Origin of the sequence: Brevibacillus sp. B_LB10_24 (assembly GCF_046036945.1) — a bacterium.
Taxonomy (GTDB): domain Bacteria; phylum Bacillota; class Bacilli; order Brevibacillales; family Brevibacillaceae; genus Brevibacillus_C.
In genome coordinates, this window is sequence record NZ_JBJQOQ010000013.1 from 57087 (window position 1) to 114757 (window position 57671).

Below are 57671 nucleotides of genomic sequence, written 5' to 3' on the forward strand. Positions count from 1 at the left end.
ACTCTACGGTTCTGGCAACCATTTCGCTGAATTCATCGAGCGTCGTCTCCGTTCCGTTGATTAAATGCGGATAGATACAGAGCCCAAGCACCCCCCCGTTGTCCCGCAGAGCCTGTAAAACCTCTTTCGACTTGTTTCGCTTGGAAGGATAGATCCAATTGGGATTGGCATGAGTTATCGAGACAGGTCGCCCGGAATGGGCAATGGCATCCAAAGTCGTACGTTCGCCCACATGAGACAAATCGATGAGCATTCCGACCCGATTCATCTCTTCAATAACGAGTTTGCCAAATCGGGAGAGTCCGCTGTCATTTTCTTCGTAGCAACTGCTGCCAATCAAATTTTGATTGTTGTAGGTAAGCTGCATGATTTTCAGTCCAAGCTGGGAGAAAACCTCAATCAATGAAAGGTCGTCCTCCAGCGGCGATGCATTTTGCGCTCCCAGGATGATTCCCACTTTTCCTTGCGAACGGGCCGTGTGAATATCTGCTCCCTGTCGTACCAACATGACCAAATCGGCATTTTCCTCTATGAAACGGTACCATTTGCCGATTTTGCTCAGTGTCTCCCTGGCTCCTTCCCACAAAGCGCAACAGGCGTGTATACAGGTGACTCCTCCGCGGTGAAGCTCGAGCAATAATTCCCGATCCCAGTTGCACAACGTTAACCCGTCAATAATGACCATATCTTCCATTCTTGCCGTCATGTATGTTCCTCCAATTGTGGAATGAGCGGAAACAACCAATCATCCTCATATTTTTTTCCGATCTCCTCTACTAAAGGGGCTCCTTGAAACAATGTCACACGCACCCAGCGGTTCGATTGCGGATCAAATCGTTCGGCTCCAAAGAAGGACAGCTTCAAACGAAGGAGATGAAGCGGCAGCAATCTGCTGCCCCATAAATTCCCGTGGATTTCCCCGTATTCGCAGCCTTGCAGCGACTGCATCCTGCGAATGATCCACTTGTGTTCGGGATAGCGGACGACAAAGGCAGCGACCTTTTCATCAGGTGATACTCCATCCAGGGTTCGGGACAAGGCTTGAACTTGTTGGGCGATGCCAACCGGAAGCTCGTATTCTTCCCCGGGCTCTTCGCCTCGCACCCCCATCCTGGGCTCTTCCTTTTCGGCGGAACGATACCAGAAGTACTTGCGTTCATCGGGATCTGTAAAATCAAATTGGAACGCCCAGCAGTAGGCAGTCTCCAGAATTTGTCGCACTTCCTTCATTGACATGTCGGGTACGAGATCGTATGTCTCCGTCACTGTCGTAGCATCTTCCAAGTCCAGCACCAGGTCGGGATACAGTTCAAGCAGCAGCGTGTTGATCACTTCCTGCGTTTCGAATCCTGTGGTTTCCTCAGCCAATTCGCATAATCGCAGCCAGGGCTTGTCCGGAACCTGCCGATTTATTGTCCCGTTTTGACAATACTCGGAAACAAATTGCCTCATTTGATGCAGTTCTCTTGCCAGTTCATCTGGTTGGGTAAACGCTTCCAGATTGGGCAAGGGTGACTGCTGAAAATAGGCGATACTGCGATCCAGCAAACGGAGCAGCCGCGCTCCATCCGATGGCGTGGCATCCGTTTGTTTCACGCGGGCAAGGGCAGTTTCTTTCATCGTGATCCACGTATGCAATACTTGGGGGTGAGCAATCAGATACGGCACCATCCCCAGACCGGTGGCATTTCCAATCCCCAAATAGCGTTTGCACTCGGGATGAAGCTTGGCTGCACTTGGATTGCGGGTCTTGGCAATGTGTTCGACAAGCTCAAAGCTAAAATGGCGAAGCATGTAAACAGCAAACATTTGGGCCCGGAAAGAGCCGTAAAACGAATGATTTCGGTCCATTTTTTCAAAGGGGGCAATGCCAAATTTCCCGTTGCCGTATACCGCGGTCGTTCGCAACAAGTATCCGGTTTGAGCCAAAATTTTGGGGTCGGGCTGTCGTTCGTTTTCCAACTGTTCAACGATGTAGTCAAACATTCGGGTGCTGCGGTTGGCCCGGGACCAAACCAGATCCATGCTGTCGCCCCGCCCTGCCTCCTGTTTGGGCAGGCCCTGGCGAAGACGTTCCCACTTCTCAAATGTCAGCGGCCCTTCGCATAAGGCAAAGGTAACATCCCATTTGTCTGCAATGACGCGATCGCTTCGCTCCTGGTCCTCCAAGCGATGTGAGAAAACAACAAAATAGTAGGTATCTTGCGGAGTTTTTACGGAGTAACATGCTTCCCCAAAACCTAAATCGTTTAATTCAAAGCGAATCGGCTGAATTTCCCAGGCTTCTCTCATCACTTTGCGAAGCATGCTTCGGCCAAAGCTTACACTTGTCGTACGGCTGGCTCCCAGTCGCTCGGGTGTCATGATCTTGCTTGCAGGTCTCATGAGCTCATTCTCCTTCTTCATCTCATATAGTGCATCCAACATCGTTCCCCCCTTTAACCGCCAAAGCATCATTTTCCGATTATCGGAATTGTAATCCGTTTTTATATTTTGCAGACTTATATTAATCGTCTGTTTTTACGCAGTCAACAACAATCTGAAAAATGTTATCTATTTTTTATGAGTGCAACAAAAAAAGGCGCGGTTAAGCGCAAGTCGATGATCGGAAATAAGTACCAAATTCAACAAAAAAGCCTGTAGACTTCGTTCCTTATGGAACCTTGTCTACAGGCTGAGCCTTAGACGCTCGTCTAGGGCTTTGATTTAGCTGTATGGTTAAAAATCAATCCATTAAAAAGTCACTCATGATATCCTGTTTAACTTCTTCAATATGCATGTCCATCAGCTGTTTCGCTTCCTGGATCTTTTTGTCTCTCATGGCTGTTACTATCTTTTTATGCATCTCGATAGCCCGATACGGCCTGTCCAGATTTTTGGTCATGAGAATACCGAACCACTTGACCTGCACTTCCAGGGAATCCATAATCACGATCAGCCGGGTGTTATCCGAATAGCTGATCAACGTGCGATGAAAATTGCGATCGGATTCAAAGAAGGCTGTTGGATTGCCCTTCCGCAGCTCCTCTTCCGCCAGCTCAGCCTCTTCCAACAACCTGAGATAACAATCGTCAGGAATAAACGGGGCTGCCAATTCAACGGCCAGGGATTCCAGCGGCTTGCGGACATTATAAAGGTCCTTGATGGCTTTTTTGCTGGGCGTACTGACAAATGTACCGGAACGCGGCCTCACTTCTACCAAATTATCCAGCTGCAGTCTATTCAAGGCATCACGCACAGGGGTTCGGCTAACGCCCAATTCAGCCATCAGTTCATCATAATCAATGCGCGAACCTGGTTTTAACTGATTATGGACGATTTTGTCACGCAAATACAGATAGACTCGCTCGTGCAGATTCAGATTATCAAATACGCCTGGTTTGAACAATACCATCCATCCTTCAACAATTTTCCTTCATTCATTGTAACAGATCAAAATAAACAATCCTATTCTGATGTGTGTGTACCTTGAATGCTCTGTTTGGCGGACCGCTTATTGTTCAAAACCGACTTGATGATTGGCGTGAATAAGGTGATCAGCGATAAGACCAACAGCAGGCATGTGATCGGCCGCGTGAAGAAAATGTCGTAGCTGCCATCAGACAGTGCGAGTGATCTTCTGAATTGGCTTTCCGCCATCGGGCCCAGAATCAATGCCAGAACAATCGGAGATGCGGGAAAATCCTTTTTCTGCATGAAATATCCGATAACACCTGAGACTAACATGATGCCGACGTCAAAAAAGCTGTTATTGATCGCGTAGGAGCCTACTATGCACAACACGAGAATCACGGGTGTCAGAATTGACTTGGGAATTTCAACGACTTTGGCAAAATAACGGGCCGCCAATAACCCCAGGACAAACATCACGATATAGCAAAAGAGCATACCGACAAAGAGTGTATACACAAGTTCCCCGTTATTTGTAAAGAGCATTGGTCCCGGCTGGAGTCCCTGAACCAGTAAAGCACCCAACATGACTGCTGTTACGGAATCTCCCGGAATCCCCAGCGTCAGGAGAGGAATAAAAGCGCCGCCCGTACAGCCGTTTGCACCCGATTCGCAGGCAGCAACTGCTTCCAATTTTCCTTTACCGAATTCCTCTTTCTCTTTGCTGAAACGCTTCGCTTCATTATAAGAGACGAAAGCGGCTATATCTCCACCCGCCCCGGGAATAATGCCGATGAGGACGCCTAATCCGGAGGAACGAAGGATGGTGGGCAGCATTTTTTTAAAATGGTACCAGGTGGGAAGAATCCGTTCGATTTTCGCCTTCACTTTTTCCCCGACCGCCGCCTCCTCCAAAGTCTTAAACGCTTCCGCAGCGGCAAACAATCCGATCATAACCGGGATATAGGGAATTCCATTCATCAGTTCTTCGATTCCGCCGGTATACCTGGGCAATCCCAAAATGGGGTCCAGGCCGATTGTAGCAACCAGGAGCCCGCCCGTACCCGCGATGAGTCCCTTCAAAATGGACTTCCCCGAGATGCTGGTAATAATACTTAGACCGAAGACGGCCAGCGCAAACGTCTCAGGGGCACTAAATTCCAGCGCCAGGTTTGCCAACACAGGCGATAAAAACATCAGCACAATCACGCTGAGGATTCCGCCGATGGTCGAAGAAAGCGTAGCCGTCCCCAGTGCTTGACCAGCCATCCCTTTCTGCGTCAAGGCGTAGCCGTCAATGGCTGTAGCTGCGGCTGCCGGCGTGCCGGGGGTACGGAGCAAAATGGCAGTAATGGATCCGCCATACACTCCTCCAAAATAGACACCTGAGAGCAGCATTAAACCGGAAACAGGCTCCATGCCAAACGTGACCGGAAGCAAGAGAGCAACCCCCATCGTGGCCGTCAGACCGGGAAGAGCCCCCACAATAATACCGATCACGACACCCAGCACGGAAATCAGCATGACCATGGGCTGTGTGAATATGTGAGTTGCTCCTTGCAGTATATAGTCGAACATGCCATTCTCCTTTCATCAACCGGATTCAATCTGGATTCACGAAAATAAAGCGCCAGTGGGCAAAATGACGTTTAGCAATAAAGCGAAAACAACGTAGATGCCAGCTGTCACTGCAACCGCTGGAACAATCGCCGTCCATTTTCTTTGACCGTCGATCATCCACTTCATGGCCACAAAATACAGCGGAGAAGCAACATAAAAACCCGCCAAATAGATGAGGAAAAAGTACACACTCGTCAAAAGAAGGCCTGCCAAGGATATTTTCCAGTTAATCACATGCGCTTCCTTCGATTCGCTTGTCTCTTTGTTTTCTCTTCTTTCCTTGGCCATTAAGAGAATCGAGAGAAGGATTAATAAACAGGACAGAACCGTCGGATAAAAAGCAGGTCCAACTTCTTCTGCCATAGTTGAAGGGAACTGCCGGGCAAAATAAATGCCCAGAACGCCCATTATAATGAAGAAAACGCTGGCTAATGTCGTTGCGTATCGATTCATTTTCATCCCCCTGCAGCCACCCCTTATTCAAACAACGCGGAGAAGACCCCTCTCCGCGTTGTACCGTGTTCTACTTCTTCAATCCTGACTTGTCAATCAAATCCTTGAACATAGCTGAATCGCTCGTTATCTTCTCCTGGAAAGCAGCATCATCCAGGTAAGCTTTTCCCAGATTCATCTTGTCCAGCACGCTTTGGAAGCTTTGTTCTTTTACCGTTTCCGCTGCAGCATCCTTAAGAACGCTTACAATTTCTTGTGGCGTATCCTTTGGCACACCCAGACCGCGCCAAGTTGATACCGACAAATCAACGCCTTGTTCCTTCAAGGTAGGCACGTCTTTCATATGTTCCAGACGCTCATCCGACATCACTCCCAGCATCTTCAACTTTCCGGAGGTGACATGAGCGGAAACCTCGGCAGGACTTACCATGACGGCTTCAACATGTCCACCAAGCAGCGCCGTAACCGCAGGAGCCGCCCCCTCATACGGAATGTGGCGCAACTTCACACCGCTCTTGTCTTCAAATGCTGCCGCCGCCAAATGCCAGATGCCGCCCGTTCCTGAGTTGGCCACTCGTACCTTTTCCGGATTGGCCTTCGCGTACTCGATGAATTCCTCCAAACTGTTCCATGGTGCATCGGTCCTGACGGTGACCGCTGACGGATCCTGATTGATCATCGTGATCGGTTTGAAATCTTCCGGCTTGAAACTGGCCAGGCCAAGGTGAGGCAATATGGTCACATCCGCTGTAATCAGCGTAACTTTATAGCCGTCTGCTTTTGCTTTTGCCCCTTCTGCCATCCCGACCGCTCCGCCGCCGCCAGTCTTGTTGACGACACCAAACGGCTTGGCGAAGTGAGTTTTTGCAGCATCTGCAAACGCGCGCGCAACCGCATCGGTACCTCCCCCCGCTGAGAACGGAACCAGCAATTCCACTTGCTTGGTTGGGTAATCCACCTTTGCTGCTGCATCAACCTTGCCGGTTGCATCACCGCCGCCTCCACCACATCCGGCCAGTGCCGCCAGAAGTGTGATGGAAACGAGCCCGGTGAGTAAATGATTGAGCTTCATTGAACCCCCTACCTTCCTTGTCTGTTTATGGAAAGGATTTAAAATTGCAGGTCTTTCATCGGGATATTGTGCTTCTCACAGTATTCCTTGTACAACTTGAACTTGCTGAACACATCGTCTTGATAGGTGACTTGATCCTGATCATCCAGATACTGAATGACGCCTTCCAGAATGAACAGCGTGATCATTTCCTCTTCGCCATCAACGACGAGAGTGTGGATGTCTCCTGGCGGCTCGTACACGAAGGTACCTGGTTTGGCGACCCACTCTCTTTCCAGATAACGCCACTCTCCTTGCAGCGTAAAGGCCATTACCTGTCCGCCGGAGTGGCGATGGCGGTTCACGGCTCCACCTGGTTTTACTTTCAGGAGGTTAATCCATCGGCCTGTAGCCAGATCAAAACGAACCGGCTTGAACCACACGCGGTCGCTTTGCGGAACCCACGGGATTTCTGTAGTGTCGATCGCTTGGTCTGGCAGTTGGAACATTTCGGTAAATTCATTCAATGTCATTTGATATTCCCTCACTTTTCCGTCATTTTTTAAGCAATTGGTGTTGCAGGCGGATACAGCATCGGATCACCGGCCAGCAGTCCCCCGTCGATCGGAAGAATGACTCCCGTCACAAAACTGGCTTCCGGTGACGCGAGAAAATCAACCACAGCCGCCACTTCTTCCGGCTTGCCGTACCGGCCCTGCGGTGTACGAGAAAGAATGCGCTCCCGGAACTTTGGATTCTGGGTAGCTCCGGATGATAACGGTGTTTCGATATAGCCCGGACTAACAGCATTTACACGGATACCATACTTTGCCCAAGATACCGCGAGCGATTTCGTCACCTGTACGATCCCGCCTTTGGAGGCAGCATAGGAAAGCAGGTTTTCACTGCCATAGTGGGCAAGCATGGAGCTGAAGTTCACAATCGACCCTTCGTTCGCTTGCTTCATATAAGGGTGAACGGCTTGGCACATGAAAACGCTGCCATTTAAGTTTACTTGCAGGACAGCCATCAATTCCGCGTCCCTTACTTCAGCCGCTGGTGTTCGTCTGATGATTCCGGCGGCGTTCACCAGGATGTCGATGCCCCCTAAAGCTTCCGCCGCTTTTTGGGCGATATCTCGCGCTTGCTCCTGATCGGCTACATTGCCTGCGATAAAGTGGATGTCCGCAGCTTTTTCCCTCAACTGATGGACGAGTTCCCTTCCTTTCTCCTCGGCGATATCCACAATGGCAACCGCATACCCTTTTTCGACAAATCGATTTGTAATCGCCAATCCTAGACCGGAAGCACCTCCTGTAACAATCGCTGTACGTCTCTTCTCCATCAGAGCCCCTCCTTAGAAGACTTAACCTCACTGAAATCTAATGTCTAATGTATCAGATTGTTGCTTGTTGATTATATTACGTATCCGCTCCCATCTTGTCAATGAATATTTTTTATTTTTCATCGCTTTAAAATTGCAGAAATACTTCCGCTTCACCTGTCCTATCGTTCGGCCCTGCACCAAGGGGAACGCCTTCCAATTGCCCCCAAAATGCGAAGCAGTACCATTCAGCAAGGCCACTTCGATATTCGTTCATTCCACAATTGAGGCAACATGCGAAAACCATATATAATATACAGAAGCAATAATTTTATAATTCTTATAGGGTGAGCGATGTTGAAAAAATATGTATATGCAGGGATTTTACTTGGAACTGTCGTGTTAGCAGCGTGTACTACAAATGAGGAAACAGGAGGACAGGTAACAGAACAGATGACAGAGGATTTTGCTGCCGGACAAACAGTAGGAGCTGAGCCTTTGGCAGACGGGAAAACAGCAGAAGTTAAGCCTTTGGCAGACGGGAAAACAGCAGAAGTTAAGCCTTTACCTAACGGACAAACTGCAAAAGTTGAACCTTTATCTGAAGGGAAAACAATTAAAATCAGGTTTTTATCCGATGAAGGTGAAGTAGCTTCGGCGGCTCCTTTAGAATTGACTCAAAAACAAAAAGAGGATTATTACAAGCAATATGTTGAAATTGCAGCTCAGGTAGATGCGGAATACCCTGGTAAGGATCTTACTGTTGTACCTATCGATGAGTTTAAACCGGAAGATTGGATTGAACCGGAAGAATTTCGAAAAATATGTATTGCAAGGGCTCATGCAATCATTGTTGATGAAACCCAATAATAGAATCCTAAAATTCCCAAACCCCTCAAGAACAGAACGCCTCGCGTTCCGCCGCCCCCTTTGTCGAGCAACTTTTGCATCGATACTGCCTTATGTAGTTGTGTTTGAATTTCCTCCAGACGAACGTGGCCGTTTCTTCGGTTCGCGTTTTCCTGTTAAAGACATACCAAAAACCCCTTCCATTCGTCTGAAACAGACAACGAAAGAGGCTTTTTATGTACCGTTCATTCAATTCGCAACGAGGTGTACGCTGTATCCACGTTTAGATATCATGACAAGAACCGCATCTTTGTGCGGTTTTTCACTGTAATGGTGCCCCCACGCGGAATCGAACCACGAACTGATCATTACGAGTGATCTGTTATACCGTTTAACTATAGGGGCAACTCATTTGTTTGTTGGGATGGTGCGGTCGAGAGGACTTGAACCTCCACGGTGTTGCCACCACTAGAACCTGAATCTAGCGCGTCTGCCAATTCCGCCACGACCGCATTCTATGAAATCTTATTAGCTTGGCGACAAAAATTAATATACCATCTATTCTTTTGAAAGTCAATAATAAAACTTACCTTTTTTGAAAAAAACATTGTGAAGGATTTCGGAGGAATTTGTCGAATCTTGTCCAAATGCTGGAGAAAGGGTCGGAGGTTAGGAAAGGAGTCGATTTGAGCTATGATGAAGTATATCTTTCGGCTGCCTGTATTGGTTGTTATTGTTGCCGTATGTCTACTCTTCTTAACGCTCTTGTTCCTTTTCAATTTAAACCAAATCAGATCGTCAAATTCCGGGGCGCACAACACCGTTCGGATCGCTCTGCTATTGGAAGGCCCCACTTACGATCAGGGATGGAACAGCACTGCGCTTGAAAGCTTGCAGCAGTTGGCAGATACATACAAGTTCGAACTGACTGTAGCTGATAATATGAATGTTGAACAGATATATTCTTCCGTTTCTGCGTATGGAAAGCAGGGGTACGATCTGGTGATCGGGCACGGCGTTATATTTTCAAGCCCTTTTACTGCAGCCGCCTCCCGCTTTCCGCGGACGCGCTTTATCACGGTAAACGGAACAGCCGCTCACCCGAATCAGACAGTGGTCCGCTATGACTTGTGGTCCGCCGGTTTTTTGGTAGGCAAATTTGCCGCCATGATGAGCAATAACCATAAAGTTGCCTATTTGGCCGTCGATAAACCGCAAGAAATCGCTCAACAGGAGGGCTTTAAGGCTGGTGTGGCAACCGCTGACGATTCGACTGTGACATACGTCCAAAAATTGCCTGACTTTTCATCGAAAGAGCAAGCTTTGCAAGCCACCCGCAGTTTGATTCAAAACGGGGTTGACGTGATCTACACAACTGGCGACAGCTTCAACTTGACCGTCATTACAGAAGCCCAGAAAGCCAATATTTACGTCATCGGCTACGTCAGCGACCAGCGCTTTATCGCTCCGAACCACGTCCTGACCAGTTTGATCCTGGACGTAAAACAGGTCTATAACAATCTGATTGAGCGATACTTCAACGGCCAATTGCCTGCCGGTGAAATCTACTACGGACTGGCGGAAGGCGGAGTGCATTTGGGCCCATTCGGTCCGATGGTCCCTGATTTCATCAAGGAAAAAATGAATGCAGAAAAACAGCAATTATAAAAAGAAACGATCGAACTCATCTCGGAGAAGCAGTCAAGGTCTTCGAGAATCAAGCACGAAATACATCTCCAGGAGGCAACAAGCATGTCTCGCTTTCGTTCTCTGGGATTTCGCAAACAAATGATGCTAAGCTACCTTGTGATGGTCCTCTTGATCTGCTTTCTTGCCGGCTTGTTCAGTTATCAGATGACCGGCCTGATTTCGCAGGAGATGTTCCTCGCCAAGAAGATACAGCCATTGACGAGCACATTGGTGGAAGTGAAAAACCAGTTGTACAGCAAAACCTTTAACTTGAATATGTACATTGCGACGCAGCAGCCTGATTATCTGAAAAAATACGAAGCGCAATTAATCAACCACAACCAGCTTAACCTGCTGCAAAAGACAAACGAAAATGAAGAACTCTTTCTCGTCATTGACCTGTTACGCGATCTGGATTTCATCTTTTTAAATAAAATCAACCCTCTGCTGAAAGAGGAAAACGTACAAGCCATCAATTACGTTCTGGAAGAGGACGTGGAGCCGCGTATCTCCCGGCTGGAACACGGAATGAACAGGTCGCTCCGCTTGTTGGAACAGCAGACCGAATGGGAATTCGAGAAAACGAACGACAGCCTGCATGCATCCTTGAGGATTACCTACACACTCTCCGTCATCTCCATTCTGTTCGGCACTTTTTGCGCACTTTACTTCCGCCGTCAGCTCCTTCTCCCGATTCAATCCTTGATTACTGAGGTTCGCAAAGTATCAAGCGGCACTTTTGGCCAAAAAGTAAGCTGCAGCGATCATGATGAATTTAACGAGTTGGCACAAGAGTTTAGTAAAATGTCGCAAAACATTTCGGAGTTGTTTCAACAGGCCCTTGAGCAGCGGCGGGTGTTGGAGACAGAAAAAATTGTTCGACAGCAAATTCTCGATTCCCTGCCGGTCGGGGTGATCACCTGCCATTATCCGACCTCGGAAATTCACATGAATGAGAAGGCAAAGGAACTGGTCATTCTGGACGAGGGCTCATTCCCGCTGTCCCCGGAAGGATCGATTTCGCCATGGGAGCAGCCCGCCGCGGAGGAGACCAACTGTTGGTTTGAAAATCGCAAAATCATCCTGTACCACCAAAGGGGCGGCACCTTTTCCGCTCTGGTCTCCTACGCCCCGCTCCTGGATAAAGACCGGGAGACGATTGGCTGGATTGTCGTTTTGACCGACATCACCGAGCAGGAAAAGGTCCAGGAATTTATCAACCAGTCGGAGAAGCTGTCCCTTGTGGGCAAACTGGCTGCCGGCGCCGCCCATGAAATCCGCAACCCGTTAACCGTCATTTACGGCTTTATCCAGCTGCTGATGGGAAAATTGACAGACGCTGAGAAAAAAGCGTACCACATTCCGCTCATTTTAAAGGAAATAGAACGTGTGAATCAAATCGTCACCGAAATGCTGCAGCTCTCCAAACCATCGCGGCCTGATTATCGTAACGTGACGATCGGGGAAATCTTTGGGTCCATCCTGCCCCTGATGAAGGGAGAGGCACTGCTGCATAATATCGAAATGATCGAATTGTACGATCGGGAGATAACGATTCAAGCTGATGTAGAGCAATTAAAGCAAATTCTTCTAAACCTGATAAAAAACGGGATTGAAGCCATGCCGCATGGAGGGACGCTCTCCATCGACAGCAAAAAACAGAACGGGATGGTATACTTGTCTATCCGGGATACCGGGATCGGGATCTCTGCCGACAACCTGCCTCACGTCTTTGATCCTTTTTTCTCCTTTAAAGAACAGGGAACGGGACTTGGCCTGTCCATCTCCATGCAAATGGTCAAGAACCACGGCGGAAATATTCACATCGAAAGCCGGGAAGGAGAAGGGACGACTGTTATCATCTCGCTACCGGTCAACCCGATCAACCCGGTCGGCCTGCGCACCTGACAGGCTGTTTGTCCGGCGCAGCCAGGCAAACATTTTGACCGTGTACTCTCGGATCTGCGCGGAATCAAACAAATGTGCCGCCCCTTCAACCAGCCACAGCTCATGCGGTTTGTTGTGGGCGGCCAACGCCTCGGCCAGCTTCACAGCATGCGTCTTGCTCACGTTCTCGTCCTCTGTGCCGTGGATGATCAAGACCGGGCAGGAAACCTCGCCGGCCCGGTAGACGGGGGATCGCTCCAGGTACGCCTGCCGGTTTTTTACCGGATGGCCGACAACTCGCCGCAGCATCCTGCGCATATCCACCCGTTCCTGATACGTCAGAAACAGATCGCACACCCCTGCCCAGATCACGGCACTGTGAAAGCCCGGGCATTCGATGGCCGCCAAGAGCGCCATCATTCCGCCCCGCGAAAAGCCGTACAAGCTGATTTGATCGGCGAGAACCCAGGGAGAGACCTTTAGCAAGGCAAAAGCGGCATACACGTCGTGACGTTCCGCTCCGCCAAACTCATCTCTCCCCTCCGCTCCCTCATTTCCTCGGTAATGAGGGGCAAAAACGAGGTAGCCAAAAGCTGCCATTTGCGAAATCCGCTCCATCCGGACTTTGCCGATCTCCCTCATCCCGCCTCGACAATAGAGCAAAGCCGGAAACGGACCGGCACCGTCGGGAACGGCCATAGCCGCCTTCACGTGCAGGCCCTGACTGTCATACGTGACCGTGTACAGCCTCACCCCCGGCAGGACCGGTTCCAACTCTTCCTGTTCCACGATCATTCTCCGCTCACCTCCTCGCCCACTTGCGGCTTTATTTATGGATAGCTTTCCCCAAATACAAAGAAGAGGAACGAAGCGTTCCTCTTCACTCAAGCGTATTTATGAAAGGCCTAATAGCCTCGTTTGCTCTGCTTTTTATTGATGGTGGCAAGATTTTCTTCACTGTGCTTCAGCCACTTCTTCAATTTGTCCTCAAAGGAACTGGCACTGTCACGTTTGTTGTAGCCGCCGCGAGGGCCACCGCCACGGCGATCATCACGAGAGCTGGTCTCTGACGCCGGCAATGCGGCGCGAACGGAAAGCGAGATTTTTCCAGCATCATCGATGGAGAGCACTTTTACTTTTACGGTGTCTCCAACGGAAAAGTGTTCATTAATATCTTTGACAAATCCGTTAGCTACTTGGGAAATATGGACCAAGCCTTGTTCTGTGTCAGTCACGGCAACGAACATCCCAAACGGTTTGATCGCTGTCACTTTCCCCTCAATGATGCTTCCCACTTCTACTGCCATCAAGTTTGCACTCCTTTTAGCTTTTCAAAAAATAACATCTGGCTCAATTTCTAAGTATAGCAGAGAATACGTAAGAAAGAAAAGCCTGTTTTCTCCCAGTCAGGCCCCGTACAGCAAATTTTCAACTGCTTGTCTGCACGATTGGCACCATCCCTCTGAAAAGTCCTCCTCCCCTGATTTTCGCTCTCTTTTTTATGAGCCGTTCACCTAAAATGGATACCTGTTTCTTAGGAATTCGAGGGGTGGGTAAAATCTGTCCCCCGAAAAGGAACATTTGTCAGCCAGATTTTGCGAGAAGACGAAGAGGATGTATTGCAGCTTCGCTGGGCAATTGAAGGACAATAGTTTCCCTTTCCCGCCTACCCAACATTTGGTACAATGAGCGTAACGGATTTATGACAACGATTATATTCTGAAAACAGGGAATCTTCCAAAAAGATCGGTAGAGTGGGAGGGAATTACATGGCACAAATTTTTACATCTTATTCCGAGATCGTAGCCGATATCCACGACGGCGCTACGCTCCTCGTCGGCGGCTTCGGGTTGGTCGGCATTCCCGAAAACCTGATCATCGCGCTAAGGGACAAGGGAGTAAAAAACGTAACGGTCGTTTCCAATAACTGCGGTGTCGATGACTGGGGACTCGGTCTCATGCTGCGTGAAAAGCAAATAAAAAAAATGATCTCCTCTTACGTTGGCGAAAACAAGGAATTTGAACGCCAGTTCCTCGCCGGCGAACTGGAAGTGGAGCTTACTCCCCAAGGGACGCTCGCCGAGCGCATCCGGGCTGGCGGAGCCGGTATCCCCGCATTTTACACGCCTGCCGGTGTCGGGACTCCGATCGCGGAAGGGCTGGAAACGCGGGTATTTGACGGCAAAGAGTACCTGCTCGAGCGAGGCATTACGGGCGACTTTGCCCTGATCAAAGCGTGGAAGGCAGATAAGCTGGGCAACCTGGTATACCGCAAAACAGCGCAAAACTTCAATCCGATGATGGCTGCCGCCGGAAAAGTAACCATCGCTGAGGTTGAGGAAATTGTCGAAGTGAGTGAACTTGATCCGGAACACATTCACACTCCCAGCATTTACGTCCAGCGCTTGATCCAGGCCCCCCGCTTCGAAAAGCGAATCGAACGGCTCACCGTACAAAAATAAGCGAAAAAGAGGAGGATTTTCATGGCACTTACTCGCGAACAAGTGGCGATGCGGGCAGCCCGGGAAATTCAGGACGGCTTCTACGTCAATCTGGGTATCGGCATGCCGACGATGGTCGCCAATTATATCCCCGAAGGAATGAATGTGGTACTTCAATCGGAAAACGGGCTGCTCGGCATCGGCCCCTACCCGACCGAAGCGGAAGTCGATCCCGACCTGATCAACGCCGGGAAAGAAACGGTTACGGCAATCCCGGGAGCGGCTTACTTCTCCAGCGCAGAATCATTCGCCATGATTCGCGGCGGACACATTGACCTGGCGATTCTGGGGGCGATGGAGGTTTCCGCTGAGGGCGATTTGGCCAACTGGATGATTCCGGGTAAAATGGTAAAGGGAATGGGCGGCGCCATGGACTTGGTTCACGGCGCCAAGAAGATCGTTGTGATCATGGAGCACGTCAACAAGCACGGCGAACCGAAGATCTTAAACCAATGTGCGCTGCCGCTGACGGGCAAAAAGGTCGTAAACCGGATCATTACGGACCGCGCCGTACTGGATGTGACTCCGGAAGGATTGCTGCTGGTAGAAGTCGCTCCGGGGTACACGCCGGAGGATATCCAGGCTTGCACGCAGCCTCCCCTGCGGGTTTCTGATCAGATCAAGACCACCTCCCTATAAAAAGCTGTGTCAAAAGCCAACTCCAACTGCCTGATTCGGCAACAGGAGTTGGTCTTTTCGAAAGGATGTCCACGATGTCTGCGTTTGGTTGTTTAGTCCTTCACGGCTTTGCCGGCGACGTTCACGAAGTGCTGCCTCTGGCTATGGCTCTGCAAAAACAGGGCTATACTGTCGAATGCCCTACACTCGAGGGGCACGGTGCCGGACGCCTCCTGCTGAGTCAAAGCAGGCGTTCCGACTGGATCGATTCAGCCGTAGAAGCGTACAAACGGCTGAGCCTGCGATGCGATAAAATCGCGGTAATCGGCTTCTCCATGGGGGGCCTGCTAGCCCTGCAGATCGCCTCCCGCCATCCCGTGCACCACCTGTTTACGCTCAACACCCCTTTTTACTACTGGGATATCAAACAGGCTGCTGTTAATCTGCGCAACGATTTTCGCACCCATCTCTCCCGTTACATGAACGGGATGGCAAAATTCCCTATACGGAGCATGCTGGAGTTTCGCATGCTCCTGGCGGAAACGAAGCGATTGCTGCCCCGGGTGACATGTCCTTATGTGATCGTACAGGGTGAGAAGGACGACACGGTACAGGCGGTCAGCGCCTGCCACTTGCAAAAACACGTCGGAAGCGCTGACACGCGTCTCCTCTCCTTCCCCGAATCGGGTCACCTGATCTTGCACGGACCCGAGGCAGAAGATGTGATCAGACACGTATCCGAGATCCTGAAGGAACGAATGAAATAACAGGAGCTAACGGCATGCAATTCAAACCAAGACCGTCGTCTCTCCCCTTAGGGAAAGACGACGGTCTTGTTGTCATAGACCAGGACGCGATCTTCCAGATGCCAGGTGACCGCCTGTGCCAGAACGGTACGCTCGATTTGCCGTCCCTTCATTTTAAGCGCCTCGACATCGTCCCGATGTGTCACCCGCTGGACGTCTTGTTCGATGATCGGACCTGCGTCAAGCTCCTCCGTCACGTAGTGGGCGGTAGCTCCGATCAGTTTTACGCCGCGCTTGTACGCCTGATCGTACGGCTTTGCGCCGACGAACGCCGGCAGGAAGGAGTGATGGATGTTGATGATTCGCTGCGGATAATCCCGCAGGAACTGGGGTGAGAGGATTTGCATGTACCGGGCTAGAACGATCAGGTCGATATCCTTCATCAGTTCCATCTGCCGCCGCTCTGCCTCAGCCTTTGTCTCGCTCGTGACAGATATCACATGGTATGGGATGCCAAGCGCTTCTACCGTTTCCCTCATATCAGGATGATTGCTGACGACCATTGCGATATCGGCGTGCAGGGCACCCGACTGCCACTGCCACAGGAGTTCCAACAGACAGTGATCCTCCTTGGATACGAAGATGGCGATCCGTTTGAGCCTGCGGGCCTCTACGAGCGTCCAGTCCATTTGAAACCGGTTTGCAATCGGCTGAAAACTTCGCTTTAACTCTTCGCATCTTTCCTCTAGATTGGGCAGGTCAAACTCGATCCGCATAAAAAAGCGGCCGCCCTCAGGATCGGTCGAGTATTGATCCGACTGTGAAATATTCGCGCCGTTTTCGGCTAAGAATTGGGATACAGCATAGACAATTCCCGGCCGATCCGGGCAGGTGATGAGCATGCGGGCGTGGTCCTTCTGCTTTTCCTGGTAGGCGCGCCGCCTGCTGTCTGAAAGTTGACTCATTTGTTTCTCTCCTCTATCTCTCGTTGCGTTTTTTCCCTATAGTATAACACGTATTTTTAGTCAGTCCAAACGATTCCATCCCTTGTATACATTGACTTAAAAACATCCACCATGGAAAGACATGAAGAAAAATCCTGACTGTCAAGGGGTAAAGATTTACACCGCTACTATAAATTTATCATTTATTTTAAACAAGAACCTATGATATTGTATTGATTGTTATCGCCGAAACTTCCTAAACAGAAGTGCGGGGGACTTTTTTTATCGATGGCACATGCGGCCATCGATTTGGGGTGAATCGCAATTGCGTAGGGCAGCCTCCTTAACCCGAACCCGACAACTAACCTCGTAGGCATGTGAAAGGAGAAGATGTTGATGAAAAAGTGGTCAGCCAGAAAAACGTTGGCGTCCATGGCTTGCGCTGTGCTGTTTGCAAGTATCTCTACCCCAACATTTGCCGCTACTTACGAAGTAAAACAAGATGACACATTTTTCAAACTTTCGCAGGAACGCAACATCCCCCTGCAATCGATCCTTGCCGCCAACCAGGGTGTCGATCCGACCAATTTGCAAATTGGTCAAAAGATTCAGCTTCCGGAGACCAAGAAGGCAACAGCTGTGGCTGCCAGTGCCACTGCTCCGAAAGAATTGGGAAGCACCATTACCACCCCTGCCGGCAAAACCTTGTCTTTCAGCCGTGTCATCTCTTGTAAAGCTACCGGCTATACGGCTTCTGCGGAGGAAAACGGCGGCTGGGCTGGCGTGGATTACTTCGGCAATCCATTAAAAGTGGGAACCATCGCGGTAGACCCCAAGGTGATTCCGCTCGGTTCCACCGTCTATATCACGGGATACAATTCCCCCCATTTGCCAGGCGGAGGCATGGTGGCGAAGGCGGCAGACATCGGCGGCGCGATCAAGGGAGAGCGTGTAGACATCTTCCTGCCAACGAATGACGCATCCTACTTCGGTATGCAAAATATCAAGGTTTACGTACTTAAATAACTTTATAGGCTATTCGCTATTTTGACAAGGAACGCCCCGGGATCCATGACATGATCCCGGGGCGTTCCTCTTTTTCATTCGCCTTCGCCGATAAGGACGGCCTCGCCCGCGGAGAAGAAGTACAGGTAGCTTTTATCGACTCGCCGCTGCCAGATCTGTTCGATTGCCTGCGTGTAAAGCTGGAGCTGTTTCCGATAGCGGTTGGTTAGCTGAACAAGCGAGGCAGCCCGGTCGCTGCCGATCATGGCATCTGTCTTGTAGTCGACCATAATCAGCGATCCGTCCGGCTCTTCTGCCAGACAGTCGATGACCCCTTGCACGATAACCTGCTCCCCTGTTTCCGCAATGGCGTCAGACATGATCTGATCCAATGGGACGGTCATCGTAAAAGGCAGTTCGCGATGCACCCGGGCCGCCGCTTTTAGCCGCAGGCCAAGCGGCGAGGCAAAGAATGAGGCTATTTGCTGACAGTTTACCTGTGCAGCCTGCTCCCGGGTGAGGTACTCCCGATCTACCAAGTCTCGCAGCTGGTGCTGCACACCGGCTTCGTCCAGGGGTTGTTTCAGGTCCAGCTGCTGCATGACCGTGTGCACAATCGTTCCAATCTCCGCCCGGCTAAAGGTCTTGATTGTCTGCTCCGTCAGAAAGCGGGGCTTCTTGTTGATCTGCGCCCATTTGCGAGCCGGGCCTTCCTCAGTAGACAGCCTGAGCTGCTCGCTTTCCGAGACATCTTCCGTCATTCGCTTCAGCTCGCTGACGCTCCACTTGGCCGCTGTCTGCGCGGCCAGGAGATACGGGTAGCTCCAGGTCAGCTGCCGTTCAAGCTGTTCCCGCCAGAATGGATCTTCCGGTCTTTCTCCCACTGATTGCAGGCTGACGATTCGCTCCCAGACCTGCCGATCCAGGTTTGTTTCCGCCTTTTTAGCCGCAAACTGGTCCGCCTGGTAGAAGAAAAACGACCAGCGGGAGTCATCAGGTACGGTCGTGAGGCAGAGCTCTCCTCCCTGTTCCTGGCATTTGTCCCGCAGGACAGCCCCGGCTGGATGGCGCACCAGGGCCCGGCCTACCCAGTCCAGGCTGCTTTTTGCCTGGATGAGATCCTCGTCGGCCAGCGCATCCCCCGAGCCAGCCTGATCGCACCAGGCGGCGATACTTTTCGCCAGATTTTTCTCGGAAGCAACCAAGATCAGCTTCTCCCGCGCCCGCGTCAAGGCGACGTACAGTACGCGCATCTCCTCAGCCAGCATCTCGCGGTGAAGCTGCTGCCGGACCGCCTGGTACGCGAGGCAGGGATATCGCAGACGCAGCTCGGAATCGGATACCTTGGGACCAAAACCGAGGTCTTTGTGCAGCAGGAAGTGCTTCTTTTCATCCATCGTGTTGAACTGTTTCCCCAACCCTGCGACAAATACCACGGGAAACTCCAACCCCTTGCTCTTGTGGATGGTCATGACCCGCACGACGTCTTCATTTTCCCCAATCGTCCGTGCCTCTCCCATGTCGCGCCCTTTTTGCTGCAGCCGGTCGACAAATCGAAGGAAACGGAACAGACCGCGAAACGAGGTAGCCTCATACTGGCGGGCGCGGTCGTACAGTGCCCGCAGATTCGCCTGCCGCTGCTGACCGTTATCCAGCGAGGCGACAAACTCCAGATAGCCCGTTTCTCGGTAAATCCGGGCCAGCAGATCAGCGAGAGAACCGCGTCTGGCTGCTGTCCGCCAGTCTTCGACACGCTGGAAAAAATCGCGCAGACGCCTGTCCAGCTCGCCCTCATCCCGCCCCTCGCGAACGCAAAGCTGCACCGCCTGATGAAAGGGAATGCCTGGATAGGCAATGCGCAATTCAGCCAGATGCTGTTCGGTCAAGCCGACGATCGGCGAGCGCAGCACTGCCGCCAGCGGAATATCCTGCTGCGGATTGTCGATGATCCGAAGCAGCGACAGCATGACCTCTACCTCGGTTGCAGCGAAGTAGCCTCCGTTCTGCTCAGCATACACGGGAATCCCGGCTGCTTGCAGCTCCTCCATCATCGGCTGCGCCCAGCCGGCGTTGGCACGCAGCAGGATGACGATATCCCGATAAGCGAGCGGCCGCATCCCGCCGCTGCTTTTGTCAAAGACGAGCAGCGGTGCAGATCCCGCTCCCGGCTCCATCCACATGCGGATCCGCTCGGCGATCAACCGGGCCTCCAACTGTGCCGTACCGACCTGCTCGGCTTCCAGCACTTCATCTGCCGCAGCGGATACTCCTCCGCCGGAAGCCTCATCTGCCCCGTTCCCGCCTAAGGGCTCGCTGCCGTCGTCGTTTCCATCGGGGAGGTGGCGGTCGATCAGATGCACTTCTGTATCCAACGCTTCCGAATCGGCATCTGGATAACGAGCCCTGCCGATCAGCTCGGCGGACTTGTCGTAGGAGATTTCACCCACTCGCGGGGTCATGATCTGGCGAAACAAGTAGTTGACCGCATCGACAACGACCGTACGGCTGCGGAAGTTCGCCGCCAGATCGATACGCCGTCCCGCCCCCTTCCGCTCACTTTCACTACCGGTTCGATATGATACATATTTTTCCAAAAATAATCTAGGCTCCGCTTGCCGGAAGCGGTAGATACTCTGTTTTACGTCCCCAACCATAAACCGGTTGCCCGCAATCCCATCGGCCGGGTCACGTGAGACCAACTGCAAAATCGTCTCCTGTGTCAGGTTGATGTCCTGGTACTCGTCGACCAGCACTTCGGCAAACTGATCCTGAAGCTGTCGGGCGACAGACGACGGCCGGTACCCTCCCGTCTCGTCGGCCTCTCGCAGAATCTGCAGGGCGAGATGCTCCAGGTCGCTGAAGTCAACCAAGCCGCGTGCCTGTTTTTCCGCCGTAAAAGCCGCGTCAAACTGGATCACCGCCCGGGCCAGCGTTCCCATCAGCGGAGCGAGGCGGTACAGGTCGCGCAGGTAATCTTCATCCGTTGCCGAAAAGTACTCTTCCTGCAGCGCTCCCACTTTCTCCTTCGCCTTGTTGCGCAGGCTTTGCACCTGCTTTTTTAGAGCATCATCCGCCTCTTTTGCCGCTGGAAGCCTGCCGAACGCGATCGCATCCAGCGCCCGTCGAAGCGGCTCCCAACCGGCTTCACAGGCAAGTACAGCAGACTGGACGGCATCCCGCTCCTGCTCAAGCAAGGGCAGGTAGCTGCCGGGTCCGTTAGCCGAACCTGCAAGCACAACCGCTTTTTCCAGCAGTCCCTGGATTACTTTCACTTCCAGGCTGAGCCCCTCCAGCAGATCCTTCGTCCAAAGATGATCTGTGAGCGAGGCCCCTTCCTTTAGCTCAAACATCTCGGCAGACTGGCGCAGCCAGGCCTCCGGGTCGGGGTGGCTCCGCGAAAAGTTGTGCAGCTGCAAGAGCAGGTTTACCAGACCTGTGTCATCCCGCCCGTCCATCATCGCATCGGCCAAGGCGAGAAATTCGGCATCGTCCTGATACCATTCTTCCAGCTTTGCTTCCAATACGTCCTGGCGAAGCAGCTCGATTTCCAATTCATCGGCAATGCGAAAATCGGGATCCACGTCGACCAGGTAGTAATACTGCCTCAAGAGCCCCAAGCAAAAGGAGTGGAGCGTCGTAATCGTCGCCCGCTGCAGCAGGGTCAACTGACGGCGCAAATGCGGGGAAGCCGGGTTCGCCTCAAGCGCCTTGCGCAGTGCCTCGCCGATCCGCTGCCGCATTTCGGCCGCCGCCGCGTTGGTGAATGTGACGACGAGCAGCCGGTCTACGCCCACTTCTTCTTCGGGATCGCTGACCCGGCGGATGATGCGCTCGACCAGTACCGACGTCTTCCCCGAACCCGCAGCAGCCGCTACCAGCAGATGGTCTCCTCTCTCTGTTATCGCCTGCCACTGCTCATCAGTCCAGTGTTCAGGCTTGGCCGCCTTCATCGCCATGTGCACTTCCTCCTTCCCCTTGCCGCTGCACGGCCTCTTGCATGATCAGCCGCATGACTTCGTTATTGGAGAGTTTGCCGATCATCCGCTGGCGGTTCCCCTCCTGGAGCGGATCGAATTGGCATACAGGCTTGTACGCACACGTCTGGCAGGCAGTAAATGTCCCCTGTACATATGGCGCAATGCCAATCTCTCCTTCGACCATCTGCTGGCTGAGTTGTTTGACGGTATCTCGAACATGCCTTTGCAGCCCGGCAAACTCCTCTGCTGTCGCCACCGCAGAGTGAGACCGGAACGTTCCGTCATTTTTCAACCCGACCGGCAGCAGATCAGACCAGCCCGATTCCAGTTGGTCATCCATCATGCGCACCAGTTCCCGGTCCGCCCGCATCAGTCCTTTCATTTTGAGCTTGGCGGCACGCTCTTTGGCCGCTTCCTCGGGCGAGAGCATCCGCTTGGCGGAGATGAACGGATCGGCCACTTGATAGTAAAAGACTCCGCCCACTTCGCACTCCTCCCCCAGCCACTCTTTCGCGTTGGCTGCGACGACGTCCAGGTAGACGAGCAGCTGCAGATTTAACCCATTCCAGACGTCGGACAGGGAGAGGGTTTTGGGCCCCGATTTGTAGTCGATGACCCGCAGGTAGCGCTGTCCTGCCTCGGCCGATTGATCGACCCGGTCAATCCGTCCAATGAGCTGGAGGGTAACGCCGTTATCCAGCTCCAGCGTAAGTCCGGGAAGTTCCCCTCCCGGTCCGAAAGCCACTTCCAGGCCGACCGGGACAAAGCGGCTCCGCCTGGCGTGTTCCCCCAATACAGCCAAAGCGCGTCCCACTGCCCGCTTCAACGTCCCTGTGACAAACCGGTAGCGGGCCGTTCTGCTGAGGATGCTGCTGCGGGTCTGTGGGACCAACTCGTCCACGACGTCGCTGGCCAGCGTGAAGCTGTCCCGATCGCTCAGCTTCCCCCAGTCGATCCCTCGTTCGTTCATCTCTTCCACCGCTCGCTTGAGCGACGCGTGGAACAGTTCTCCGACATCAAACCGCTCCAGCTTGTACAGCTGCCTCTCCGCCAATCTCAGCCCGTGAGAGGCAAAGTGAGAGAAGGGACAAGCCTGAAACCGCTCCAGCCTGGAAACGCTCATCCTGAGGCTTTTTCCGTACAATTCCCTGCTGAGCACAGGGGGCAATTTCCTTACCTGGTTGTCGTACATCAGGCCGGCGATCAAGCGGCGTTCCTCCGATTCCGGCTTTCCCCGTCTGGCAAACCAGTCGTAGACCTCCCACCAGAACGGGGTCAGCGGCATCCCCTGCTTCATCTGCCGCAGCAGGCCCAGCAGATGGCTGAACATCTGCCGCGGACGTCCGACGAGTTCCGCGTCCGACGAAGAAAGTCCGCTTGGCTGGTTGGTAAACAGCCGGATCGTCACATCGGGAAGCGCCTGCCGGATTCGCTGGAAGGCGGATGAGGGCAGCAGCGCCTTGCCCTCGTCGTCTGCCAGCGCACAGCTTGCCCAAAGCCTCTCAGAAGGACGAGTCAGCGCACGGTACAGCAGGTACTGCTCCGCCATAAGCCGCTCTTTGGCGCCGGGCGCAAGCTCAATCCCGGCTTCCGCCGCTTGCTCGCGCTCCGCTTCGTCCAGAATGCCCTCCTCGCTTGGCCGCTGGGGGATGATCCCTTCGTTTACCCCGAGCAAGAACAGCACTTTGACATTGGAGTGACGCGACCGCTCCATTTGGCCGATCACGACCTGATCGAGCGACGGGGGAACGAGGCCAAGCCGGATGCTTTCCAAACCGCTGTCGAGGATTCGGCTGTACGTAACCAGGTCGAGCTTCTGCTGCCCCATCGCCTCTACTATCTGGTCGAGCAAATCGACGAACTGGTTCCAGACCTGGGCGTGTTCGCGAGCGGCCTCCAAGTCTCCTGCCGCTTCTGCCTGTCCCTGCCACTCTTCCAGCCTCTCTTCTACCTGCAAGTCGGCGATAAATTGATACAAAGCAGCTGTCATCGCTCTGACGTTTTCCCCTTCCGCCTGTTTTACCGCCCGTTCAAAGGCGAGCAGCGGCTGGGCGTACCGGCGCCGGATGCTGTCGATTTCGGCAAAAGCGGTCTCCCGGTCGGAATGAAACGACCACGGCTGTTCGCTGGACCAATGTGATCCGTATAGGCCGTACGCCAGCACGTAGTTTTCCAGCAGATCCACCTCCGAACGCGCATCTGCCGCGGATTCGGCTCCGGCGGGAGCGATCAGATCTGTCTTGAGACAGCGGAAAACCGCTTCATACCCCCACCTTTTTGTGACCACTTCAAGCGCTGACCGGATCAGTTCGATCAGCGGGTGGTGCAGCACGGATCGCTTTTGGTCCAAAAAGAACGGGATCTCGTAGTCGGTGAAGACGCTGGCAATCTCATCCGCGTAGATGCCGATATCGCGAAGCAATACGCCGAGTTCCCGCCAGCGGTACCCCTGATCCCGCACCAGGGCGAGAATCCGCAATGCCAGCGCCTGCACCTCCGCCCGGCGGTTTACAGCCGTGACCAGCTCCACCTCGCCTTCCCGCTCAGCCGCGGGCGCATCTGCCGGCGGCTGCAGGGAAAAATAGGTTCGCTCGAGGTGGGCAAGCTGCGGGCTTTCGGCAAAACGATGCGCCTGTTCCAACAAAATCGGCTGCTCTACTTCTACGGAGACTTCCCGGGCCAGCTCAAGCAAGCGCAGATAGGTTTCCTGTGTCGGGTAAAACACGTGCAGCGGGTCGACTGGTTGTTCCCGTTCAGCCGGGTCCAGGCAGAGCGCGATGGTCACCTCACGGGCGCAGCGCATCAGCTGCCCGATCAACAAGTATTCTTGCTTGGTAAACCCGCTAAACCCATCCAGCCAGATTTCTGCCTCGCGCAAGTACTGGGAAGCGGCGATCTTCTCGGCGACGCGGCCCAGCATGTCATCCGTGTCGTAGTAAACGCCATCCATGTAGCGGTCGTACTCGCCCATCAACAGCGAGAGGTCGCCCATTTTCTGCGAAAGCGTGCTGTTCTTCCATTCCCGCTCCGCCAGCATCTCCGAAGTAACCCCGTACCGTTTGCATTCGCTGATCATTCTTGCCAACTGTTCTACGAAGCCTGGCTTCTGCGCGGCGCGGTGGAACAGCTGCAGATTTTCCCCATATTTTTCCAGCAGCATTCTCAGCACCATCTGTTTGCCCAATTCATCGATGGGGATTTTCGCCATCCCGCCTGCTTCCTGCAAAATCCGGTAGCCGAGCCGGCCGAAGCTAAGCACCTGAGCCCGCATCAAGCCCCCCAATCCCGGCGTCGCTGCCAGCCGGCGTTCGACCTGGAAGGTAGCTTGTTCCGGGACCAGGTAGATCAGCGGCGTACCATCTCGCTGCTGGTTAATCCGTTCGGCGATTTGCTGCATAATTTCAGCCGTTTTGCCCGTCCCCGCTCTTCCCAAAATGAACCGTACCGCCATTGTCTCCCCTCCTCAGTCGATTTCCATCGCAATGCGGCTGCCCGGGCCGATCGGCTCGGCAGGCGTGACGATCAGCCTGCGGGGCATGCGCATGCGCATTTCCGGCACGTGGCTGATCACGCCAATCGTAAAGTCGGCCATCCGCAGGCGCTCCAGCGCATCCATCACCACTTCCAAAAGCTCGGGATCCAGCGTGCCAAACCCTTCATCCAGGAAGAAAAACTCCAGCCTTCCGCCGTTAAGCTGTATCTCAACCGACAAGGCGAGGGCCAAAGCCAGCGACGTCAGAAAGGTCTCTCCGCCTGACAAGGTGCTGACGGGACGTCTAAGCCCCCCTGCTCCCTCGTCCCGCAGGACGAATTCTCCCTCGGCGCCAAGCTCCAGCCCGTAGCGGTTCTTGGTCATCCGGGCGAGGTGATAAGAGGCGTCCCGGGCGATCGAAGCCAGTTTTTCCTCGGCGATAAACTGGACGAACGCCTTCCCTTCGAACAGCCGCCGCAGCTCTTCCAACCTGCTCTGTTCATCTCTGATTTCCGAGCAGCGCGCTTGCAGGGACAGCCATTTTTGGTGATTGGACTCAATCGTAGCGAGCGACTGGCGGGCGACGGCCACCTGGTCCTTTAACGACTGCAGCGCTTGTTCGCATTCGTCGCATGCTGCGTTCAGCTTGGCCCACTCGGTCTCGTCGACGCTCCGCCCGTTCAACTGCTTTGCCAATCGCTGTTCATCGTACTGAAGCTGACTTTTCAGTGTACGGAAGTGCTCTACTCGCGCCTTGTAGTCGTCCAGCTTCTCCCGCTCCCGATGGGCCGCCTCGACCCGGGACAGCTCCTGAAGGCCGCTTGCCTTCACCGCCGATTGCAGTTCCGTCTCGGCTTCCTGCAGCTGCCGGGCGAGCAGTGCGGCAGCTTCTTCCGACTTGAGCAGCATCTCCATCAGCGTCTGCCGATCGTCGGCCGCCTGCTTGTAGGACTGCTCAGCGGTATGTACTTCCGCGCGCAAGCGGCTGAGCTGCTGTTCCAGCTGCTGCAGCCGTACGCGGGCCCGTTCTCCGCCTGTTCGCTCCAGCCACTGTTGCTGCTTTTGCTCCCAGAGCTGCCGGCGTTCCTGCAGCCGCTCCGCGAGCCCCGCCTGCTGGATGGCCAAGCGGGTGTGATCTGACCTGTTCTGCTCCAGTTCGGCGTGAAGTCGCTTGCGCTGCTCCGTCCGCTCCTGCTTTGTTTGCTGCAGCTTCGCGTGCCGGGCCTCCCGCTCATCCAGCTCGGCAGCGGCCGCTTCGATGTGTTCTACCGCCAAATCTCCGCTGCTGCTGAGCTGCTGCAGATATTCTTTGGCCTGATCAGCTTCGCTTTGCGCTTGAGAACGGCGCTTTTCTGCGGCATCGGCCCGTTCTTCCCACTGTTCCCGCACTGCTGTCAGCTTGTCATAGGCCGACTTTTGTTCCAATTCCTGTTCGCGCGAAGCAGCCAGCGACTGCTGCCGGGACTGCAGCAACTGCCGCTGCTGTTCGCGCCGTTCGCTGAGCCCTCGGCTGTTTGCCTCCTGTTCCTTGAACAGCCGGGAAAGCCCGTCAACGCTTTCAGCCTGCCACCCTTCGCCGCATTCGGCTAATCGGCTGCCGATCTGCTCGGATCGCTCCTGCAGTACGCGCTGCTCTTCCTCCAGCTTGGAGAGCTCCCGCTTCAGGGTCTCCAGCTCCAGCTTGGCGGCCTGCCACGCCTCAGATGTCCGCCGCAGGGCTTCCTCGGCCGTCTCCAGCTCTGCCTGACTGACCTCCAGGGCCAAGCGGTACTCCTCTTCTCCGGCAAGCGGTGCATCTGCCTGGGCCTCGCTTCCGCCCGGTTGATGCCCTGTTCGGTGATCGACTGAGCCGCATACCGGACAGGGCTCTCCTTCGGTCAGCTGCTCTCTCAAATACCGCACCAGGTTATCCTGCCGCCACCTGAGCCAATTCTCTTCCGCCTGCTGTCTGAGCTGCTGCTTCTTGCTTCTCTCCACCGCTGCGGCCTGGTTGGCCGCTTCCGCCTGCTGACACAGTTTTTCCGCACCGATCCGCGCTTCTTCCAAGGCCATCCGCCGCTGCTGACAGGCGAGCTGGGTCCGGCTCAACTCGCGCCATTCCTGCCCGATCAGCTTGACTTGCACGAGTGTGTCGCGAAGCCGTTCCATCTCCTCTTCCCCTGGCAGTTCTTGCAAAGCCGATTCCGCTTCCGCCAGCAGGTTCAGGGCCCGCTCCCGCTCCTCTGCTGCCTTTTGCCAGGCGTGGTGGCCGTGATGTGCCTGTTCGGCCACCTGTATTTGCTGCTTTTTCGCCTCAGCCGCCTCACGCTCTGCTTCCTGCAGCCTTTGCGCGGCCTGCTTCCAGGCTTTTTTGGCCTCCAGCAGCGCGTTTATCCGTTTGCGTTCCTCGGCAGAGACGGACAGCTGCTGCAGCTCGGCGTCGAGCCGATTTAGTTCCTCATCCAGCCGTTGCAGCTCTCGCTCTGCCGCCGCAACTGCCTTGGCCGCCCGCTCTCCGCTTGCCTGTACTTCCGCAAGCTCGTTTTGAACGCTTTCCAGTGCGGCTTTCTCCCTAAGCAGCTCTTCCTCCCACTGGGCTGCCTGCTCCATCAGGCTCTTCTCTTCGATCAACAGCGGCTCCTCGGCTCTCAGGCGGGCTAGCAGGGTCTGATACGCCTGCTCCTTTTGTTGATAGACCACTGTCTGTTCGTCCCGCCGGCGGCGCAGGCTTTGCAGCTGCTGTTCCGTCTCCTGCCGTCTGAGCTGGATGTGGCGATACCGCTCCAGCACCGGCCAGACCTTTGCGCTCGCTTCCATTTCGGCAATCCGTTCCGCCAGCGCTTCGACATCGGCTGCTTCCGCCTGCATGGCAGCAAGCTTGTCCAGCAGCACCAGGCGTTCCGTCTGCCAGCTGCGAATCTGTTCCCACTCGCGGCGCTTTTCGGACAGAGCTCGGTAATCCTCTGCTGCCTGCACCTCCAGCTTCGCCTTAGCCTCCAATTCCTGGGAAGCGGCCAGCAGTGCATCCGGCCCGGAGTCGCCCAGTCCGGCCAAAGCGAGCTCCAACTGGTGCAGCTCAGCCTTGTTCTGCTCATAGGCGCCGCGAACCTGTTCACTCAGCTTCTCTCCGTATTCATGCAGGTAAAACATGCGCTGAAGCATCTCGTTGCGCTCTTTGCCAGTCAGGGTCAAAAACCGGGAAAACTGCCCCTGAGGCAGCACTACCGCGCGGGTGAAGTCCTGAATCGTAAGTCCGATCAACTGCTCTACCGCTGCTGTCGCCGCTGTAGCCTTCGACTCAAGCACGCGGTCCTCCTCGCCAGCCGACAAGGCCCGTTCGATTAATCTCACTTCCGGCTGGCGTTTGTTGCCTTTCTTATCGACGCCAAATTCCCGTTCGATCGTGTACCGGCGCCGCGTATCTCCGCCGCCGAGCTCAAAGGTAAAGGAGACGAACAGGCGGTCTTCCAGCTGGTTTAACACCTCTTTGGGATGGGATCCTCCGCCCATGCGCACGACCTGTCCGTACAAAGCCAGTGTTATCGCATCGAGAATCGTTGATTTCCCGCTGCCCGTGGGACCGAATATGCCGAATAATCCCGCCTCGCACAGCGTTTCAAAGTCTACGACCTGCAGTTCGCGATAGCTGTGCATCCCGGATAGCTTAAGCTGTATCGGTTTCACCTAGGCATCCCCTCCTTGCCGGCTGCCCGCAGCCGCCATCAACCGGGCGAACAATTGAACCAGCTTGTCATCCGGCTTGGCGCCGCGCTTTCGTTCGTAAAAGCGGCAAAACAGCTGTGTGGCCGTCAGCTCTTCCCGCTCCCCAGAGCCGCCTTCAGCCTCTTCTGTTCCCCCGCTCTCGCCCTTGACCAGAACCCGCTGCACCTTGACAAAATTGTCGCTCAGCTTGCGCAGGCGCTGAAATTCGGCCGGATCGATCACGTCCGGGACATGCAGCTCCAGGTCAATCCAGCATCCGGCGTCACGCCCTTCGGCTACCCACTGCTCCACTTCTGCCGCTCCCCCTGTCGCCTGCCAGCGGACGAGCGGACGCCCGCTTTGCAGGTAAATGAGCTCTTCGCGAACCTCTGACTGAGGGGTAATTTCCACCAGAACAACTGCCTTGCTCTGGCCTGCTTCCGAAAAACTGTACGCCAGCGGAGAACCGCTGTAGCGGATTCGCGGCTCGGTGCCAAGCAGCTGCGGCCGGTGAAGATGTCCCAGCGCGACGTAGTCAGCCGTCTTGGGAAAAGCGGAAGGGTGTACCGTATAGGTCCCGCCGATCTGAATCGGTCTCTCCGACTCGCTCTCCGCACCGCCCATCACAAACAGATGGCTCATCACCAGATTGACCGTATCCGCGCGAAAATGACGGGCCAAATCGGCCAACAACATGCCGATGCGCTCGGAAAAAGCTTGCTGCATTTGTTCCGGTGAGAAGTTCTCGCTGAGCAGCTCCCGCAGCCTGGCTTCGGAAGGATACGGCAGCGCGAGAATCACCGCATGATGATCCACACCCGGCACCGCCAGCTCCAGCCAGGACGGGCCGGCGGCGGCGACCCGCACCCTGCCCTCCGGTACATCTTGTCCGCTGATCCGCGGAGCCTCTTTTGGCAAGCCGAGCAGAACGATACCGTGTTTTTCCGCCAATGGCGCCGCCGCTCTGACCCGCTCCGGCTGATCGTGGTTGCCTGCGATGACCACGACCCCTCGCTTGCCTTGGCATGACAGCCTCTCCAGGGCGTGGTAATACAGTTCCTCAGCCCAAGCCGGCGGGTTGAACGAATCGTACACATCTCCCGCTACCAGGACGAGGTCTACCTGCCTCTCATCGGCTATGCGGCACAGCTCATCCACAAATGCCGCCTGTTCCGCGCGCCTGTCCCGCCCTTCCAGCATCCTGCCGAAATGCCAATCGGCCGTATGTAATATCCGCATTCGCTCACCCCTATCGATCACGTGTTTGCCTTTTGCCTTTATTGTAACAGAAGTGCAAAAAACCAGCACCCGTCTGCGAGTGCTGGTTTTGGATTATACTTTTTGCCAGGTAACGGCCGAGGGATTGGGCTCGATCAGCGACTTTTCCTGTTTGCTGTCCTGAGGCTGCTTGAGCGCCTGCAGACAGAGGTAGCACAGCACCCCGAACAAACAGGTAATGACCGCCGAGTGGAACAAGGTAGCGTAGATGATCAACCGCGAATAGACCACCCAGCCCCCGCTCAATACCTGTATGCCGACCAGGATGAGCGCCAGAATGCTGGCCTTGTAAACATCGCGCCTGTTACCTTTATAATGACGGACCGCGTAAGTAACGATTCCCAGTATAAGGAAAAATAGAATGGCAGCACAGACGCGGTGGAAAAATTGAACGGCTACCAGCCCCGACAGCTCGGGAATGAGACTTCCCCGGCACAGCGGCCAGTCCGGACAGGCCAAGCTGGCATTGGTATGGCGGACGTAAGCTCCAATGTAGACGACTCCGTAAGCGTAGATCGTTACCGCCCATACATAGCGGCGAAATCCTGCGGAAACCGGTTTCGAGACGAGCCTCTCTTCCTTCTCCCGCTGCAAAACGAACAACATCAGCAGGAACACTCCGGCGAATGCCAAAAGCGACAAGCCGAAGTGAAGCGCCATCACCGGAGGCGACTGAGGCCACATCACGGCCGATGCGCCAAGCAGGGATTCGACGATCAGAAAAAAGCCCGCAAACACGGACAGTGCCCGTACTTGCCTGTTGCGCGGATAGCGCCGCCAGGCCATGATCACAAACACCAGGACGACGATCCCGGCAAGTCCGGTTACCAGCCGGTGCATATACTCAACGATCGACTCCAACGTATACTCCGGGACAAATTTGCCGTTGCACAGCGGCCAATCGTTGCCGCAGCCCAATGCGGAACCGGTCTTCGTCACCAATGAACCGCCGATCATCACGAGGAACATTACGATCGTCGCAGCAATGCCTACCCGTCTCAGCCACTTATCCATTGTCAGCACCTCTTTTCCTGCGTGATGTCACATAAAAGAAACACCCCCCGTAGTACAAGAGATGTTCCTTGGGTAAACGTGGTATTCACTAGAATTGAATCGAACTGATGATGACAGCCGCACAAATCGCAGTCAAATACAACAGGGAAAAACCGAACATTTTTCTCGCCCAGACGAGGTCATCCTCTTCCTTGACGGAGAAGCCTTTCACCGACAGCCAGAGGTAAACACCGCCGAGCGCCATGGCAGCGACCAGGTAGATGTAACCCACGTTTGCGTACAGCATCAGCAGCAGCGAAGCAGGCAGCAAGGCCGCAGCGTAGTTGAACATCTGCCGTTTCGTCTCGGCAAAGCCTTTTACCACAGGGAGCATCGGGATTCCCCCGGCGCGGTATTCCTCGGCTTTCAACATCGCCAAAGCGAGGAAGTGGGGCGGCTGCCACAGGAACAAAATCAAGAACAGGATCCAGGCCCCCATATCGGGGCTGTTGGATACGGCTACCCAACCGATGACCGGCGGCACCGCTCCAGATAGACCGCCAATGACGGTATTCAACGTCGTCACCCGCTTCAACGGCGTGTAGACCAGGACGTAGAGAATATGTCCAATCAAGCCGAATACGGCCGTCAGCGGATTTACGTACATCAAAGTTAATAGCCCAACGAGCAGAAGCGCTACTCCGAGTGTAATGGCATAGCGGGGATGTATCCGTCCCGACGCGACAGCCCGGTTCTTCGTCCGCTTCATCTTTGCGTCAAGTTCACGGTCATAGTAGTTGTTAAGTGCAGCACCAGATGCGATTACGAGCGCCGTGCCCAGCAATGTAAGGAAACCCTTGTGAACCAATTCAAATATGGTCCATTCAGGGTTTGTACTTGAAACTGCCAACCAAAAGCCGGTAAACGTCGTCATCAGGTTTGATAAGGTGATCCCCGGCTTAGTCAGATGCAGATAGTCACTCCATGTTGCGGGTTGCACTGATTCTGCCTGCGGATGGGAATCTGTCTCCAGCAGTTGGCCGTCTGATTCCTTCACCACAAACTGTTGTTCCACAGTGATTGCCCTCCTTGTCCAGATAATATGCTTCAACAGATTTGTAAACACCTGTTACTCGAAGCATTCCCTACCAGCTAAAAAAATACCGTATATAATTGTAACGAAACCGAGTGAGACGAGTCAACCGAATACCATTTCCTCTATTTGTAGAAAGATTGCACTACGGTAACTTTACCAAATGCACTGCTGTAAAAACCGGATGATTCTTGACGATTTTTCAACAGATGCGCTTTGGACAAATGCCTATTTTTCCGCTTCACTTCACCAGTCATCCCCTCGCGCCATACCCTGATATTAGTTTTTTAGGGAGTTTGCCTATACTTACGCTATCTGGGAAAAGAGGAAGAAAACGAACATGGACTTTAGCCTGATTGCGATTGGCCTGTTTGTCGGTTTTTTAGTCGGCCTTACCGGAGTGGGTGGAGCTGCCTTGCTAACACCTATTTTGATCATGTTTGGCATTCAACCAACCATCGCTGTCGGTACGGACCTGGTCTACAATTCCATCACGAAAATCTTTGGAGCGATCCAGCACTGGCGGCAGCGGACCGTTCATTGGAGGATCGCCCTGTACTTTGCCATCGGCAGCGTGCCAAGCGCCGTCGTCGCCGTCAATCTCATCCAATGGGTCGAACACACCTTTGGCGGAGCAGATGAGCTGATCAAAAAAGTCCTCGGGTTCGCCCTGATACTCATCCCCATTGCGATGATCGCAAAAACGGTCCTGCATAAACGCGAACCCCGCCCCAATCGCTGGCAGCTTTGCGGACTAAAAGAGAAGCGAACCTTAACCATCTCCATCGGTGCGGCGCTCGGTTTCATCGTCGGCCTCACTTCCATTGGCAGCGGCTCCCTTTTCGCCCTCGCCTTGATGTACTTCTTTAACCTGCAGGGAAAAGAAGTCGTCGGAACAGACATCGCCCACGCTTTCTTCCTGGTGACCGCCGCCGGCCTCGCCCATGCCAGTTTCGGAACGGTCGACTACCCCATTGCCCTGCAGCTTTTGTTCGGTTCCGTACCAGGAGTCTTCATCGGCAGCATCCTGTCCACCCGTGTCCCTACCCGTTTCCTGCAGTACACCATCTCCATGATCATCCTGATCAGCGGACTCAAGCTGATCTGAGGTATCCGCGGCATAAGCTGGGCAACAGCGGAAAGCGCTCACCGCATTGCGGGCAAGCCCGTATCCGCTTACGCCCGGGAACGGCTGTTACGCATCGCGGCAATCACCTTCCACTGGCCGCCTTCATTTTTAAGGAAGCTTTCGTACTCGCGAGACTCTACCCCGTATATGGCAATTCTCCCCGCTTCATCGTAGTGAATGCCCCAGCCGTATTTTTTCGGAAGCATGGAAGCCCGCAGGCACGGCTGGGGCTTTTGAAACAGCTCGTCCCGCAATTGGGTACCCCTGGCCTTTTGCTCCTCCTCCGGGATCGCCTTGTGCCTGAGGTATACCTCGTAAATCAGCTCCTCCTGGGTGAACGTATAGGGATGGTTCGAGAGCAATTCATATTCGATGCGTGGTTTGGTCACTCCGCCTTTTTTCTCCGGGGGAACCACCCCTTCCGATACCGGGCAATCAGGTGCGACAGTAATAAACGTTTGGTAATAATTGATGTTTTTCATCTTCTTACCTCCACGTTGCAGCGGAATTTTCTCTCCCAATGACCAGGTTTGCCTCATTACATAATTTGGAAAAACCGTTATCATCCTGATGAATGCTAGCAGATGACATTATTCTGACGATATTTTATCATCACACCTAAGTTGTTGCTACTGCACGCTGAAGGTTGAATACAAAAAGAACATCCGTTGATATCTCAATGGATGTTCGTAACGATTATCTTCGTTTTATCCGTCCAAATCCGCCCACCTTGGTCTTCGGAGGAGAGTTGTTGCGCGGCGGGGAGAACCACTTGCTCTTTTTCGGCGTGACCTCCGTGTCCACCGTGGAACCGCTGCTGCCGCTTGACCTTGTAATGGTACCGACGCCTCCCGACGAAGCAGCAGGAGATTTCTTTTTGAAAATGCTTTCGTCAGAACCGATCGATGTACCTGCACGGGACGAGTCACTCCCGCGCTTCAAAATCGACCCTTTCTTCTCCACCGTCAGCGGCGGTGCCTGTTTCTTTTCCGCTTTCGTCGGCGTGTGGTAGCTGGGGCTGTTCGCATCCTTCTGGCTGTACCCGCGATACGTCCCGTGATCGCTGCCAAAGGAATCCAACAGGCTGTTGAATATGCTGGCGACCAGATAGCCTTCCAGGAAGGAGGAATTGTAGTTATGGCGGACAAACTCCTTGTTATCCACCTCGATCAGCGTGTCATCCGGGTTCTCGGGATCTCGCTGGAGATGGTACAGTTGATCGGGATACACCAGGAACATCCGCTCGGGATCTTCCTTTGAGATCTCGTCGGGCTTACGCTGATCGGCCAGTTTTTTCGCGACGTCGGGCACCGTCTCCCCCGCAGCGCGGTATACGCGGGAAACCTGCTGTCCCTGTTCGGAAACGGATTCCAAGGGGTACGCCATGCTTACAGATGAACCGTTATGGCCGGCAAAGATCGTTGCCAGTACGATAACTACCAAGCCTATTTTGATCAACTTGTACAGTCCCTGCTGCATCCGCCCACCCCCTTATGCGCCATGTAAGATCTTCACGTCCGCCGAAATGACCGCTTCTCCTTCGTACAACATAAACCGCCCATCCTGCCATTCAATCCGCAGCAGCTTGCGATCATCCGCTTGGTACTGCCAAACGTATTGTTCGCCGTCCAATCCGAAAGGCGTCTTGCCAAGGACTCGCACTTCGCCGTTGTACTGTTCCTCCAGGTAGTAGTTCGTGTCCTCCAACTCAATGGTAGTCGGCACTTCATCAAACGAATCCAGGCGGCCGTCGATTGGGCTGTACAAGGCATAGGTGATTCTCTCTCGCTCCTCGATATGCAGATAACGAACGTCACGGCCGTCCTGAAGTGTCAGCAGAACCGCGTTGCGCTGGGCGTTGCGCGTTCGTCCTGTCACTTGATAGGTCACCAGGGAGACTTCCACGACATCCCCCGGGCCAAGGAGCAAGGGGCTTTTTTCAGCCTGGGGCGGTTCTGGAGTTGTAAAGAGATTTTTAACTCGCCGAAACAGACTCATCTGCTCACCTTCTCCTTTCGAGTTACAGGCATGCGCCCAGGATCAAAGCACCAACCACGTGGAGGGAGCCGGCTACCAGTGCGTACGCTACCTTGCCCTGCTTGGTTCCCTGATCCAAATTCAGATTAGCCGCCTTCCTTAAAAATAATCGTACAAGCCATTCGATAATGACGAGAATCACAAAGGAAACGAATGACGCCTGCAGCGCATGCAGCAGGTCGTTGGACTTGATGATCGACTGGGACAGGATGTACCCTTGAGCGAACAGCTTCATTACAAACCGGGTCGTGACGGCGACATTTCCCTGCTTGATTTCCGCCATGTCGTTGTACTTGGTGAAAAAGGAATCCAGCCACATGAGCACGACTAAAAGCACTGCGCTTGCAGCCGTCCAAATGATCATTCCCACCACATTTTGCCAATCCACACACTACACCTCCGCACTCCGTGTCGCCCGCTTAAGAAAAGAAAAGGGGAACCGCCCGCGCGGCTTACCCCTCGTACTTTTTCATCAATTGGGCCAGTTCGTCCTCTACTTGTTGATCCTTGCTGAGAGCGGCAATCTCTTCATCAAGCGATTTTTCTTTTTTGTAGATTTCGCCGCTGGCTTCCGCACGGGACTCCATCTCTAGCACCTTGTCCTCCATGCGTTTCAAACCGGCAAGTGCCGAATCCGAATTCATGCCGGACATCGCCTTGTTGATGTTCGTTTGGGCTTTCGCCGCATTGGCCCTTGCGACCAGTGTTTCCCGCTTGTTCTTCAGTTCGGTGATCTGCTTGCGCATGTCTTCCAGCTTGGCTCGCAGATTGTCCGCCGTCGCCTTGTATTGCTCCCAGCTCGCCTTGTACTCATCGGCTTTCTGCTGGGCTGCTTTCTTCTCTTCCAGCGCCCGCCGGGCCAGGTCGACATTTTTTGCCTGTGCCGCTACGTGGGCCTGTTCATCCCGCTTTTTGACCAGCGCTTCCTGTTCTTCGTACAACAGCTTGAATTTTTTCTCCAAGGTAATTTGGGCCGCTACTGCTTTTTCGGCTTCATCCAAATCTTCCTGCATGTCCCGCAAGTACTGATCAGTCATCTTGACGGGATCTTCCGCTTTTTCGATCAGTGAGTAGACATTGGCTAAAGTGAGGTCACGCAAACGTTTAAAGATAGACATAAAACGAACCTCCTCAAAGTATATTACGTACCGGCTTGCAGTACAGGTTTCTTACCATTGTATTACGATTGAACCAGAACAGAAGTTTCATTTTCGTGTTGGAAATTGGGGGGAGGTATTTGCGACTCTTTGGCTGTGGTGAACATAGTGCGGGGAGACCGAGAAAAATGGGCGAGCTTCGGCTGTGGCACGCCGGCGGGGAAGCGGGGGGATGTCCGTCTCCACTCCAAAAAACGGCACGTCGACCAAAAAGGACTGGGGGTTTCTCAGCGTGGAATTTGGTCGACAAGCGTGTGCCGTTTTTTTCCGTTACGACTGGGTGGGCGTGCCAAGGCCTGTGCTCGCTCCATTTTTCTCGGTCTCCTTGGGGCTTTTTTCTATGGCCTCCGATTCAAAAACCANTTTCTCAGCGTGGAATTTGGTCGACAAGCGTGTGCCGTTTTTTTCCGTTACGACTGGGTGGGCGTGCCAAGGCCTGTGCTCGCTCCATTTTTCTCGGTCTCCTTGGGGCTTTTTTCTATGGCCTCCGATTCAAAAACCAGTGGATAAATAGAAAAGAGAAGGACCGCAGTCCTTCTCTTTTATGTGAGCATGTAGCGATCCTCTGCGAATGCCTCTCCGCCTCTGGCTTCTTCGAAGGCGCGCAGCAGATCCTTGGTTGTCATTTCCCGTTTCTTTTCTTCGGGGATGTCCAGGATGATGCGGCCTTCGTGGAGCATCAAGAGCCTGTTGCCCATGTGGAGCGCTTGCTCCATATTGTGCGTTACCATCAGGGTCGTCAGGTTGTTTTGCTCGACGACTTGACGGGTCAGATCGACGATGAGCTGGGCGCGTTTCGGGTCGAGTGCTGCCGTATGTTCATCAAGCAGCAGGATTTTGGGTTTGGTAAAGGTAGCCATCAAGAGACTGAGTGCTTGTCTTTGCCCGCCGGACAGAAAGCCTACCTTTGTCTTCAGGCGATCTTCCAGACCTTGTCCCAACGACCGCAAGTGTTCGCGAAACAGCTCCCGCTTCTTGTTGTTGACGCCAAACGACAGGGTGCGCCGCTTCCCGCGGGCGTACGCGATCGCCAGGTTTTCTTCGATCGTCATATTGGGGGCTGTGCCCGCCATCGGATCCTGAAAGACGCGGCCGACATAGACGGCCCGCTGGTGCTCGCCCAACCTGGTCACATCTTTCCCGTCGATCGTGATCTTCCCCTGGTCTGGGATGATGCCTCCGGAAATGACGTTCATCACGGTCGACTTGCCGGCCCCGTTGCTTCCGATCACTGTGACGAAATCCCCGGGAGCGAGGTGGAGATTAATCTCCTGCAAAGCTATCTTCTCGTTGACTGTACCGGCATTGAACACTTTACGAACCCGGGAGATTGTCAGCATGAGCTTGTTCCCCCTTTGCCGTATACTTTTTTGCTTTCTTCATGGCGCCCTTCACCAGATTCGGCAGGGTCAGCGCCAAGATCACGATCAGCGCCGTAACCAGCTTCATATCGGACGTCTTCAACCCGGCCCGCAAGGCAAAGGCGATGACCAGCCGGTAGACGAGCGAGCCTCCGATGACAGCCAGCGTGGCCCGCATGAGCGTCGGCCGTCCGAACAGCACTTCGCCGACGATGACGGAAGCGAGTCCGATGACGATCATCCCGACCCCCATCCCGACGTCGGCAAACCCCTGATACTGGGCGATCCAAGCCCCTGAACATGCCACCAGCGCATTCGACAGGGCGAGACCGATGATCGTCGTCCGGTCCGTATTGGCGCCGAAGCTGCGAATCATCGTGGAATTATCCCCCGTCGCCCGCACGTCAAGGCCGAGGTCAGTGTGGAGAAACCAGTCGATCAGCAGCTTGACGATGAGTATGACCACGATAAAGACGATTGCTACTCCGGTGATGATGGTGACGCCGCCAATCACAAGATTGGGAACATGCAAATCCTCCACCATGGTAACAAGCGTCGTTTCCCTAAGCAGTGCGAGATTGGAACTGTCGCCCATGATCCGCAAGTTGATCGACCAAAGGCCGATCATCGACAAAATCCCGGCGAGCAGACCGTTGATCTTTCCCTTCGTGCACATCAGACCTGTCAGGAAGCCTGCAACCGCTCCCGCCAACAGGGCAACCAGCATGGCAAGAAACGGGCTGTAGCCGTCCAAAATCAATTTGGCGGCTACAGCACCTCCGAGAGCAAAACTGCCGTCTACAGTCAGATCAGGAAAGTTTAAGATGCGAAAGGAAATGTACACACCCAGGGCCATGATCGCATAAAGTAATCCTTGTTCAATTGCACCGTTGATTGCGAAGCCCATAGTTTCCTCCTTGAAAGGCAGCCGTAAGCTTACTGCTCAATAACCTCCTGAGCGCGATCCAAGAGCGATTGCGGCAGGGTGACACCCATGCGTTCAGCCGCTTTCTTGTTGATGATCAGCTTCATGTCTGCCTGCTTTTCCACCGGCATGTCGGCGGGTTTCGCCTGGCCTTTGAAGATCTTGTCGGCCATGTCGGCGGTTTGCTCGCCCAGCTTGCCGTACTCGATTCCGTAAGTAGTGATAGCGCCGCTCTTGACCGTATTTTCTTCACCGGCGATGACCGGGATCTTCTGGGCTTCAGCCACTTTTAATACAGCCGCGATTGAAGCGACAACCACGTTGTCGGTCGGGATGTAGATCGCATCCACTTTGCCGACGAGCGATTCCGCTGCTTGTTTTACTTCTGATACGTTGGAGATGGCAGCTTCCGTGATTTCCAGACCCAGCTTGCCGGAAGCTTCTTTTGCCAGATCGACCTGCACTTTGGAGTTGACTTCGCCTGCACTGTAAATAATGCCGACTTTCTTCACGTCAGCCTTGATCTCCTTGATCAGTTCAAGCTGTTCCGCTACCGGGTTCATATCGGTCGTTCCCGTGACATTGCCGCCCGGCTTATCCATCGACGCAACGACGTTGACTGCCACTGGATCAGTCACAGCCGTAAATAAGATCGGAATATCCTTCGTCACCTGCGCCGCCGCTTGCGCTGCCTGTGTGGCAATGGCGAAAATCATGTCGACATTGTCACCCTGAAACTTTTGCGCAATCGAAATAGCCGTATCCATGTTTCCTTGAGCCGACTTAATGTCGTAGACTACGTCTTTGTCTTTTTCGTAGCCCAGCTTGGTCATCTCTGCGATGAACCCTTCGCGCGCCGCATCCAGCGCCGGGTGCTCAATAATCTGGATAATGCCAATCTTCAGCGGTTTGTCCGGCTTGGCTTCTTCCTTTGGAGCCTCCGCTTGTCCGCCCGTATTGGCGTTTTCACTCGGCTTCGGTTCCGGAGTGCTCGTACTTTGCTGCCCACACGCTGTAACGAACAAAAGCATGAAGGCAAAAAAGACTACCATTATTGCATTTCTCTTCTTATGAGACGCAAACATCCACCTGCTCCCCCTTTTTATACACCAGTTTCTACATTATCAGAATCTTATCATGAGTAGCCCATTTTTTAAATGGTTATTGATAACATTTTTTCCGACTCGCTGTTATAATTAAGAAAAAAAAACATGCCAAAAGACAAAGGAAGGGCGGGAGAACTCATGACTGTAGACATAAAGGACGTCTCCTGGGTACGGGAAGGCAGACCTATTCTGAAGAACATCAACTGGAGCGTAAAGCCCGGCGAGCACTGGGCCATCGTCGGCCTGAACGGTTCCGGCAAAACCACGCTGCTGAACATCATCAACGGCTACATCTGGCCGACGACAGGCAAAGTCAGCATATTGGGACAAGCATTTGGCAGCGTGGACCTGCGCGAATTGCGAAAGGCGATCGGATGGGTCAGTTCGTCCCTGCAGGAGAAGATCTACCGCAGGGAGAGCGCCAAGGAGATTGTCCTCAGCGGGAAGTATGCCAGCATCGGATTGTTCGAACAGCCGCAGGAGGCAGATGTCCAGCGCGCGCTGGAAATCCTCGATCAGTTGGGCTGCGCCCGCCTGGCCGAGCGCCCCTTTCAAACCCTTTCCCAGGGAGAAAAGCAAAAGGTGTTGATCGGCCGGGCGCTGATGACTTCTCCTCGCCTGCTGATCCTGGACGAACCTTGTACCGGACTGGATCTCTTCTCACGCGAGCAGCTGCTGATGTCGATTGAGCGGCTGGGCCGGCTACCGGATGCGCCGACAATGCTTTACGTGACCCATCACACGGAGGAAATATTGCCAATTTTTAGCCACACGCTGCTCCTGCGCCGCGGAGAGATCTACTCTGCCGGAAAAACCGCCGACGTATTGACCAGCGACAATCTGACTTCGTTTTTCGAAGCCCCCGTCGACATCCACACAAAAGACGGACGCTTGTGGATCAACATCCTGCTGCAGCCGGAGAGGGCTTAGGATTCTTCCAGCAGATTCCGCAGTACAACCGCCTGGTTATGCTCTTGGTCCTTCGCCGCGTAGACCAATGTCACCACCTCGTGTGCGGACCACTCCTTCAACTGGGAGAAAAGCTGTCGGCGGGTATCATCGCTGTCGATCTCTTGCCGGTACCGGTGGGCAAATTCGTCAAACCGCTCCGGATCGTGGCAGAACAATTTCCTGAGTTCACTGCTCGGGGCCAGTTCCTTCATCCATTGGTCGAGACAGGCGTCCTGTTTGGAGACGCCTCTCGGCCAGATCCGATCGACGAGAATCCGCCGTCCGTCGCTGGGTTCCGGCTGTTCGTATATTCGCTTTAACCTAATCACGCTACCCCTCCTTTTTTCGCGCGCTTATGGATTGGTTCTGCGTCAACCGGTTTCATCCTTCCTCGCAGCGCACTTTCCTTTTCTCCGTACAATTCCTGCGATCCACAGCAGCAAGGGAAAAAACAGGCCGAAATTGTATACGTACAGCGGCCAGATTTTTTGGTTGAAAGCGAGCAGATAGCTGCTGTTCGGCACGATCACGAGAGCCATTACGGTGAGAATAACGCAAAGCGGCAAGGAGAGCATGCGATAATCCTTCAGATTGAAGGTCTGGGCCAGTCCCGCAGATATCACGTAGACCAGGATCGTCAGCCGGAAAAAGATCGTAATGATCCAGATGAACATCATCAAAGCTTCAATTCGCTGAAGGAAGTCGCCGATGTTTATTTTTTTTGCCAATTCAAAACTGGGAAAGCTGTGGCCTTTTACGATGTCCACCCCGAGAACGGATACGGAAAAAAGCGTCACCGCGAATAGTATCATCCCCCCGATCAGTACCCCTCTCCACAGTGCTTGCCCCGCTTCCTTCGGTTTTGGGACATGAGGAAAGATCATCAACAAGACAACGGGTTCGAGCAGCGGATAGCTGACAAGCGTAAAGGCCCCCTTGAGTACCGGAGCGATGCCGTTTTCAAGAAAAGGCTCCAGATTCTTCAGTTGAAGGTATGGCGAGACAAACAAGAGTAACAAAAACAGCAGCAAGATGACAAATGGGAAGAAAATCTCTGCGGCGCGGGCGATCGGCTCGAGCCCCAGCTTTACCCCCCAGGCGACCGCTGCCAAAACGATAATCATGATGACTTGTATCGGGGTCTTCGTCAAAATGCCAATTGTTAAAAAATCGCCGATATTGCGCAGTGTAAGAGCGGCAATGAGAAACGGAAAGCCGATTAAAAAGCAGAGAAAAGCTATTTTCCCCAGCCACTTGCCGAGTATGATCTCGCAGTATTGGGCGAGATTCTTGTCGGGGAAGCGCTTGCCCAACGCAATGTACAAGGGGATGAACGCCATGCCGATTCCGACTGCTGCGATTGCGGCAATCCAGGCATCTTGCTTTGCCTTGGCAGCGAGCAGGGACGGAATGACCAGGATGGCGCTGCCGATGATGTACAGAATTGTCATGATCGCAAACTGACGGGCAGCGATCCGTTCTCTATCAAGCATTGTCCTACTTTGCCTCCATTTTTCCCGTCTTGTAATCGGTCCATCCTCACTCCAAAAATCTTGTCAAAGCATCGCTTGTCGGCTTGTAGACGGCAATGATCCAATCGAGGGGGTTGGGAATCGGCAGGTTCAGACTCTTGGCAATGCCAAGTCCAGTCCCAAAGAACAGCAGAAGGGAAAAGACCCACAGTTCCTTTTCCAGCCCTTTCCGCCGCAAGCGCGGAACCTCAATTCCAATAATCGCAATGGCTGCAGCCAAAATGCCGAAAATTTGCCACATCCAGTTGCCCCCTTCCTCTATTTGATTTCTTTGATGAGCGGATTGCCGACGGTGCCCAGACGGCGGATCTTGGTATCCACCTCTACTGTCACGGGAAGCTGGGCAAATTTTGCGTCCCAGTTATCCTTGAGCTTTTTCCACGCTTTGGGGTCGCTGCGATGTATTTCCTCGCCAAATCCGAAGATATCGGCTTTGTACTTTTTCTGTACGGTTTTCACCGCATGTTCGATCAACGCTTTCACGTGTTGGTTTGCCTTTTTCTCCAACTCGCTTATCGTCTCTGGTTTCATCAGGTCAATCTTGCAGTGGACTTCCTCCACATTTACTTCCTGCCGTACCATCACTTTGATTCGCGGCTTTCCGTTGACCACATCCCCTTTCATTTTTGTTTTTGAGCGGATCACATCCAGCATGATGTTCCTCCCTTTTGAACAGGGAACCCTATTGGGAGTGCTTCTTATTATGTCATTTACATAGGCGTAGCCTAAGCTATCCCGTTGGTTTAACCAGCCGATCAACTTATCTCTCTTAAAAACCGCAAGCCCTCCGTATCGCAGGCGTTCAGCCGGTTTCGTCCTTTTCACGTTTTCCAAAGTGCCCCCTATTGACCGATCCCCAAATGATTGGATGCCGGTCAGCACCGGTTCCTTCCCTTTCGTTATCAATTGGGTAACCAGTTTGTCCAGCGTTACCGATGTAGTAGGCCCCCATATCTTGTCGGAGGTTCTCAAAGAAGAAAACAATTTCATGGCCGGTATTTTCTCCAACTGCGTCAGGCTGTCCATGATATCAAAGGCCGTCGTCCCCTTCGCCACAATGATAAAAAAGTCAGTTCGAAATTCCCAATTCCTGGATATTGCATCCAAGATTTTGCCTATCCCGTCTCTCGCCGCTGATTCCCCGAACACCAGGATACGAAGATGCGCCGGATATATCTGTCTTGGACTTGCGATCGTCATTTTTCTCACCGCTTCAAAAACACTGTCTGCCGTTACCGAATACAAGATCACAGGTGTCCGCTCTGCGGCGGCGCCCCCTTTCTTTGCCGCTACTTGTTCCGGATCGACGACTTGAACAGAGAGGCGGTATTTATCCCCCACCTTGTCGATTCCCAATCCGAGTGCTATGGCCAACTGATTTAATTCGCGGTGGTTCCAGCAGCCGCCGAGAAGCGGCAGCAGCATGACAAAAACCAGCGTCAAAATCAACTTTCGTTTCATCGCTTATCCCCTCTAACCTGTCATTGTTTGTCCGGCGGCTTCGGTTCTGCCTTTTGCGGCGGTTGCTGGCGCACTTTATTTTGTCCAGCTTGCAGGATAGGACGGGTGTACATTCTCCAGCGGGGAACGCGAATGAACGTATCTTTTTGCTCGGAAGGTATAAACGGAGCCAAAGGCGTCATGTACGGTACACCGAAAGAACGCAGACTGCACATGTGAAGCACAAGAGCGAGCAGACCGACAATGATGCCGAACAAACCAAAGGTAGCGGCAAGCGCCATATAGACAAAGCGGGTCATCCTTGTAGCAATATTTAATTCGAAATGGGGAACCAGAAAACTGGAAATAGCAGTGAGAGAGACTACGATCACCATAGCGGCCGAAACGAGTCCCGCGTCAACTGCCGCCGTCCCCAACACCAATGTACCCACGATGGAGACCGCTTGCCCTACTGCCCTGGGCAGCCGAATCCCGGCTTCGAACAGGATTTCAAATGCCACCTCCATGATGAATGCTTCGATAAAAGCGGGAAAGGGCACCCCTTCGCGCTGTGCTGCCAGACTGATCAAGAGCGGGGTCGGCAGCATTTCCTGATGAAATGTCGTGATCGCAATGTAAAAAGACGGACCGAGCAAGGTAATAAAAAACGTGAGGTAACGAACCAGACGAATCAGACTGGTAACATCTGATCGATGATAATAGTCTTCCGCTGCCTGAAAAAATTGAATGAACAGGGCGGGAACCATCAAGACAAACGGTGTGCCGTCAACCAGAATGGCGATCCGACCTTCCAGCAAAGCAGCAGCCACTACATCGGGACGCTCCGAATTGATCACAGTAGGGAAGGGGGTAAACGTTTCGTCCTGAATCAATTCCTCGATGTAACCGCTGTCCATGATTCCATCAATGTCGATGCGGTCCAGGCGATGGAACACTTCTTCCAGAATCTTTTCATTCACGATCCCCTTGATGTACATGACGGCTACATTCGTTTTTGTCACTCTTCCGATTATCCTCGTTTCCCACCGAAGGGCGGGAGATTTGATTTTTCGGCGGAGCAGGGCCGTATTAATGCGGATGTCTTCTACAAATCCCTCTTTCGGCCCTCTGATCGCGGTTTCGGTCGTGGCTTCTTCCACACTGCGCTGCTCCCAGCCGGCCATGTCAACAGAAAAACCCTGCGCATATCCATCTGCCAGGATAACGACATTCCCGGACAGGACGGCATCCAGTGCCCCCTTTAAATCAGTCAGCTCCTGCAGTTCTCCGACGGTCAGCACGGATTCGCGGATAAACTCCATCAGATCCTGTGCCGCCGAAGGCGGTGGTTCCTCGGAGGAATTATCGGGAAAGTCAAGCATCAGCGGCTTCAGGATTGAGTTTTCAACCGCAGTTGCATCAATCAGGCCATCCGTAAAAACAATCGCCGCCCTCGTCTGCCTTTTGTTGATGAGAATCTTTCGAACCATGATATCCGGGCAGTATCCTAAAGCCTCCTGAATCTGATTTATGTTCTCTTGCAGATCCGCCTGAAGAGGGGCGTTTTGTACAGACGTGTTCTGCATGCTCCCTGACGATCCGGAAGAGGGCTTCTGTTTTCGTTTTAGCAATTTTTTCAGCAATCCCACATTCCCACCCTCTTTTGTCACTTTTTACTGCTATCATTCCTAATCAGGCTTCATTTGATTCACCGAATAGCCGTTGCGGTGTTCTAATCCAATATGAATACATCCGGCGCCAAGCCGGCAAAATAAACTGGAAAAGGGTGCTAATTTGCTTTATCCCTCATAATCCTTTACAAGGGGGATCTTTGGTTTGTTCAAGATCAACTGGATGCTGTTTGTCGCCGGTTCCTTTACAGGTGCGTTTTTCGCTATTCTGGTGGCGGGGGGCTTGGCCTTTCTGTTTGCCCGTCCCTTTATCAAATGGCTCGTCGGGATCTTCACCAAAAGATTGATGTCAGACCGCTATTCAACCAATATTTGGGAAGTGGTCACCGCTGTGACGAGAACAGGCCCCGGAGCCGTCATCGAAAACAGTCTGCGTGCAGCCTCCGGAGGTATCATTGAAAGGCCGTTCGGGAGTCCGCGCAAATTTTTAAATCTGGACGGTCTGGTGTTCTCTCCCGCCCAGTTGGCCGTCATGCCGGCCCACGAGTACGCCGAAGTCGACATGAGCATCACGATCGGACCCACGGCCAAAAAACCGCTGCGCCTGGACATTCCGATCATGGCCGCCGCCATGGGCTACGGAATCGGCGTCAGCGAAAAAGTAAAAGTGGCGATTGCGAAAGGAACGGCTGCTGTCGGGACCTCTACCAATTCCGGTGAGGGCGGGTTTCTTCCGGAAGACAGGGCAAATGCCAAGTATTATATCTTGCAGTACAACTCGGCTCACTGGTCGAAAGAACCGGAAATTCTCAAGCAGGCCGACGCGATCGAAATTCACATCGGACAAGGGGCGACCGTTGCCGCCGCGAGCATAATTCCCCGCGAGTATATCCAGGGCAGGGCAGCCAAGATCCTGAACGTTGAGGATGAAGAAGTAGTTGTAATCCCCTCGCGCCACGAAGAGATCAACCAGCCGGAGGACCTTGGCCGCCTGGTTGACCGGCTGCGGAGCATTACCGGCGGTGTGCCGATCGGGATAAAAATGTGTGCCAGCAACAGATTGGAAGAGGATTTGGAAATCGCCATACAGGCCGGAGTCGATTTTATCAGCTTGGACGGAAGCCAGGCGGGAACGAAAGGCGGCGCTCCTATTCTGGAGGACGACTTTGGGCTGCCCAGCGTCTACGCTCTGGCTCGCGCGACCCAATATCTTAAAAAGCGGCAGATGAAAGGCAAGATTACCTTTTTGACCGGAGGGGGTTACTCCAATCCTGGAGAGTGTCTGAAGGCACTCGCGATGGGCGCCGATGGCATCTATCTGGGGACATCTTTGCTGTGGGCAATGACTCACGATCAGGTCACAAAAGCGATTCCCTGGGAACCTCCGACCCAGCTCGCGTTTTACCCCGGCAGCATGAAGGACGAATTCGATGTTGACGAAGCTGCCGGTTATTTGAAAAATTTTTTGATTTCTTTTGTGGAGGAAATGAAGGTTGCCATTCGCGCCATGGGCAAACATTCGCTGCAAGAAGTGGGCACTGACGACCTGGCAGCCTTGGATGAATGGACAAGCAAAGTGACAAAAATTCCGCTAGCTTACGAGCCGCATCAACCAACCGGAAGCGGCCAGGACAGCAAGGCCGCTCGCAAACGCCAAGGCACCGGAATACCGAAAAAGTGGCTTGCGCTGCGAAAGCAAGTGCAAAGCAGCTCCAAACAGCAATCCTAGGCAGACAGCTCGATTCGATATCAGGGGGCTGGTTTCAAATGGGTTTATTTACCTTCAATCAAAAATGGATCATGACTCAAACCTGGGAACACCTCCTCTTCGCGCACTGGCCTGTCTCGGTTGACTGCATTCGGAGACTGGTTCCCGACGAATTGGAAGTGGATACGTTTGACGGACAGGCGTGGATCAGCATTATCCCTTTTCTCATGAGCGGGATCCGGTTAAAAGTGTTCGCCGAAATACCATATTTTTCAACATTCCCGGAGATCAACCTGAGAACGTATGTAAAATCTCACCGTCGGCCCGGCATTTTTTTTATTACGCTGGACGCTTCCGATCCACTGGTCGTAGAGATGGGCAAGCTTTGGTACCACCTTCCCTACCACAAGGCGAAGATATCCTTTCGACAAAATGGGCAGGAAATTATCGTCCACAGCAGAAGGACGCCATCTGACGCTTTTTCTACATGCTTTGACGGCTGTTACCGCCCTGCCTCCATTCCTTTTGCTGCACAAGCAGGTACCATCGAGCACTGGCTGATGGAGCGTTACGTCCTGTACAGCAAGCACCCCCGGACCAAGTGCGTCTACTGGGCCGAGGTGTATCACGATCCGTGGAAGCTGCACACTGCAGAAGCACATATCGGCCGCAATACCCTGGCCGATGGACTGCTGGATACTCCGCTCGGCAAGCCGGCTCTCCTGCATTACTCCAAAGGAGTGCATGCTCTGGTCGGCCCCATTCATCCCTTGCGTTAGCCAATCGGCCTAAAACCGCCTTTCTTTTGGGCATTTTTCAGCTGCGATATGGTATATTCTAATCAGACTGAATTTTCAGTCCTGACTCTCTTATATTTGGGGGAGATAGACACAGGTTATCGAGCTGATCGTGTATTCGATCACTATGGAGTACAGCAGGGAAAACATGGAGAAGGAGTGAATCGCAGTGGAAGCACAAAAGATGTATATTGACGGCAAATGGGTGCCCGGTTCAACGAACGAGACCAGGGACGTCATCAACCCGGCTACCGGCGAAGTGATTGCGACTGTGGCGGAAGGCTCCACCGCAGATGCGGTCGCCGCCATCGAAGCAGCCAGACGGGCCTTTGAAGAAGACGGCTGGATCGACAGCAAGGCTCGGGATCGCGCCGCTTTGCTCTATCGGTTGGCGGATCTGCTGGAAGAGAACGCAGAAGAATTTGCCCAGTTGGACACCTTGAACAACGGCAAGCCGCTTCGCGAATCGCGTTACGATGTATCCGACGCCGTCAATCAGTTTCGCTATTTCGCCGGACTGGCTACCAAACCGCACGGCCAGACGTATGACGTCCCCGATCAGATACAGGCGATGGTCGTTCGCGAACCTGTTGGGGTCGTCAGCCAAATCATTCCCTGGAATTATCCGCTGGTCATGGCTACACAGAAAATCGCCCCTGCCATCGCTGCCGGCTGTACCGTCGTGATCAAGCCGGCCGAGCAGACTCCGCTGTCTTTGATCAAGCTGTTCGAATTGATCGATCGCGTCGGATTTCCTCCGGGAGTCGTCAATCTGGTCCTGGGAGCAGGCGAGACGGTCGGGGCAGAAATGGCGCGAAATCCACTGGTGGACATGGTGGCATTTACCGGCGGCACGGAGACCGGTATCGCCATCATGAAGGCTGCTGCCGATACGGTGAAAAAAGTGGGGCTTGAGCTGGGAGGAAAATCTCCGAATATCGTATTTGCCGATGCCGACTTCGAGACAGCGGTCGATTATGCCCTGTACGCTATTTTTGCCAATCAAGGCGAAGTCTGCTCCGCGGGTTCCCGGCTGATCCTCGAAGAGAGCCTGTATGATCGCTTTGTTCCCGAGTTGGTCGCCCGAGCCAAGCAAATCGTCGTAGGTCCCGGCACCGACGAGTCGACCGAGATGGGTCCGCTTATCTCCGAAGAACACATGAATCGCGTCCTCTCCTACATCGAAGTAGGCAAAAAAGAAGGGGCAACACTCCTTACCGGAGGCAGGAGAATGACGGAAAACGGCTTGGACAAGGGCTTTTTTATAGAGCCTACCATCTTCACCGATACGACTCCCGAAATGAAAATCGTTCAGGAAGAAATCTTTGGCCCTGTCCTCGTCATCCAGACCTTCCGGACAGAAGAGGAAGCGATCCGCCTGGCCAACGGGACGAAGTACGGGCTTGCCGGGGCTGTATTCACCTCCGATGTGGCAAAAGCCCATCGCGTCATCCGCAAATTGCGGGCTGGCATCACCTGGATCAACACCTATCACCCCACATTCAACGAAGCTCCCTGGGGCGGATACAAGCAGAGCGGGATCGGCCGCGAACTGGGCACATACGGGCTGGATGAGTACTTGGAGGTCAAACAGATCAACGTCAATCTGGAGGTTGCCCCGACCGGCTGGTTCCAAAAACGTTCTTAAAGCGCACAAACACCCACGGTCTCCCCGTCTGAGACCGTGGGTGTCTGCATTGAATAACGGCGTTCGGAAAGCAAGATTTGATTAAAACTGTCCGTCCATCATGATGACTTCGTCGCCGGGTGAAAGCCCGCTGATGATCTCGACATACTCGGCACCCTCGATGCCGATCTCCACGTCTTTTGGAACCGGCTCCCCGGTTTGCGGATCTTTGACCATGACGGTGCCTTTTCCCTCTTCCATGACCTCTACGGCATTGACCGGCAGGCGCGGGACATTGTCCTTTTGGCTGATGTTGATATCACAGTCACCCGTCATGCCATGACTCAACTTCCCATTATTCTCCAATTCAACCTTCACTTCAAAGCGGACGGAACGATCCTGCTTGGTGCCTTCTTTTGGCAGTTCCACTACCTTGCCGTGGAAAGGCTGGTTGCCAAAGGCGGTAATGTAGACATCAACGGTCTGCCCGACCTGAATCGCCGGAAAATCGATCTCGTCGACATGCGCCTTAAAATAGACGGCCGAGGTATCCATCACGACGACTGCCGGTTCGGACGAGTTCTTCGTTTCGCCGGCCTTGACGTTCACCTTCGTCACTTCCCCGCTGATCGGCGCCGTTACTTGGCTCTTCTCCAGATCCCGCTTCTTTTGCTCCAGTGAAAGCAGGGATTCTTTCAGCGCCAGCTCCTTTTCCTGCAGCTCCATTTCCTGAGCGGAGACATCCATCGTCACCAGCGTCTGGTTTTCCTTGACGTCATCATCTTCTTTGATCAGGACCTTGGCTACTTTCCCGCTGGTGCCGGCCGTGACTTCAATGTCGTCCGGCAATTCAAATTTCGCTTCACCCACACTGGTAAAGAGAAGCCCGTCGGTCCCGGTCAGTTCGATGACAGCCTTTTCATTGGCGTACATGAAGCCTTCTTTTTTCACCTGGACTTCGATCTCATGCATTCCGGAAAAACCGTCTTCTTTCTTCCCGATCAGGTCCACCTTCGTCACTGTTCCGTCAATGTACAACATCGGGCCGGACAAGAAGACTCTAGCTTTCTGCCCCACTTTTACGTGCTCCACCTCGTACGACGTGAAGTTCCCTGTTATTTTGAGATAGTTGGGGTTTGTCAATTTCGCGATGATGGTTTCCTTCGAGACTTCATCGCCTTCTTTGACCAACACCTCTTTTACTCTACCCGCTTTATCGGCGACGATCTTGTCTTTTTTCTCTCTGATTTCTTTCAAATCCTTGTTGATCCGCTGCAAGTTCAATTCCAGTTTTTGCAGTTCCAGGGCGGCGTCATCACTGTCCAGCGTAAACAACACGTCCCCTTTCTTCACCGACTGGCCTTCCTTTACCAATACATCCTTTACTTTTCCGCTTGTCTCGGGATTTACCTCTTCCCGCGCTTTTGCCTCGACGGTGCCGGTCGCGTAAATCGTCTTCTTCACTTCACCGGAATCTACCGCTATAGTAGGCAGCTCTGGCGGACCCATCGGGTCTTCTATCACCGCCTCGCTGGTCTTAAGATACTTCCAGCCGAACACGCCGCCGCCTGCCAATACAATCGCTATCGCTGAAATAATGATCCACTTTTTCTTGTTCATTCTCTTTTCTCCCCATTTTCAACCTTGATATCTTTGTTATGCCACAAGACTACTCAGAGCGAATTGCCTGCATCGGACTGAGCCGCGAAGCCCGGAACGCCGGAAAAATTCCCGCCATGAGGCCGATTAAGAAGGAAAACCCGATGGCAAACCCCGACAGCCATAAGGGAATGACCGCCAATTTTGTCGGTCCGCTTTCCGGCATGGGGCCTCCTCCGCCGAACTGGTTGAGGAAATCGCTGTTTTGGCCGAGGTAGTTCAACAGCTCAACCGCTCCAAAGGCGATGCCGAGCCCGGCAAAACCGCCGAACAATCCGATGAATCCCGATTCGATCAGGAACAGCCAGCGTATGTTGTATACGGATGCGCCGATGACCTTCATGATGCCGATCTCTTTCGTCCGCTCCAAAATCGACATGATCATCGTGTTGACGATCCCGATAGAGGCGACCAGCAGAGAGATGGCGGCGATCCCGCCCAGAATCATTTGCACGACGAAGAAGAATTGGTTGATCTGTTCAAGCGCACCTGCAGGAGAGTAAATCTCGTAACCGATGTTTTGAATCCGCTTGACGGTGTCTTCTACTTTCTCGCGCGATTCTACTTTCACCGTAATTGTGTCGTATTCGATCTCTTTCTTTTGATTGCGGTCCTTGATCCGCGTGGTTTCTCCGTCCATCCCGGACATTCCCCAGTAGCCGCCCCGACCGCCGTCCTGGTTGACCCATTCGTTCAGTTCATTGATCAAGGACATCGGGACATAGGCGGTGTTGCCTCTCCACCATCTGCCCCCTTCTTCTTTTTTCAGTTGGCCGACGACCCTGACCCGAACCTCTTTCCGTTCAAATTTCGGTTCGTTATCGATGTAGTACTCTCTGGTCAGTACCAATGTGGCAGACTTGCCGACCATGTCGACAACAGTTTGGCCCTCGCCGCCGCCGGGCCCCGGAAAAAAGCCTCCCCGGCCGGAGGATTCGTTATTCGCACCGCGTTTGCGTGCTTCCCGCCGCTCCTTCTCCACATCCCGCATCTGCCTCGGCACTTCATATGTGACGACAATCTCGTTTTTTGGTCCTTCCAGATACGTGCCTTTCTCAATTTCCTCTTTCTTGTAGTTCTTCGACTCCTGCACATCGACTCCAACCAGCTGGAGGTTGGTTTCGCGCCGGCCCAGTTTTAGCGTCACGTCGGAATACAATTGCTTGGTCGGCATGACCGCGCTGACTCCCGGTACTTGTTTGAGTTCCTGGACAGCCGTGGAATTCAGCTTCTTGATCTGGTCAGGCGGCCTCATCGTCTTCTGGTCCGGCATCATGTAGCTGGGAGCGACCTCCATCTCCGTGAGGCTTCCCCAGCTCTCCAAGCCCTTGACCGCATTCTCTTTTAAACCCAGACTAAGCGAAATCATCGCGACTATCGCCGCCGTCCCGATCATGACGCCGACCGACGTCAAAGCGGTCCGCAGCTTCATGCGCCAAAGATTCCGCCAAACTATTCGCAATGAATCAAGCAGTTTCACTCTCTAGCACCCCATTTACCCGTGTAAGCTCACGCCAGCTTCTCTTCTTTTTCTACAATCCTGCCGTCCTGCATAAAAATAACCCGATCCGACTGTTGGGCCACTTCCTGATCGTGTGTGACGATGACATATGTCGTGCCCCTCTCCCGGTTCATCTGCCGCATCAATTGCAAAATCTCTTTTTCTGTGGCGCTGTCCAGGTTACCGGTCGGCTCGTCGGCCAGGACAATTCCCGGAGTGTTTACCAGAGCCCGCGCGATGCTGACCCGCTGCTGCTGTCCGCCGCTCAATTCGTTTGGCTTATGGGTGATGCGCTCGCCCAGCCCAACCAATTCCAGCATTTCTTTTGCTCTTTTTCTTCTGCTGCGAATGCTTTCACCGGCGAAGATCAAGGGCAGCTCGACATTCTCCAGTGCCGTCAGATTGGGCAGCAGGTTAAACGATTGAAAGACAAATCCCATGCTTCTGCGGCGAAACTGGCATAATTGGTTTTCGCTGTACCGGGATATCTCCTCGCCGTTGACAAAAATCTGCCCATCCTCCGGCTTCATCAAGCCAGCCAGCAAGCTGAGCAGGGTTGATTTCCCCGACCCGGAAGTACCGCACAGCGCCACGAATTCTCCATTCCGAATGTGCAAATGGATGTCGTACAGAATCGGAACTCTTAACTTTCCCGTCCCGTACGAGTGATTCACCCCTTTTACCACCAGTTCACCTACTCCATTGGCCATTTGTTCCACACCCCAATTTTTTGACTGAGAATATTTGGTATCATTCCATATAGAATAGACGAGCGAACTCGCCAAAAAGTAACAGGATTTTGCAAAAGTGTTACTGTTTTTCATTCTAAGCTCCCCTACTTCGCCGCGGTTTGCGTATGTATCGGCGTCGTATGCGACGATCCCGATCAGTAGAGTGTAAACCATTTTTTACCATTTCCATATTCCTCTCTTGTACCTATTTCATTTTCAAATATTCTTTTATTCCGTCCACAATGGAAGCGGCAATGCGGTATTGAACATCGTCCATCAGCAGTTGCTCCTCGTCTTGTGGATTCGTTAAATAACCCACTTCCAGCAGCACCGCTGGCATGTCCGTATCTTTCGGAACGAAATAGTCCTCTTTTTTCACATCGCGGTCCCGAAATCCGGTCGCTTCAACCACTTGTTTGTGCATGATTTTAGCCAGGGGAAGCGATTCCTCGTGGTAATAATACGTTTCTGTACCCGAAACGTCGGGGTCGTCATACGTGTTGCCGTGAATGGATATAAATAAATCCGCGCCCTGTCGCTTGGCAAACTCAGGTCTCTTCCGATCAACTGTGGAAATAAAGGTGTCGTCGGTTCTGGTCATATAAACCTCGAATTGCGTTTCTTGCTCCGACAATTCCTTCACTTTCTGCGCAAGCTGCAATGTAAAGTCCTTTTCATAATGTCCGCTGGCGCCGGTCGCGCCCCGATCTTTGCCGCCGTGTCCCGGATCGACGACAACCTTATACACCCGACTATCGGCGATATCGGAAGCGTTGCTTGCACCCGAACGGTTATCGCTGGCTTTGCTGGCGCTGGAATAGATGTTGTATATGGCAAAAATCAGCAGGGTGGCAGTTACGATTAAGATCATCAATCGTATGATCTTCTTCATCGTTCTCTCTCCTCTCCAAACGCTTTACAAGTGATTGCATTTCTGAAAATTCAGATGAAAGTGCTCTGCATCGTCATTGACGACAAACCTGCACCCTCTTGTTGATAGAAGGCGATGATGTGTCCCTCAAAAGAAAGAATAATTGAGAGATTTAAAGAAAAAATGCAGATTAAATTAAATTAATTTAAAGTATAAAAAGGCTATCGAGAAAGTCTCTCCACAGCTTTATTCATGCTCTACATACTCGAATATGAAAAAACCGAAGCATTCCCCTAAAAAATGCTTCGGTCGAACAGTTCTATTCGCGTTTTTTCGTCGTTATCGGATCAAACCGATCTTCTGCAATCCGTAGCTGATGCCCCCGTTGTTTACATGCCTTGTCGTCATGTCGGCAAACGATTTGACCTCTTCACGAGCGTTGCCCATTGCGATGCCCATCCCGACAAAATTCAGCATTTCCCGATCATTCAGCCCGTCGCCGAAAGCGACCGCATCGGCTGCAGAGAGTCCCAGATGGCTCAGCAGCGCCTCAATTCCTTTCGCCTTGGAGCCTCCCGCCGGCAAAACGTCCAATGCGAACGGATACCAACGGATAAACGAAACGTCGGGTACCATACCGGCATACCGGGATTCCTCGTGTTCCTGACAGTACAGGAAGGCCTGGTAGATGCTTTGGCCCTGCCAAAAATCAGTCTGACAGTCTGGCGGATCCAGGCTCAAATAGTGAAATGATTCGATCACCTGCGGATGCTGCTCGCTATTTGCGTAGCATTCGCTCTCACTTAAATAGACGAGCGGATGGCCGTGCTCCTTCGCGATTTTTTCCAAACGGGACAAGCTCTCCTGCCTGAGGCTGTTGGCGTACACGACTTCCCCTTTGCAGACAACATAGGAACCGTTGAAGCTCACATAGGTGTCAATCTCCAGTTCCGAAGCGATGGATGCCAGATGATAGGGCGATCTGCCTGTGGCGATCGCCACCTGGATTCCCTGCTCTTTCAAGCGTCTGACCGCCTCCTTCGTATCTGCAGGAATCCGGTTCTCTTTGTTTAACAAGGTTCCGTCAATGTCAAAAAATACGATTTTGTACGACATTGTCTCTCCCCCTCTCCCAAGCATAATCTTACTCAATTCTCCCGACAAATAAAAGCCATCATCGACAGGTAACTGGACGAAACGGCTCCCTTGTTGGATAATTTCCCTAGGAGAGACTTTTTCGCCGATTCGGAAAAAACCAATTAGATAGGGAGTTGAAGTACATGAGCAAACACTACGACGTGATCGTTGTAGGAGCCGGATCAATGGGGATGGCCGCCGGTTATTTCCTGGCAAAACAGGGCAAAAGCACGCTGCTCATCGATGCGTACGACCCGCCGCACACGATGGGCAGCCATCACGGCGACACTCGGATCATCCGGCATGCCTACGGCGAAGGGGCGCAGTATGTTCCGCTCGTATTGAGAGCCCAGCAGCTGTGGAATGAACTGGAGCAGGAATCGGGAGAGTCGCTGTTCCAGCAGACGGGAGTGCTCTGCGCCGAAGAACCGGGGTGTACTTTTGTTCGCGGCGTCATCGCCAGCGCGCAGCAATACTCGCTGCCGATTGAAGTGCTGGACGCGGAAGAAATCCGCTACCGCTGGAAGGGCATCACCGTCCCGGATGGATTTACCGGTTGTTTTGAGCAGTCTTCAGGCGTGTTGTTCAGTGAAACATGCCTGTCGGCTTACCGCAAATTGGCTGTCCAGTACGGAGCCGAACTGCTCCCGTACACATCCGTGCAGCAAATTGAGCTTCATCCCGCCGGAGCGACCGTCCGCGCGAATGAAGCAGCATACCATGCCGATGCCCTGGTGCTCAGCGCCGGCGCCTGGATGAAGCAGATGCTCGATTCCCTGGACCTTGAGCTCGCCCTTCAGCCCACACGAAAAGCCGTCGCCTGGTTTGAAGCAGACGAAGCACTCTATAATCCAGAGGTTTTTCCCGCTTTTTCCTTCAACCTGCAGGGAGAAGACTACTACGGTTTCCCCAGCTTTGCGGGGACGGGCTTGAAGATCGGGCGGCATGACGGAGGCCAGCAGACAGATCCGAATCAGGTCAATCGCGAATTCGGAGCCTATCCGGAAGACGAAGGAGATGTGCGCAGCTTCCTGCAAAGGTACATGCCGCAGGCTGCCGGCCGCTTGAAGCAGGGCAAGATCTGTCTCTACACGCTCACCCCCGACAGGGACTTTATCATTGACCGGCATCCGCTGTACCCGCACGTCGTGCTCACCGCCGGCTTCTCCGGACACGGGTTCAAATTCGCCAGCGCCGTCGGGGAGATCGCCAGCCAGCTGATTACCGCAGGAGAGACACCGTTGGATATTTCCATGTTTTCCGTAGGTCGGTTTGCCACGAGCAGGCCATGAGAGAACAAAAAACCAAGGCACCGCCCCATGGCGCCTTGGTTTTTTGTTTACAATCCTTCCTTTTCCCACCGCAGGAAGCCGCCGGTCAGGTTTAACACCCGTCTGATGCCATTCGCCTGCAATATGCTGGCGGCGATAGCCGAGCGCGCACCCGAGCGGCAGTGAAGCAATATCGGCTTGTCAGCCGGTATTTCGGCAATCCGGTCAGGAAGCGTCCCCAGCATGATGTGCCGGGCCTGGGGGATATGTCCTTCCTGCCATTCGCTCTCGTTTCGGACGTCGATGACGTGTACATCGTTCGCCCTGACCTGACCCGAGATCTCGGCAGGGGTGACCTCGCCATACGTCTCCAGCGGCAAGCCAGCTTCCTGGTACTTTCGGATGATGGCGGCATCGATATAGCCGGGCACATTGTCGATTCCGACAGCGCGCAAATCCCGCAGAATGTCCGGCAGACGGCCGGGATCCGCCAACAGGTAGAGCGGCCGCTCGTAATCGATCAGCCAGC

General features: G+C 53.4%; 49 protein-coding genes, 2 tRNA genes and 1 riboswitch (2 of these 52 cut by a window edge). Of the genes, 13 read left to right on the forward strand and 38 right to left on the reverse strand.

What is annotated here, in order from left to right; translation table 11 throughout:
- From ACI7RC_RS13830 to ACI7RC_RS13865, 8 genes are all read right to left on the reverse strand, one after another.
- Window positions 1-706, reverse strand: partial view of a dipeptidase gene (locus ACI7RC_RS13830; protein WP_408108815.1) — the 5' portion only. It extends 308 nt beyond the left edge of the window; the window shows 706 of its 1014 coding nt (coding positions 1-706); it begins with the start codon at window positions 704-706; the stop codon falls past the left edge of the window.
- A complete protein-coding gene (locus ACI7RC_RS13835) occupies window positions 703-2385 on the reverse strand; it encodes a hypothetical protein (RefSeq protein WP_408108816.1) in 1683 nt (560 codons plus the stop codon). The genes ACI7RC_RS13830 and ACI7RC_RS13835 overlap by 4 nt, the downstream gene beginning before the upstream one ends.
- Window positions 2386-2725: 340 nt before the next feature.
- A complete protein-coding gene (locus tag ACI7RC_RS13840) occupies window positions 2726-3394 on the reverse strand; it encodes a GntR family transcriptional regulator (RefSeq protein ID WP_408108817.1) in 669 nt (222 codons plus the stop codon).
- A gap of 53 nt (window positions 3395-3447) precedes the next feature.
- Entirely contained in the window at window positions 3448-4968 is a 1521-nt protein-coding gene (locus ACI7RC_RS13845; protein ID WP_408108818.1) for a tripartite tricarboxylate transporter permease, read from the reverse strand.
- Window positions 4969-5004: 36 nt separating this feature from the next.
- Window positions 5005-5463 carry a tripartite tricarboxylate transporter TctB family protein gene (locus tag ACI7RC_RS13850; protein ID WP_408108819.1) on the reverse strand — a complete coding sequence of 153 codons (459 nt, stop codon included), beginning with the start codon at window positions 5461-5463 and terminating at the stop codon, window positions 5005-5007.
- Window positions 5464-5533: 70 nt separating this feature from the next.
- Window positions 5534-6535: a Bug family tripartite tricarboxylate transporter substrate binding protein gene (locus tag ACI7RC_RS13855; RefSeq protein ID WP_408108820.1), complete on the reverse strand. Its 1002-nt coding sequence runs from the start codon at window positions 6533-6535 to the stop codon at window positions 5534-5536.
- Window positions 6536-6573: 38 nt separating this feature from the next.
- Window positions 6574-7047: a 2,4'-dihydroxyacetophenone dioxygenase family protein gene (locus ACI7RC_RS13860; RefSeq protein WP_408108821.1), complete on the reverse strand. Its 474-nt coding sequence runs from the start codon at window positions 7045-7047 to the stop codon at window positions 6574-6576.
- 29 nt (window positions 7048-7076) lie between these two features.
- Entirely contained in the window at window positions 7077-7859 is a 783-nt protein-coding gene (locus ACI7RC_RS13865) for an SDR family NAD(P)-dependent oxidoreductase (RefSeq protein WP_408108822.1), read from the reverse strand.
- A gap of 336 nt (window positions 7860-8195) precedes the next feature.
- Here ACI7RC_RS13865 and ACI7RC_RS13870 point away from each other — a divergent pair, with 336 nt between their 5' ends.
- A complete protein-coding gene (locus ACI7RC_RS13870) occupies window positions 8196-8708 on the forward strand; it encodes a hypothetical protein (protein WP_408108823.1) in 513 nt (170 codons plus the stop codon).
- Window positions 8709-9018: 310 nt separating this feature from the next.
- On the opposite strand, the gene ACI7RC_RS13875 is transcribed toward ACI7RC_RS13870, so the two are convergent.
- Window positions 9019-9092: transfer RNA gene (locus ACI7RC_RS13875), tRNA-Thr, on the reverse strand.
- 20 nt (window positions 9093-9112) lie between these two features.
- Window positions 9113-9199: transfer RNA gene (locus ACI7RC_RS13880), tRNA-Leu, on the reverse strand.
- Between the two features lie 181 nt (window positions 9200-9380).
- Here ACI7RC_RS13880 and ACI7RC_RS13885 point away from each other — a divergent pair.
- Entirely contained in the window at window positions 9381-10355 is a 975-nt protein-coding gene (locus tag ACI7RC_RS13885) for a BMP family ABC transporter substrate-binding protein (protein ID WP_408108824.1), read from the forward strand.
- 84 nt (window positions 10356-10439) lie between these two features.
- On the forward strand, window positions 10440-12284 hold the full coding sequence (locus ACI7RC_RS13890; protein WP_408108825.1) for an ATP-binding protein: 1845 nt from the start codon (window positions 10440-10442) through the stop codon (window positions 12282-12284).
- On the opposite strand, the gene ACI7RC_RS13895 is transcribed toward ACI7RC_RS13890, so the two are convergent.
- Both ACI7RC_RS13895 and ACI7RC_RS13900 read right to left on the reverse strand, forming a co-directional pair.
- The gene (locus tag ACI7RC_RS13895) at window positions 12243-13058 is read right to left on the reverse strand and encodes an alpha/beta hydrolase family protein (protein ID WP_408108826.1); all 816 of its coding nucleotides are present in this window, start codon (window positions 13056-13058) and stop codon (window positions 12243-12245) included. The genes ACI7RC_RS13890 and ACI7RC_RS13895 overlap by 42 nt on opposite strands.
- Window positions 13059-13168: 110 nt before the next feature.
- On the reverse strand, window positions 13169-13570 hold the full coding sequence (locus ACI7RC_RS13900; RefSeq protein WP_019121311.1) for a S1 RNA-binding domain-containing protein: 402 nt from the start codon (window positions 13568-13570) through the stop codon (window positions 13169-13171).
- Window positions 13571-14032: 462 nt separating this feature from the next.
- On the opposite strand from ACI7RC_RS13900, the gene ACI7RC_RS13905 reads away from it, so the two are divergent.
- The 3 genes from ACI7RC_RS13905 to ACI7RC_RS13915 all read left to right on the forward strand — a co-directional run bounded on the left by ACI7RC_RS13905 (window position 14033) and on the right by ACI7RC_RS13915 (window position 16149).
- Window positions 14033-14725: a CoA transferase subunit A gene (locus ACI7RC_RS13905; RefSeq protein WP_408108827.1), complete on the forward strand. Its 693-nt coding sequence runs from the start codon at window positions 14033-14035 to the stop codon at window positions 14723-14725.
- Between the two features lie 21 nt (window positions 14726-14746).
- Window positions 14747-15403 (forward strand): CoA transferase subunit B, encoded by a 657-nt coding sequence (locus ACI7RC_RS13910; protein WP_408108828.1) that lies wholly within the window; start codon window positions 14747-14749, stop codon window positions 15401-15403.
- A gap of 74 nt (window positions 15404-15477) precedes the next feature.
- Complete coding sequence (locus ACI7RC_RS13915; protein ID WP_408108829.1) at window positions 15478-16149, forward strand: alpha/beta hydrolase; 672 nt, start codon at window positions 15478-15480, stop codon at window positions 16147-16149.
- A gap of 47 nt (window positions 16150-16196) precedes the next feature.
- Here the strand turns inward: ACI7RC_RS13915 and purU are convergent, their stop codons facing one another.
- Entirely contained in the window at window positions 16197-17093 is an 897-nt protein-coding gene (gene purU / locus ACI7RC_RS13920; RefSeq protein WP_408108830.1) for a formyltetrahydrofolate deformylase, read from the reverse strand.
- Window positions 17094-17306: 213 nt separating this feature from the next.
- Window positions 17307-17464: riboswitch (cyclic di-AMP (ydaO/yuaA leader) on the forward strand.
- A gap of 4 nt (window positions 17465-17468) precedes the next feature.
- Between purU and ACI7RC_RS13925 the strand changes: the two genes are divergently transcribed.
- Window positions 17469-18098, forward strand: a complete 630-nt coding sequence (locus ACI7RC_RS13925) for a 3D domain-containing protein (RefSeq protein WP_408108831.1) — start codon at window positions 17469-17471, stop codon at window positions 18096-18098.
- A gap of 74 nt (window positions 18099-18172) precedes the next feature.
- Here the strand turns inward: ACI7RC_RS13925 and addA are convergent, their stop codons facing one another.
- The 6 genes from addA to cyoE all read right to left on the reverse strand — a co-directional run bounded on the left by addA (window position 18173) and on the right by cyoE (window position 32553).
- A complete protein-coding gene (addA, locus tag ACI7RC_RS13930) occupies window positions 18173-22033 on the reverse strand; it encodes a helicase-exonuclease AddAB subunit AddA (protein WP_408108832.1) in 3861 nt (1286 codons plus the stop codon).
- Window positions 22008-25505: a helicase-exonuclease AddAB subunit AddB gene (addB, locus tag ACI7RC_RS13935; protein WP_408108833.1), complete on the reverse strand. Its 3498-nt coding sequence runs from the start codon at window positions 25503-25505 to the stop codon at window positions 22008-22010. Before addB ends, addA begins: the two co-directional genes overlap by 26 nt.
- A 12-nt stretch (window positions 25506-25517) precedes the next feature.
- Window positions 25518-29189 (reverse strand): AAA family ATPase, encoded by a 3672-nt coding sequence (locus tag ACI7RC_RS13940; protein ID WP_408108834.1) that lies wholly within the window; start codon window positions 29187-29189, stop codon window positions 25518-25520.
- Window positions 29190-30446, reverse strand: a complete 1257-nt coding sequence (locus ACI7RC_RS13945; RefSeq protein ID WP_408108835.1) for an exonuclease SbcCD subunit D — start codon at window positions 30444-30446, stop codon at window positions 29190-29192. It abuts the gene before it with no gap.
- 93 nt (window positions 30447-30539) lie between these two features.
- Window positions 30540-31499 carry a COX15/CtaA family protein gene (locus ACI7RC_RS13950; RefSeq protein WP_408108836.1) on the reverse strand — a complete coding sequence of 320 codons (960 nt, stop codon included), beginning with the start codon at window positions 31497-31499 and terminating at the stop codon, window positions 30540-30542.
- Between the two features lie 88 nt (window positions 31500-31587).
- Entirely contained in the window at window positions 31588-32553 is a 966-nt protein-coding gene (cyoE, locus tag ACI7RC_RS13955; protein ID WP_408108837.1) for a heme o synthase, read from the reverse strand.
- 358 nt (window positions 32554-32911) lie between these two features.
- Between cyoE and ACI7RC_RS13960 the strand changes: the two genes are divergently transcribed.
- Window positions 32912-33679, forward strand: coding sequence for a sulfite exporter TauE/SafE family protein (locus ACI7RC_RS13960; protein ID WP_408108838.1), 768 nt, complete (start codon window positions 32912-32914; stop codon window positions 33677-33679).
- A gap of 68 nt (window positions 33680-33747) precedes the next feature.
- On the opposite strand, the gene ACI7RC_RS13965 is transcribed toward ACI7RC_RS13960, so the two are convergent.
- From ACI7RC_RS13965 to ACI7RC_RS14000, 8 genes are all read right to left on the reverse strand, one after another.
- Window positions 33748-34182 (reverse strand): DUF6157 family protein, encoded by a 435-nt coding sequence (locus tag ACI7RC_RS13965; protein WP_408108839.1) that lies wholly within the window; start codon window positions 34180-34182, stop codon window positions 33748-33750.
- 214 nt (window positions 34183-34396) lie between these two features.
- Complete coding sequence (locus ACI7RC_RS13970) at window positions 34397-35179, reverse strand: DUF4247 domain-containing protein (protein WP_408108840.1); 783 nt, start codon at window positions 35177-35179, stop codon at window positions 34397-34399.
- A 12-nt stretch (window positions 35180-35191) separates the two neighbouring features.
- Window positions 35192-35698 (reverse strand): DUF4178 domain-containing protein, encoded by a 507-nt coding sequence (locus ACI7RC_RS13975; protein WP_408108841.1) that lies wholly within the window; start codon window positions 35696-35698, stop codon window positions 35192-35194.
- 22 nt (window positions 35699-35720) lie between these two features.
- Window positions 35721-36125: a DUF350 domain-containing protein gene (locus ACI7RC_RS13980; RefSeq protein ID WP_408108842.1), complete on the reverse strand. Its 405-nt coding sequence runs from the start codon at window positions 36123-36125 to the stop codon at window positions 35721-35723.
- Window positions 36126-36189: 64 nt separating this feature from the next.
- Complete coding sequence (locus ACI7RC_RS13985) at window positions 36190-36855, reverse strand: PspA/IM30 family protein (protein WP_408108843.1); 666 nt, start codon at window positions 36853-36855, stop codon at window positions 36190-36192.
- 581 nt (window positions 36856-37436) lie between these two features.
- Window positions 37437-38234 (reverse strand): ABC transporter ATP-binding protein, encoded by a 798-nt coding sequence (locus ACI7RC_RS13990; RefSeq protein ID WP_408108844.1) that lies wholly within the window; start codon window positions 38232-38234, stop codon window positions 37437-37439.
- Window positions 38209-39162, reverse strand: a complete 954-nt coding sequence (locus ACI7RC_RS13995; RefSeq protein WP_408108845.1) for an ABC transporter permease — start codon at window positions 39160-39162, stop codon at window positions 38209-38211. The genes ACI7RC_RS13990 and ACI7RC_RS13995 overlap by 26 nt, the downstream gene beginning before the upstream one ends.
- Before the next feature lie 29 nt (window positions 39163-39191).
- Window positions 39192-40265 (reverse strand): ABC transporter substrate-binding protein, encoded by a 1074-nt coding sequence (locus ACI7RC_RS14000; protein ID WP_408108846.1) that lies wholly within the window; start codon window positions 40263-40265, stop codon window positions 39192-39194.
- 159 nt (window positions 40266-40424) lie between these two features.
- Here ACI7RC_RS14000 and ACI7RC_RS14005 point away from each other — a divergent pair, with 159 nt between their 5' ends.
- Window positions 40425-41216, forward strand: coding sequence for an ABC transporter ATP-binding protein (locus tag ACI7RC_RS14005; RefSeq protein ID WP_408108847.1), 792 nt, complete (start codon window positions 40425-40427; stop codon window positions 41214-41216).
- On the opposite strand, the gene ACI7RC_RS14010 is transcribed toward ACI7RC_RS14005, so the two are convergent.
- From ACI7RC_RS14010 to ACI7RC_RS14030, 5 genes are read right to left on the reverse strand one after another with little or no spacing between them, the layout of a single operon-like run.
- On the reverse strand, window positions 41213-41566 hold the full coding sequence (locus ACI7RC_RS14010; RefSeq protein ID WP_019121283.1) for a DUF488 domain-containing protein: 354 nt from the start codon (window positions 41564-41566) through the stop codon (window positions 41213-41215). The genes ACI7RC_RS14005 and ACI7RC_RS14010 overlap by 4 nt on opposite strands.
- A 42-nt stretch (window positions 41567-41608) precedes the next feature.
- Window positions 41609-42730, reverse strand: coding sequence for a GerAB/ArcD/ProY family transporter (locus tag ACI7RC_RS14015; protein ID WP_408108848.1), 1122 nt, complete (start codon window positions 42728-42730; stop codon window positions 41609-41611).
- 46 nt (window positions 42731-42776) lie between these two features.
- The gene (locus ACI7RC_RS14020; protein ID WP_019121281.1) at window positions 42777-43010 is read right to left on the reverse strand and encodes a hypothetical protein; all 234 of its coding nucleotides are present in this window, start codon (window positions 43008-43010) and stop codon (window positions 42777-42779) included.
- 17 nt (window positions 43011-43027) lie between these two features.
- Window positions 43028-44230, reverse strand: coding sequence for a Ger(x)C family spore germination protein (locus ACI7RC_RS14025; protein ID WP_408108849.1), 1203 nt, complete (start codon window positions 44228-44230; stop codon window positions 43028-43030).
- Between the two features lie 20 nt (window positions 44231-44250).
- Complete coding sequence (locus ACI7RC_RS14030; protein WP_408108850.1) at window positions 44251-45858, reverse strand: spore germination protein; 1608 nt, start codon at window positions 45856-45858, stop codon at window positions 44251-44253.
- A gap of 205 nt (window positions 45859-46063) precedes the next feature.
- Here ACI7RC_RS14030 and ACI7RC_RS14035 point away from each other — a divergent pair, with 205 nt between their 5' ends.
- The 3 genes from ACI7RC_RS14035 (at window position 46064) to ACI7RC_RS14045 (ending at window position 49993) form a co-directional block, all read left to right on the forward strand.
- Window positions 46064-47569 (forward strand): FMN-binding glutamate synthase family protein, encoded by a 1506-nt coding sequence (locus ACI7RC_RS14035; protein WP_035286964.1) that lies wholly within the window; start codon window positions 46064-46066, stop codon window positions 47567-47569.
- Window positions 47570-47607: 38 nt separating this feature from the next.
- Window positions 47608-48327, forward strand: coding sequence for a YqjF family protein (locus ACI7RC_RS14040; RefSeq protein WP_408108851.1), 720 nt, complete (start codon window positions 47608-47610; stop codon window positions 48325-48327).
- A 202-nt stretch (window positions 48328-48529) separates the two neighbouring features.
- The gene (locus ACI7RC_RS14045) at window positions 48530-49993 is read left to right on the forward strand and encodes an aldehyde dehydrogenase family protein (RefSeq protein WP_408108871.1); all 1464 of its coding nucleotides are present in this window, start codon (window positions 48530-48532) and stop codon (window positions 49991-49993) included.
- Window positions 49994-50074: 81 nt separating this feature from the next.
- On the opposite strand, the gene ACI7RC_RS14050 is transcribed toward ACI7RC_RS14045, so the two are convergent.
- The 5 genes from ACI7RC_RS14050 to ACI7RC_RS14070 all read right to left on the reverse strand — a co-directional run bounded on the left by ACI7RC_RS14050 (window position 50075) and on the right by ACI7RC_RS14070 (window position 55850).
- On the reverse strand, window positions 50075-51592 hold the full coding sequence (locus ACI7RC_RS14050; RefSeq protein ID WP_408108852.1) for an efflux RND transporter periplasmic adaptor subunit: 1518 nt from the start codon (window positions 51590-51592) through the stop codon (window positions 50075-50077).
- Window positions 51593-51641: 49 nt separating this feature from the next.
- Complete coding sequence (locus ACI7RC_RS14055) at window positions 51642-53063, reverse strand: ABC transporter permease (protein WP_408108853.1); 1422 nt, start codon at window positions 53061-53063, stop codon at window positions 51642-51644.
- 77 nt (window positions 53064-53140) lie between these two features.
- The gene (locus ACI7RC_RS14060) at window positions 53141-53842 is read right to left on the reverse strand and encodes an ABC transporter ATP-binding protein (RefSeq protein WP_408108872.1); all 702 of its coding nucleotides are present in this window, start codon (window positions 53840-53842) and stop codon (window positions 53141-53143) included.
- Between the two features lie 226 nt (window positions 53843-54068).
- Complete coding sequence (locus tag ACI7RC_RS14065) at window positions 54069-54755, reverse strand: N-acetylmuramoyl-L-alanine amidase family protein (protein ID WP_408108854.1); 687 nt, start codon at window positions 54753-54755, stop codon at window positions 54069-54071.
- A gap of 318 nt (window positions 54756-55073) precedes the next feature.
- On the reverse strand, window positions 55074-55850 hold the full coding sequence (locus ACI7RC_RS14070) for a Cof-type HAD-IIB family hydrolase (RefSeq protein ID WP_408108855.1): 777 nt from the start codon (window positions 55848-55850) through the stop codon (window positions 55074-55076).
- 164 nt (window positions 55851-56014) lie between these two features.
- Here ACI7RC_RS14070 and solA point away from each other — a divergent pair, with 164 nt between their 5' ends.
- A complete protein-coding gene (solA, locus tag ACI7RC_RS14075; protein ID WP_408108856.1) occupies window positions 56015-57163 on the forward strand; it encodes an N-methyl-L-tryptophan oxidase in 1149 nt (382 codons plus the stop codon).
- A gap of 47 nt (window positions 57164-57210) precedes the next feature.
- On the opposite strand, the gene ACI7RC_RS14080 is transcribed toward solA, so the two are convergent.
- A protein-coding gene (locus ACI7RC_RS14080; protein WP_408108857.1) for an MBL fold metallo-hydrolase crosses the window boundary here: on the reverse strand, window positions 57211-57671 show its final stretch. The gene runs 952 nt beyond the window's last position; only the last 461 of its 1413 coding nucleotides appear in the window; its start codon lies beyond the right edge, outside the window — the gene reads right to left on this strand; the stop codon is at window positions 57211-57213.

What these genes read in the sequence shown, in the direction of transcription:
- ACI7RC_RS14050 (WP_408108852.1), bottom strand. Translation starts at nt 51,592, where the DNA reads ATGAACAAGAAAAAGTGGATCATTATTTCAGCGATAGCGATTGTATTG.
- ACI7RC_RS13855 (WP_408108820.1), bottom strand. Translation starts at nt 6,535, where the DNA reads ATGAAGCTCAATCATTTACTCACCGGGCTCGTTTCCATCACACTTCTG.
- ACI7RC_RS13885 (WP_408108824.1), top strand. Translation starts at nt 9,381, where the DNA reads ATGATGAAGTATATCTTTCGGCTGCCTGTATTGGTTGTTATTGTTGCC.
- solA (WP_408108856.1), top strand. Translation starts at nt 56,015, where the DNA reads ATGAGCAAACACTACGACGTGATCGTTGTAGGAGCCGGATCAATGGGG.
- ACI7RC_RS13895 (WP_408108826.1), bottom strand. Translation starts at nt 13,058, where the DNA reads ATGATCGTGGAACAGGAAGAGTTGGAACCGGTCCTGCCGGGGGTGAGG.
- purU (WP_408108830.1), bottom strand. Translation starts at nt 17,093, where the DNA reads ATGAGTCAACTTTCAGACAGCAGGCGGCGCGCCTACCAGGAAAAGCAG.
- ACI7RC_RS13900 (WP_019121311.1), bottom strand. Translation starts at nt 13,570, where the DNA reads ATGGCAGTAGAAGTGGGAAGCATCATTGAGGGGAAAGTGACAGCGATC.
- ACI7RC_RS13840 (WP_408108817.1), bottom strand. Translation starts at nt 3,394, where the DNA reads ATGGTATTGTTCAAACCAGGCGTATTTGATAATCTGAATCTGCACGAG.
- ACI7RC_RS14065 (WP_408108854.1), bottom strand. Translation starts at nt 54,755, where the DNA reads ATGAAGAAGATCATACGATTGATGATCTTAATCGTAACTGCCACCCTG.
- ACI7RC_RS14055 (WP_408108853.1), bottom strand. Translation starts at nt 53,063, where the DNA reads ATGAAGCTGCGGACCGCTTTGACGTCGGTCGGCGTCATGATCGGGACG.
- ACI7RC_RS14070 (WP_408108855.1), bottom strand. Translation starts at nt 55,850, where the DNA reads ATGTCGTACAAAATCGTATTTTTTGACATTGACGGAACCTTGTTAAAC.
- ACI7RC_RS14015 (WP_408108848.1), bottom strand. Translation starts at nt 42,730, where the DNA reads ATGCTTGATAGAGAACGGATCGCTGCCCGTCAGTTTGCGATCATGACA.
- ACI7RC_RS13925 (WP_408108831.1), top strand. Translation starts at nt 17,469, where the DNA reads ATGAAAAAGTGGTCAGCCAGAAAAACGTTGGCGTCCATGGCTTGCGCT.
- addA (WP_408108832.1), bottom strand. Translation starts at nt 22,033, where the DNA reads ATGGCGATGAAGGCGGCCAAGCCTGAACACTGGACTGATGAGCAGTGG.
- ACI7RC_RS14045 (WP_408108871.1), top strand. Translation starts at nt 48,530, where the DNA reads ATGTATATTGACGGCAAATGGGTGCCCGGTTCAACGAACGAGACCAGG.
- ACI7RC_RS13835 (WP_408108816.1), bottom strand. Translation starts at nt 2,385, where the DNA reads ATGAGACCTGCAAGCAAGATCATGACACCCGAGCGACTGGGAGCCAGC.
- ACI7RC_RS13905 (WP_408108827.1), top strand. Translation starts at nt 14,033, where the DNA reads ATGGCACAAATTTTTACATCTTATTCCGAGATCGTAGCCGATATCCAC.
- ACI7RC_RS14040 (WP_408108851.1), top strand. Translation starts at nt 47,608, where the DNA reads ATGGGTTTATTTACCTTCAATCAAAAATGGATCATGACTCAAACCTGG.
- ACI7RC_RS13945 (WP_408108835.1), bottom strand. Translation starts at nt 30,446, where the DNA reads ATGCGGATATTACATACGGCCGATTGGCATTTCGGCAGGATGCTGGAA.
- ACI7RC_RS14020 (WP_019121281.1), bottom strand. Translation starts at nt 43,010, where the DNA reads ATGTGGCAAATTTTCGGCATTTTGGCTGCAGCCATTGCGATTATTGGA.
- ACI7RC_RS13990 (WP_408108844.1), bottom strand. Translation starts at nt 38,234, where the DNA reads ATGCTGACAATCTCCCGGGTTCGTAAAGTGTTCAATGCCGGTACAGTC.
- ACI7RC_RS13865 (WP_408108822.1), bottom strand. Translation starts at nt 7,859, where the DNA reads ATGGAGAAGAGACGTACAGCGATTGTTACAGGAGGTGCTTCCGGTCTA.
- ACI7RC_RS13890 (WP_408108825.1), top strand. Translation starts at nt 10,440, where the DNA reads ATGTCTCGCTTTCGTTCTCTGGGATTTCGCAAACAAATGATGCTAAGC.
- ACI7RC_RS13910 (WP_408108828.1), top strand. Translation starts at nt 14,747, where the DNA reads ATGGCACTTACTCGCGAACAAGTGGCGATGCGGGCAGCCCGGGAAATT.
- ACI7RC_RS13970 (WP_408108840.1), bottom strand. Translation starts at nt 35,179, where the DNA reads ATGCAGCAGGGACTGTACAAGTTGATCAAAATAGGCTTGGTAGTTATC.
- ACI7RC_RS13860 (WP_408108821.1), bottom strand. Translation starts at nt 7,047, where the DNA reads ATGACATTGAATGAATTTACCGAAATGTTCCAACTGCCAGACCAAGCG.
- ACI7RC_RS13965 (WP_408108839.1), bottom strand. Translation starts at nt 34,182, where the DNA reads ATGAAAAACATCAATTATTACCAAACGTTTATTACTGTCGCACCTGAT.
- ACI7RC_RS13995 (WP_408108845.1), bottom strand. Translation starts at nt 39,162, where the DNA reads ATGGGCTTCGCAATCAACGGTGCAATTGAACAAGGATTACTTTATGCG.
- ACI7RC_RS13850 (WP_408108819.1), bottom strand. Translation starts at nt 5,463, where the DNA reads ATGAATCGATACGCAACGACATTAGCCAGCGTTTTCTTCATTATAATG.
- addB (WP_408108833.1), bottom strand. Translation starts at nt 25,505, where the DNA reads ATGGCGGTACGGTTCATTTTGGGAAGAGCGGGGACGGGCAAAACGGCT.
- ACI7RC_RS13950 (WP_408108836.1), bottom strand. Translation starts at nt 31,499, where the DNA reads ATGGATAAGTGGCTGAGACGGGTAGGCATTGCTGCGACGATCGTAATG.
- ACI7RC_RS14060 (WP_408108872.1), bottom strand. Translation starts at nt 53,842, where the DNA reads ATGGCCAATGGAGTAGGTGAACTGGTGGTAAAAGGGGTGAATCACTCG.
- ACI7RC_RS14035 (WP_035286964.1), top strand. Translation starts at nt 46,064, where the DNA reads ATGCTGTTTGTCGCCGGTTCCTTTACAGGTGCGTTTTTCGCTATTCTG.
- ACI7RC_RS13915 (WP_408108829.1), top strand. Translation starts at nt 15,478, where the DNA reads ATGTCTGCGTTTGGTTGTTTAGTCCTTCACGGCTTTGCCGGCGACGTT.
- ACI7RC_RS13845 (WP_408108818.1), bottom strand. Translation starts at nt 4,968, where the DNA reads ATGTTCGACTATATACTGCAAGGAGCAACTCACATATTCACACAGCCC.
- ACI7RC_RS13985 (WP_408108843.1), bottom strand. Translation starts at nt 36,855, where the DNA reads ATGTCTATCTTTAAACGTTTGCGTGACCTCACTTTAGCCAATGTCTAC.
- ACI7RC_RS13975 (WP_408108841.1), bottom strand. Translation starts at nt 35,698, where the DNA reads ATGAGTCTGTTTCGGCGAGTTAAAAATCTCTTTACAACTCCAGAACCG.
- ACI7RC_RS14025 (WP_408108849.1), bottom strand. Translation starts at nt 44,230, where the DNA reads ATGAAACGAAAGTTGATTTTGACGCTGGTTTTTGTCATGCTGCTGCCG.
- ACI7RC_RS14005 (WP_408108847.1), top strand. Translation starts at nt 40,425, where the DNA reads ATGACTGTAGACATAAAGGACGTCTCCTGGGTACGGGAAGGCAGACCT.
- ACI7RC_RS13960 (WP_408108838.1), top strand. Translation starts at nt 32,912, where the DNA reads ATGGACTTTAGCCTGATTGCGATTGGCCTGTTTGTCGGTTTTTTAGTC.
- ACI7RC_RS14000 (WP_408108846.1), bottom strand. Translation starts at nt 40,265, where the DNA reads ATGTTTGCGTCTCATAAGAAGAGAAATGCAATAATGGTAGTCTTTTTT.